Genomic DNA, 56,426 nt, shown 5'->3' on the forward strand with positions numbered 1-56,426 from the left:
ACGTGGGGGGGGGGGGGGGGGGGGGGGGGGGGGGGGGGGCGGGGGGGGGGGGGGGGGGGGGGGGGGGGGGGGGGCCCGCCCCCCCCCCCCCCCCCCGCCGCCGCGTTGGTGTCTAGGGGTCGTGCGGGGATCAGCGGCCGGTGCCGCCGTCGGGGTTGGGGCCCGCGTAGTCCTCGCCGTAGGCGCCCTTGGCGGGGCGGCGGCGGCGCATGGGCGGCTCGACGCCGTCGGCGAGGCGCCGGGCGGTGAGCAGGAAGCCGGTGTGGCCGATCATCCGGTGGTCGGGGCGGACGGCCAGTCCCTCGATGTGCCAGTTGCGGATCATCGTCTCCCAGGAGGTCGGTTCGTTGAAGCAGCCGATCTCTCGGATGGACTCGACGGTCCGGGCGAGCTGCGTCGTGGTGGCCACGTAGCAGCACAGGATGCCGCCGGGCACGAGCGCCTTGGAGACGGCTTCCAGGCATTCCCAGGGGGCGAGCATGTCGAGGATGACACGGTCGATGTCGGTGTCGGAGAGGTTGTCCTGGAGGTCTCCGACGGTGAGCTGCCAGGCCGGGTGCGGTCCGCCGAAGTAGCGCTCCACGTTCTGCCGGGCGATGTCGGCGAAGTCCTCGCGGCGCTCGTAGGAGTGGAGCATGCCCTGGTCGCCGATGGCCCGTAGCAGGAAGCTGCTGAGCGAGCCGGAGCCGACGCCCGCCTCCACGACGCGGGCGCCGGGGAAGATGTCGGCGAAGGCGAGGATCTGGCCCGCGTCCTTCGGGTAGACGACGGCGGCCCCGCGGGGCATGGACAGGACGTAATCGGGGAGCAGGGGGCGCAGCGCGAGGTAGGCGACGTTTCCGGTGGTGCGGACAACGCTGCCCTCGGGAGCGCCGATCAGTTCGTCGTGCGGGAAGGAACCCTTGTGGGTGTGGAAGTTCTTCCCGGCTTCGAGCGTGAACGTGTAGTGGCGGCCCTTGGGGTCGGTCAGCTGTACCTGGTCCCCGACCTTGAAGGGCCCGCGCCTGCGGGCGGCACCGGTCGGTTCGGACATGTGACCAGCCTACCGGTTCCCTGCCGGGGGCTTGACCGGTGAAGTGGGGCTCAGCTGGGTTTGCCGACGATGGCGCTGCCGCTTGGTGAGGTGGGTGCGGGGGCGGGTGCGTTGTGGCCGAGCGCGCAGTTCCCCGCGCCCCTGGGGGCGTTTCAGGTGGGTCGGGCCATTGCCTTGACGAAGGCTCGTTCCACGTCCGCTGCCGACAGGACTCCGTAGATCTCGCCGGTCTTCTCCACCACCAGGTACTCGGTCGCCGGGGTGGCCCGCAGGACGTCGAGGAGGTCCTCGCCCGCCAGTTCGGCGGAGACGCGCATGCCGTCGGTGAGTTCCTGGGCGAGACCGCTGACGGCCACCCAGGGGCGGCGGTGCTCGGGTACGCCGACGATGGCGGCCTCGCGGACCAGGGAGAGCGGGTGGCCGTCGGCGTCGACGACGACGAGGGCGCGGGCGCCTGCGGCGTTGGCGCGGCGCAGTGCCTCGGACAGCGGGGTGTCGGTCTCCACCGGGACCGCGCGACGGGTCAGGGTGCGGGCCCGCAGCTCCGGTAGGTGCTCGCGCAGCCTGGCCATCCGCAGGCTGTTGCCGGCGCCGGTCCAGATGATCGCGGCGAGGATGGCGGCGAGCAGGGCGTCGGTGACGGTGTCCATGCCGCTGATGTCCTGGGCGTCGGAGCCGAGGGCGCCGGACTGGTTGAGCAGCGGGAGGCCGATCAGGACGGAGATGGCGAGGGCGCGGCCGACCCAGGCGGCGGCCACGGTGCCGCTCATGGGCCTGCCGGTGATCTTCCAGACGACGGCGCGGAGCATCCGGCCGCCGTCGAGGGGAAGGCCGGGCAGGAGGTTGAACGCGGCAACGATGAGGTTGGAGATCATCAGGCCGGCCAGCAGGACGCCGGGTACGGTGCCGGGCTCGACGGGCTGCATGGCCAGGTAGAACAGGCCGGCGAGGACGAGTGAGAGCAGCGGTCCGACGAAGGCGAGGACGAACTCGCGTCCGGGGGTTTCGGCCTCCTTCTCGATCTCGGAGACGCCGCCGAAGAACTGGAGCTGGATGCGACGGACCGGGAGTTTGAAGCGGATGGCGGCGACGGTGTGGGCGAGTTCGTGGACGAGGACGGAGGCGTAGAAGGCGACCGCGAAGAAGAGGGACACCAGGTAGCGGGCGGCGCCCAGCTCCGGCAGCACCCGGTCGAGCTGGCCGCCGAACACCCAGGTGATCAGTGCGGCGACGAGGAACCAGCTGGGCGCGACGTACACGGGCACCCCGAAGGGCCGTCCCATGAGCAGCCCGCCGCCGGGCCCCTTGGGGCGCTCGGGCGGCTGTCCGAGCGCCTTGCCGGAGTCGGCGTGGGCGCGCGGCTCGCCGTCGTCGTCCGGCCGTCCGACGGGTGCCGGGTGCGGGCCGGCGGGCCGCCCGGTCGGCGTGCGACGGTCGGTTGCGTCGGTGGAGCCGGGGGCCGGGGCGTGCTCGGATCGCGGGGCCGGGGCCGCGGGGGCGGGGTGCTCGGCGGGTACGTCGTCCGCGGCCGGGTCGTGCGACGGGCCGTGTCCGGTCGTGGTGGCGGGGTCGGGTCCGGGTTCCGATGCGCGTTCGGAGGGGGGCTCGGCCGCGGTGTCCGCGTCGGACGCGGGCTCGGTCCGTGCGGTGGGTTCGGTGGTGCGGGTGGGCTCGCCGGCCGCGGCGCTGTCGTCGGTGCCGTTGCCGTTGCCGTCGTCGGTGCCGTTGCTCGGGGCCGTCGGACCTGCGGGGCGCTCGGCCGGCTCGTCGTTGCCGGACCGCGGCTGCCCGCTCCCGCCGCTCACGTCCACGGTGTCCCCTCGTTCGAAGCGTCTTCCGCGCCTGGCGGCGGAAGGGTCTGTGGTCGATGGTATGCGGCCGTCGTCGTGCGTTCCGCCCCGGCACCCCCCGTGTTCGCCCCGCGGACGGCGGGCGGGCGGCGCGGCCGGGTCACTGTCAGTGGCGGCACGTATGGTCTGTGCTCATGGACAGCAGCATCGAGGGTGCCACGGAGGCCGGTCACGGCGACAGCGGGGAGGGGGATCCAGCGGTCGCGGGGGTGGCGGCGCAGGGGGCGGCGGACGGCGGTTCGGGCCGTCCGCCCGGCTCGACCGAGGCGGGTGCGGCTGGGGCGGGTGCGGCCGTGACCGCCGGGGCCGTCGCCGCGCCGCCCGTCTCGCTGTCGCCGTCCCGGGTCGGCGACTTCATGCAGTGCCCGCTGCTGTACCGGTTCCGGGTGATCGACCGGCTCCCGGAGAAGCCCAGTGAGGCGGCGACCCGGGGCACCCTGGTGCACGCGGTGCTGGAGCGGCTCTTCGACGCGCCCGCGGCGGAGCGGACCGCGCCCCGCGCCAAGTCGCTGATCCCCGGCCAGTGGGACCGGCTGCGGGAGACGAGGCCCGAGGTCGTGGAGTTGTTCGCGGACGACCCGCAGGGCGAACGGCTCGCGCGCTGGCTCGGCGAGGCGGAGCAGTTGGTGGAGCGCTGGTTCACGCTGGAGGATCCGAGCCGGCTGGAACCGGCCGAGCGGGAGATGTTCGTCGAGGCCGAGTTGGAGTCGGGGCTGCGGCTGCGCGGGATCATCGACCGGGTCGATGTGGCCCCCACCGGCGAGGTGCGGATCGTCGACTACAAGACGGGCAAGGCGCCGAGACCGGAGTACGCGGAGGGTGCGCTGTTCCAGATGAAGTTCTACGCGCTGGTCGTGTGGCGGCTGAAGCGGGTGGTGCCGCGCCGGCTCCAGCTCGTCTACCTGGGCAGCGGCGATGTGCTGACGTACGACCCCGTGCTCGCCGATCTCGAACGGGTCGAGCGCAAGCTGCTGGCGCTGTGGGAGGCGATCCGGCAGGCCACCGAGACGGGTGACTGGCGTCCGCGGCCGACCCGGCTGTGCGGCTGGTGCGACCACCAGGCGCACTGCCCGGAGTTCGGCGGCACTCCCCCGCCCTATCCGCTGCCGGTGAGGGGGGCCGAGTCCCCGGGCGTCCCGCAGGGCAGAATGGGGCCGGGCTAGCGAAGGAGACTTATGGCCATCCGCGTCCTACTGGTCGACGACCAGCCGCTGCTGCGCACCGGGTTCCGGATGATCCTGGAGGCGGAGCAGGACATCGCGGTCGTGGGCGAGGCCGGAGACGGCCTCCAGGCCCTCGATCAGGTGCGTGCCCTTCAGCCGGATGTGGTGCTGATGGACATCCGCATGCCGCGGATGGACGGGGTGGAGGCGACCCGGCAGATCTCCGGTCCGGGACGTGACGGCCCGGCGAAGGTGCTGGTGCTGACCACGTTCGATCTCGACGAGTACGTGGTGGAGGCGCTGCGGGCCGGGGCGAGCGGCTTCCTGTTGAAGGACGCGCCCGCCAACGAACTCGTCCAGGCGATCCGGGTGGTGGCCGACGGTGAGGCGATGCTGGCGCCGAGCATCACCCGTCGGCTGCTGGACAAGTACGCGACGCATCTGCCGTCCGGTGAGGAGCCGGTGCCGGACACGCTGCACACGCTCACCGAGCGTGAGGTTGAGGTGTTGAAGCTGGTGGCGCGCGGCCTGTCGAACGCCGAGATCGCGGCGGACCTGTTCGTCAGCGAGACCACGGTGAAGACACACGTCGGGCATGTGCTGACGAAGCTGGGCCTGCGGGACCGGGTGCAGGCGGCGGTGTACGCGTACGAGAGCGGGTTGGTGCGCCCCGGCGCGCAGTGACGGTCCGGGCGTGACGTGGGGCGTACCGGCACGCCCCTGGGGGTCCGCCGGGAGGTCCGCCGGCCGTCGGAGAGCTACGAGAGCCCCGGGGGCGCCTCTTCCGTGGAAGGTGCGCCCCCGGGGCTCTCGCGGGTTCGGGGTCCGGCGGGGTGTGTGTCAGCCGCTCACGCCGCGGCCCAGCTCCCACAGTTGGAGCGAGGAGGACGAGTTGATGGCGTACGCGGCGCCCGTGATGTCGTCCCGCGCGGCGACGTACTGCTTGCCCTGCCACAGCGGCAGGAGGGGGACGTCATCGGCGACGATGTCCTGGATGCGGGTGAGGGTCTTGGCGGCGCCGAGCCGGTCGGCCTCGCGGCGGGACTCCGGGATCAGGGTGTTGATGATCTCGGGGTTGGCGTACGGGGAGGCGAGGAAGTTGTCCTTGTCGAGGAACGGCGCCAGGTAGCTGTCGGGGTCGGGGAAGTCGGGGAACCACCCCATGCCGTAGACGTCGTACTTGCCCTTGCGCTCGTCGGTCTGGTAGGTGGACCAGGGCCAGCCCTTGACGCTGACGTCGAACAGACCGCTGTCGTTGAGCTGCTTCTGCAGGACCTCGAACTCCTGCTTGGTGGCGGCGCCGTAGTGGTCGGTCGTGTAGTGCAGGGTGAGCTTCACGGGCGCGGTGACGCCGGCCTTGTCGAGCAGCGACTTGGCCTGGTTGACGTCGGGCTCGCCGTACTTGTTGAAGAACGAGTTGGAGTGCCCGGTGATGCCGGCCGGGACCAGCGAGTACAGCGGCTCGGCCTGGGAGCCGTACACCTTGGAGACCAGTTCGGCGCGGTTGATGACCTTGGCCATCGCCTGGCGGACGGCCTTTTCCTTCACGGTCGGCGCGTTGGTGTTGAAGCCGAGGTAGCGGATCTCCAGACCGGCCATCTCGACGAGGCTGACGTGCTCGTCGCTGCCGGCGTCGAGCTTGCGGATCTGCGCCGGCGTCATGGCGCGGGTCATGACGTCGATGTCGCCCTTGTCGAGGGCGGCGCCCATCGCGTCCGCGTCGCCGAAGGAGCGCATCTCGACCTTGCCGTTGTTCACCTTCAGACTCCCCTTGTAGTGGGGGTTCTTGGTGAAGGTGGCCGAGACGATCTCGTTGTCCTTGACGTCGGCCTTCATCGAGTAGGGGCCGGAGCCGTCCACTGCGAAGCCGTCGCGCAGCTTGTCCTTGGCGTAGTCCTTGGCGTTAACGATGCCCGCGACCGGGGTGGACAGCTTGAACGGGAAGGTGGCGTCCGCGGTCTTGAGGTGGAAGATCACCTCACGGTCGCCCTGGGTCTCGATGGTGTCGATGGTGGAGAGCAGGGCGAACACACCGCTGTCCGCCTTGATGCGCAGCGCCCGCTCCATCGAGTACTTGACGTCCTCGGCGGTGACGTCGTCGCCGTTGGCGAACTTCAGCCCATCGCGCAGCTTGCAGGCGTACCGCTCGTTGCCGCTGTCGGTGAAGCCGCAGCTCTCGGCGGCCTCGGGCACCGGGTCACCGTCACCCTTGGGCTGCGTCATCAGGGTCTGGACGGTCTGGCGCAGCACGTTCCAGGAGCCGACGTCGTACGCGTAGGCGGGGTCGAGGGGGGCCGGGGCGTCCTTGGTGGCGGTGAACCGGTCGGTGGTGCCGACGACGATCGCGCCGCCGCCATCACTCCCGCTGTCGGAACCACCGCATGCGGCGAGCACCGGCGCGAGCAGGCCCGCCATGGCCGGCAGCACCAAAGTCTTGCGGTTCATGCTCGAATTTCTCCAGGGCTGTTCGAGTCCGTGTACCCGGCATGCAGGGGTGTTGCGGCCGATCACGGGGGTAAGGGCGATGTTCTCGCGACGAGATTAGTCCGCGCCCGCACGCCGCTTCACGGCCACGGGAGTTGAGCCCCCATCACGCAGTGAAACCGGGCGTGGACGCACCGAAAACCCGACAGCAGCAGGATTAGTGCAGCGTTCCATCAATCGGGACACATGGTCGTGCGGAGGTTGCCCGAGCGGGGATGGCTTGCATAGGTCCCGATGGATGTCGACCCCCGGGAAAGTGGCAAACCTCACATCCTCAAGCCGGCCGAGCGTAAGCGGAATTCGGCCAGTCGGCCGACTTTGCCTTCGCCGTGGTGTACGGCGGCGGATTCCGGCCCCTGTGGGTTTGGCACGTCGGGTGCGCGGCTAGCGCATATCCGTCATCAGGCCGCGCAGAAAGGCCAGATCGACCTCTTCGAGGGAGCCGACGACGGTGCGCCGGGCGGTCGGCGGGATGGGGGCGACGGACGGCACGGCGACCACCCGGCAGCCGGCGGCCTCGGCCGCCGCGACGCCGGTCGCGGTGTCCTCGACGACCGCGCATCTGGCCGGGTCCACGCCGAGGCCGGCCGCGGCGAGCAGATACGGGTCGGGGTGCGGCTTGGTGCGGGAGACCTCGTCGCCCGCGATGGACAGGCCGAAGTGCTGGGGGCCGAGGGAGACCATGACGCGGTCGATGATGCGGCGGTGGGAGGCGGAGACCAGGGCCGTGGGGATCTCCTGCTCGTACAGCTCGGCGAGCAGCCGGATCGCGCCGGGCATCAGCGGCAGGGTGCGGCCGATGCGGTCCTCGAACCCCTCGTTGAGCAGCACCGACAGCTCGGCGAGGGTGATGTCGGCGCCGGTGGCCTCGATCAGGAAGCCGGCGCTGCGGGTCATCGGGCCGCCGACGACGACGTGGCGCCAGGACTGGTCGAGGGTGTGGCCGAGGGTGGCGAAGACCTCGACCTCGACCTCCCACCAGAAGCCTTCGGTGTCCACCAGAGTGCCGTCCATGTCCAGGAGGACGGCCTGCAGAGCCGAGCCTTCCGCCGAACGGGTTCCGAGCGCGGGGACCGTAGCGGTCATCCTGGCGCACCTCCTTGAGGGACGATCAGGCCGGTTCCCATGCGGGGAACCGGCCTGCGGTGGACCGACCAGTGTACGTCCCCACCGGCCGAACCGCGCACCACGACCCGCGACCAGCCGATACCCCAGGTAACCCTGCCCCGCCCAGAACGCCCCCTCCTGACCAGCCAAAACCCCCGAACCCCGCCTCGCCGCCCACGGCCGCCCCCCGGTAAGGCAAGCGTCCGGGGCATGGTGAGCGGACTCGAGCACGGTGAGCGGGTACGGGCACGACGGGCGGGGGCGGGCACGGCAGGCGGGGGCGGGCGCAGGGCCGGTTGTGAGCACGGCGCGGCCTGCGCGGGCACGGTGAGCGGGTGCGAGCACGGCGGGCGGCCTGCGCGGGCACGGCGGGCGGGGGCAGGCACAGCGGGCGGTCAGCACGGGCACGGTGAGCGGACACGGCGCAGCGGGCGGCCTGCGCGGGCACGGTGAGCGGGGCGAGCACGGCGGGCGGTCGGCGCGAGCACGGCGGGCGGGGGCGAGCACGGCGGGCGGTCGGCGCGGTGGGCAAGGCGCGAGCACGGCGGGCGGGGGCGAGCACGGCGGGCGGTCGGCGCGGTGGGCAAGGCGCGGGCACGGCGGGCGGGGGCGGGCGCAGCGGGCGGCCGGGCGTGAGCACGGAAGCCCGGGTGTGAGCACGGCGGACGGGCGTGGACGCGGCGGGCCCGCGTGGACGCAGCGGGCCCGCGTGGACGCAGCGGGCGGGCGCGAGCACGGTGGGCGGGCACGGACACGGTGAGTAGGTCCGGGTGCAGCGGCCGGTTGCGAGCACGGCGGTCAGGCGCGGGCACGGCGGTCAGGCGCGGGCACAGCGGGCGGCCGGGCGCGAGCACGGTAGCCCGGGTGTGAGCGCGGTGAGCGGGCGCGGCGGCCAGGCGGAGGTGCGCGAGTCAGCGGGGGCACAGCCGCTGCTGACAGCGGCGGACGGGCGCAGGTGCGGTGCGTGGCACGGCGGGTGGGCATGGGCGCCGCGGCTGGAGAGAGGCTCGGGCGGGCCCCGCTGGCCCGTCGCGCCACCTCCTCGGACCGGCGCCCGGCCGTGACAGGCGCAAACGAGATTCCGCGCCTGCCGACGAGCACGCACCGGCACCAACTGGACACACGGGACGCCCCCGAGAACCCGGCCCGGGGCCGAGCCGGGCGCGCGTGGACGCCTCCGAGAGGCCCAGGACGGGTCCGGGTACGCGCGGACGCAGGCACAGCGGGCCGACGCGAGCGCAGCGGGCGGGCACGGCGCAGCGGCCGAGGGCCGGCGCGGTGGCCGGGCGCGGGCAGGCGTGGCGGGGGGCTAGTGAGACGCCCCGGGCGCACCCCTGTGGGCCCAGCGCGCCGCTCCCGCGGACGAGCGCCCGGCCGTGACTCGCGCGGACGAGAACCCACCCGCCGACCCGACACCCACCGGACACACACGCGGACGCCCGCGAGGGCCGCGCCCCGGGAGCACACACACGGCCCCCGAGACCTGGGGCCCAGCCGGACGCGCGGGCGTCTCCGAGGCCCGGGGCATGCCCAATGCACGTTGCCCCCAGGGGGCCCGGGGGCCAGGCCGAATACGCGATGTCTCCGAGGGCCCCCCGGGGCCGGCCGGTTCAGGCGCCCCCGCGGGAAAGCCACCCCGTGCGGGAAATGGCCCCGTGCGGGAAGCCACCGCGCGGAAAAACCACCCCTGCAGGAAGCCGCCCCACGCAGCACGCCACCCCCGCCGGAAAGCCACCCCGCGCCGGAAGCCCCCCGCCGAAAAGCCACCCCGTGTGGGAAGCCACCCCCGCCGAAAGGCCACCCCACGTAGCACGCCCCCCGCCGGAAAGCCACCTCACACAGCACGCCACCCCCCTGCCGGAAAGCCACCCGTGCGGGAAACCACCCGCACCGGAAAGCCACCCCTGCAGGAAGCCACCCCGTGCCGGAAGCCGCCCCCGCCGGAAAGCCACCCCGTGCAGGAAGCCACGCCCTGCCGGAACCACGGGGTGGGATTAGCGGGCGTTGAAGTACTTGGCTTCTGGGTGGTGGATGACGATGGCGTCCGTGGACTGTTCGGGGTGGAGCTGGAACTCCTCCGAGAGGCGGACGCCGATGCGCTCCGGGCGGAGGAGTTCGGCGATCTTGGTCCGGTCCTCCAGGTCGGGGCAGGCGCCGTAGCCGAGGGAGAAGCGGGCGCCCCGGTACTTCAGGGCGAACATGTCCTCCATGTCCGCCGGGTCCTCACCGGCGAAGCCCAGCTCGGAACGGACCCTGGCGTGCCAGTACTCGGCCAGCGCCTCCGCCAACTGCACGGACAGGCCGTGCAGTTCGAGGTACTCCCGGTAGGAGTCGGATGCGAAGAGCCGCGCCGTCTCCTCGCCGATCCGCGAGCCGACGGTGACGACCTGGAGGCCGACCACGTCGGTCTCGCCCGACTCCTCCGGACGGAAGAAGTCGGCCAGGCACAGCCGGCGGCCGCGGCGCTGACGCGGAAAGGTGAACCGTGTGCGCTCGTTGCCCCGGTCGTCCAGGATGATCAGGTCGTCGTCCTTGGACACACAGGGGAAGTACCCGTAGACGACGGCGGCTTCGAGAAGGTTCTCCGTCTGGAGCCGGTCCAGCAGCCCGCGCAGCCGCGGCCTGCCCTCGGTCTCGACGAGTTCCTGGTAGCTGGGTCCGTCGCCGGTGCGGGCCTGCTTCAGCCCCCACTGCCCCTTGAACAGCGCGCCCTCGTCCAGCCAGCTCGCGTACTCCTTGAGCTGGATGCCCTTGATGACGCGGGTGTCCCAGAACGGCGGCGTGGGCACGGGGTTGTCGGTGGCGACGTCCGAGCGGACGTGGCCCTCCTCCGGCCGTTCCTCGGTCTCGACGGCCGCCGCCGGACGCACCCGGCGCTGCCTCAGCTCCGGCAGCTTCGCCCCGGGCAGGCCCCGCTTCACGCCGACGAGCGCGTCCATCAGGCGCAGGCCCTCGAACGCGTCGCGGGCGTAGCGGACCTCGCCCTCGTACAGCTCGTGCAGGTCCTGCTCGACGTAGGCCCGGGTCAGGGCGGCGCCGCCGAGGATCACGGGGTAGGTCGCCGCGAGGCCCCGCTGGTTCAGTTCCTCCAGGTTCTCCTTCATGATCACCGTGGACTTGACCAGCAGCCCGGACATGCCGATGACGTCCGCCCGGTGCTCATCGGCCGCCTCCAGGATGGCCGAGACCGGCTGCTTGATGCCGAGGTTGACGACGTTGTAGCCGTTGTTGGACAGGATGATGTCGACGAGGTTCTTGCCGATGTCGTGCACGTCGCCGCGCACGGTGGCGAGCACGATCGTGCCCTTGCCCACCTCTCCCTGGCCGTCGGCCACCTTCTCCATGTGCGGTTCCAGGTGGGCCACCGCCGCCTTCATCACCTCGGCGGACTGCAGGACGAACGGCAGTTGCATCTGGCCGGAGCCGAACAGCTCGCCGACCACCTTCATGCCGTCGAGGAGGGTTTCGTTGACGATGTCGAGGGCCTTGCGGGTCCGCAGGGCCTCGTCGAGATCGGCGTCCAGGCCGTTGCGTTCGCCGTCGATGATGCGCCGCTTCAGGCGCTCCTCCAGCGGCAGGGCGGCCAGTTCCTCGGCCTTGCCCGCCTTCAGCGACTTCGCGGTGGCGCCCTCGAAGAGCGCCATCAGCTTCTGCAGCGGGTCGTAGCCCTCCTCGCGGCGGTCGTAGATGAGGTCGAGGGCCGTGCGCACCTGCTCCTCGTCGAAACGGGCGATCGGCAGGATCTTGGAGGCGTGCACGATGGCCGAGTCCAGGCCGGCCTTCACGCACTCGTCGAGGAAGACCGAGTTGAGCAGGATGCGGGCGGCCGGATTGAGCCCGAAGGAGATGTTCGACAGGCCGAGCGTGGTCTGCACGGCGGGGTGGCGGCGCTTGAGCTCGCGGATCGCCTCGATGGTGGCGATGCCGTCCTTGCGGGACTCCTCCTGGCCGGTGCAGATGGTGAAGGTCAGGGTGTCGATGAGGATGTCGTCCTCGCGGATGCCCCAGTTCCCGGTCAGGTCGTCGATCAGCCGTTCGGCGATCTCGACCTTCTTCTGCGGCGTGCGGGCCTGGCCCTCCTCGTCGATGGTCAGCGCGATCAGCGCGGCGCCGTGCTCCCGGGCCAGCTCGGTGACCTTCGCGAACCGGGATTCCGGGCCGTCGCCGTCCTCGTAGTTCACCGAGTTGATGACCGCACGGCCGCCCAGTTTCTCCAGGCCGGCCCGGATGACGTCCACCTCGGTGGAATCGAGCACGATCGGCAGGGTGGACGCGGTGGCGAAGCGGCCGGCGAGTTCGTCCATGTCGGCGACGCCGTCACGGCCGACGTAGTCCACGCACAGGTCGAGCATGTGCGCGCCCTCGCGGATCTGTTCGCGTGCGATCTCGACGCAGTCGTCCCAGCGGCCCTCCAGCATGGCCTCGCGGAACTTCTTGGAGCCGTTGGCGTTCGTCCGCTCCCCGATCGCCAGGTAGGAGGTGTCCTGGCGGAACGGCACCGACTGGTACAGGGAGGCCGCGCCCGGCTCGGGCCGCGGGCTGCGCTCGGGCGGGGTGACGCCCTGGACGCGCTCGACGACCTGGCGCAGGTGCTCGGGGGTGGTGCCGCAGCAGCCGCCGACCAGCGAGAGGCCGTATTCACGGACGAAGGTCTCCTGGGCGTCGGCCAGCTCCGGCGCGGTCAGCGGGTACTCGGCGCCGTCCTTGCCGAGGACCGGCAGGCCCGCGTTGGGCATGCAGGACAGCGGGATGCGGGCATTGCGGGCGAGGTAGCGCAGGTGTTCGCTCATCTCGGCCGGGCCGGTGGCGCAGTTCAGGCCGATAATGTCGATGCCGAGCGGTTCCAGCGCGGTCAGGGCCGCGCCGATCTCGGAGCCGAGCAGCATGGTGCCGGTGGTCTCGACGGTGACGGACACGATGACCGGCAGGTCCAGGCCGAGGGCGGCAAGGCCCCGGCGAGCGCCGAGAACGGCGGCCTTGGTCTGCAGCAGGTCCTGGGTGGTCTCCACCAGCAGCGCGTCGGCACCGCCCGCGACCAGGCCCTCGGCGTTGCGCTGGTAGGCGTCGCGCAGGGTGGTGTAGGCGGCGTGGCCGAGCGTGGGCAGTTTGGTGCCGGGGCCGATGGAGCCGAGGACCCAGCGCTGCCGGCCGTCGCCCGCGGTGAACCCGTCGGCGACCTCGCGGGCCACGCGGGCGCCGGCCTCGGACAGTTCGTACACGCGGTCGGCGATGTCGTACTCGGCCATCGCCGCGTGGTTGGCCCCGAAGGTGTTGGTCTCGACGCAGTCCACGCCCACGGCGAAGTAGGCCTCGTGGACGGAGCGGACGATGTCGGGGCGGGTCACGTTGAGGATCTCGTTGCAGCCCTCAAGGTTCTCGAAGTCGTCGAGTGTGGGCTCCTGTGCCTGGAGCATGGTGCCCATCGCTCCGTCGGCGACCACCACACGGGTGGCGAGCGCCTCTCGGAGTGCGGACACGCGGGTCCGGCTGTCGGCTGAAGGGGTCGGTGGCGACGAGGCCATGTAAGGGCTCCCTGGAGTGCGACGGCTGTCGGCTATGCGGTCGTCCGGACGGACCCGGAGCAGGCGCACGGCGCCAGGGTAACCGGGAGTGGGCTTGGATGGGCAGGGCGTCCACGGGACGGACGGCTGTGGCGGACGGGTCAGGCGGGCGTCGGTAAGGGCGTCACGCAGGGCGACCGACCCATTAGCGGGAGGTCGGCATGGACCGGTAGTGTTCGACATTGCCGAACGATGGCGGCGGGTGCCGCTTGGGGTCGCACAGCCGAGGGGACGGAGGCGGTACGGCGATGACACGGAACATCCAGTCGCTCGAACGGGCGGCCGCGATGCTGCGGCTGCTCGCGGGCGGCGAGCGACGGCTCGGTCTGTCGGACATCGCTTCCTCCCTGGGCCTGGCAAAGGGCACCGCCCACGGCATCCTGCGCACCCTCCAGCAGGAGGGGTTCGTGGAGCAGGACGAGCCTTCGGGGCGGTACCAGCTCGGCGCCGAGCTGCTGCGCCTCGGCACCACCTACCTCGATGTGCACGAGCTGCGGGCGCGGGCCCTGGTATGGACGGACGACCTGGCCCGCTCCAGCGGCGAGAGCGCCTACCTGGGCGTCCTGCACCAGCACGGCGTGCTGATCGTGCACCACGTCTTCCGGCCGGACGACAGCCGGCAGGTCCTGGAGATCGGGGCCATGCAGCCGCTGCACTCCACGGCCATGGGCAAGGTGCTGTCGGCCTACGACCCGGTGGCGCACAGCGAGGCGCTTGAGGCCGACCGCAAGGCGTTCACCGATCGCACCGTGTGCGATCCGGAGGGCTTCGAGCAGGTCCTGGACATCACGCGCGCGCGGGGGTACGCGGCGGACGTGGAGGAGACCTGGCAGGGCGTGGCCTCGGTGGCCGCGCCCGTCCACGACCGGCGGCGGATGCCGGTGGGCGCGGTCGGTGTCACCGGCGCGGTGGAGCGGCTGTGCCCGGACGGCGAGCTGCGCCCCGAGCTGATCGCGGCCGTGCGGGACTGTGCCCGCGCGGTGTCGCGCGATCTGGGCGCCGGGCGGTTCTGACCCCACCCCCTTCGACCGCTCCCTTCGACCGATCACTTGGACTGATCGCTTCGACCGAGGCCGGTTCGCCTGTCGGCGTGCCGGCCTTCGCCGTATTCCGGCACCGGTCACCCGCAGCGATCAATGACGATCAATAACGATCGGAGTTTCGCAACGAAACACTTGACTCGTGCGTAACACCGGAGCAAGACTCCCGTCCAACGGTCGGCATTGTCGAACACCTACCGGCAATACGCGCTAGAGTGTGACAACGCCAAGGGCCGGCATCGCTCTCACCCCGAGGGCACCAGAACCCCCGGAGGGACCCGGGGTTCGGCTTTCCTGGACGAAGGACAAAGGAGTCGCGGGTGTCCAGCTCCGACATCTTCATCGGCGAGACCATCGGTACCGCCATACTCATCCTGCTCGGCGGCGGCGTCTGCGCCGCCGTCACGCTGAAGGCTTCCAAGGCCCGTAACGCCGGCTGGCTCGCCATCGCCTTCGGGTGGGGCTTCGCCGTGCTCACGGCGGCCTACACCTCGGCGCCCCTGTCCGGCGCCCACCTCAACCCGGCCGTGACGCTCGCGCTCGCGATCAAGGACGACGACTTCGGCAACCTGCCCGTCTACTGGGGCGGCCAGTTGCTCGGCGCCATGATCGGCGCCGCACTGGTCTGGGTGGCGTACTACGGCCAGTTCCACGCGCACCTCACCGACCGGGAGATCGTCGGCGGTCCGGGCGCCCAGGCCACGACGCCCACGCGGGTCAAGGCCGTCGAGGCCGAGGAGCCCGCCGCCGGTCCGGTCCTCGGCATCTTCTCCACCGGTCCGGAGATCCGGCACGCGGTGCAGAACCTCGCCACGGAGATCATCGGCACGCTGGTGCTGGTCCTCGCCATCCTCACGCAGGGCCTGAACGACCAGGGCAACGGCCTCGGCACCGTGGGCGCCCTGATCACCGCGCTGGTGGTCGTCTCCATCGGTCTGTCCCTCGGCGGCCCGACGGGTTACGCGATCAACCCGGCCCGTGACCTCGGCCCGCGCATCGTGCACGCCCTGCTCCCCCTGCCCAACAAGGGCGGCTCCGACTGGAGCTACGCCTGGATCCCGGTGGTCGGTCCACTGATCGGCGGCGCCGTCGCTGCGGGCATCTACAACGTCGCATTTGCTTAGAAGCACCCCCGCTTCCCCCGAGCCGCACAGCAGGCGCCGCAAGCCCTCACCCCACGGAACCTCCAGGAGCACACAGTGACCGACGCCCACACCGCAGGGCCCTTCATCGCCGCGATCGACCAGGGCACGACCTCCAGCCGCTGCATCGTCTTCGACCGGGACGGCCGCATCGTCTCCGTCGACCAGAAGGAGCACGAGCAGATCTTCCCGAAGCCGGGCTGGGTCGAGCACGACGCGAACGAGATCTGGACCAACGTCCAGGAAGTCGTCACCAAGGCCATCGAGAAGGCCGGCATCACCCGCGACGACATCAAGGCCATCGGCATCACCAACCAGCGCGAGACCACCGTCCTGTGGGACAAGAACACCGGCCGGCCCGTCCACAACGCCATCGTCTGGCAGGACACCCGCACCGACGCCCTGTGCATGGAACTCGGGCGCAACGTCGGCCAGGACCGCTTCCGCCGCGAGACCGGTCTCCCGCTGGCCTCCTACTTCGCCGGCCCCAAGGCCCGCTGGCTGCTGGACCACGTCGACGGGCTGCGTGAGCGCGCCGAGGCCGGCGACATCCTCTTCGGCACCATGGACTCCTGGGTCATCTGGAACCTGACCGGCGGTGTCGACGGCGGCCGCCACGTCACGGACGTCACCAACGCCTCCCGCACCCTGCTGATGAACCTGCACACGATGCAGTGGGACGACAAGATCTGCGAGTCCATCGGCGTCCCCGAGCAGATCCTCCCCGAGATCCGTTCGTCCGCCGAGGTCTACGGCGAGGTCACCGGCGGCCGGCTCGGTGACCTGCTCGGCGGCATCCCGGTGGCCTCCGCGCTCGGCGACCAGCAGGCGGCCCTGTTCGGCCAGACCTGTTTCGCCGAGGGCGAGACCAAGTCGACGTACGGCACCGGCACCTTCATGGTGATGAACACCGGTGACAAGATCATCAACTCGTACGCGGGCCTGCTGACCACGGTCGGCTACAAGATCGGTGACCAGCCGACGGTCTACGCCCTGGAGGGCTCGATCGCCGTCACCGGCGCGCTGGTGCAGTGGATGCGCGACCAGATGGGCCTGATCTCCACCGCCGCCGAGATCGAGACGCTCGCGCTGTCGGTCGAGGACAACGGCGGCGCCTACTTCGTGCCGGCGTTCTCCGGTCTGTTCGCCCCGCACTGGCGCTCCGACGCCCGCGGTGTGATCGCCGGCCTGACCCGGTACGTCACCAAGGCGCACCTTGCCCGTGCCGTCCTGGAGGCCACCGCCTGGCAGACCCGGGAGATCGCGGACGCCATGACCAAGGACTCCGGCGTCGAACTGGCCACCCTGAAGGTCGACGGCGGCATGACCGCCAACAACCTGCTCATGCAGACCCTCGCCGACGTCCTGGACGCCCCGGTGGTGCGCCCGATGGTCGCCGAGACGACCTGCCTGGGCGCCGCCTACGCCGCCGGTCTCGCCGTCGGCTTCTGGAACAACACCGACGACCTGCGCGCCAACTGGCGCCGGGCCGCCGAGTGGACGCCCCGCATGGACGCGGAGACCCGCGACCGTGAATACAAGAACTGGCTCAAGGCCGTCGAGCGGACCATGGGCTGGATCGAGCACGAGGAGTAAGCACCCGACATGACCAGTCAGCCCACCCTGCAGTCCGTGCCCGCTCTGGGAACGCGTCCGGCCTACGGCGCCAACCCGAGCCGCGCCGAGACCCGGGAACAGCTCGCCAGGGCGTCGTACGACCTTCTTGTGATCGGCGGCGGCATCCTCGGCATCTCCACCGCCTGGCACGCCGCGCAGTCCGGTCTCAGGGTGGCTCTGGTCGACGCCGGCGACTTCGCCGGTGCCACCTCGTCCGCCTCCTCCAAGCTGCTCCACGGCGGCCTGCGCTATCTGCAGACCGGCGCGGTGAAGCTGGTCGCGGAGAACCACTTCGAACGCCGCGCGGTCTCCCGCCAGGTGGCCCCCCACCTGGCGAATCCGCTCACCTTCTACCTCCCCGTGTACAAGGGCGGGCCGCACGGCGCGGCGAAGCTCGGGGCGGGTGTCTTCGCGTACTCGGCGCTGTCCGCGTTCGGGGACGGCGTGGGCCATCTGCTCTCCCCGGCGAAGGCCGCGCAGGACGTGCCCGAGCTGCGCACCGAGAACCTGCGGGCCGTGGCCGTGTACGGCGACGACCAGATGAACGACGCGCGCATGGCGCTGATGACGGTCCGCGCGGCCGTCGAGGCGGGCGCCGTCGTCCTCAACCACGCCGAGGTGACCGGGCTGCGCTTCACCCGGGGCCGGGTCACCGGCGCCGAGCTGACGGACCGGCTGTCCGGCGACGAGTTCGGCGTGGACGCCCGGCTGGTGCTCAACGCGACCGGCCCGTGGGTGGACCGTCTGCGCGCGCTGGAGGACCCGAACGCCGCGCCGTCGATCCGTCTGTCGAAGGGCGCGCACCTGGTGCTCAGGCGCACCGCCCCCTGGAAGGCGGCGCTCGCCACCCCGATCGACAAGTACCGCATCACCTTCGCCCTCCCCTGGGAGGACATGCTGCTGCTCGGCACGACCGACGAGGTGTACGAGGGTGACCCGGCGGACGTCGCGGTCACCGACAAGGACATCGCCCAGATACTCGACGAGGCCGCGTTCTCCGTGCGCGACCAGCAGCTCGACCGTGACCTGATCACCTATGCCTTCGCCGGTCTGCGGGTGCTGCCGGGCGGCCCCGGCGACACCGCGAAGGCCAAGCGGGAGACGGTGGTGACCGAGGGCAGGGGCGGCATGCTGTCCGTCGCGGGCGGCAAGTGGACGACCTTCCGGCACATCGGCCGTACGGTCATGAAGAAGCTGGAGTCGCTGCCCGGTCATCCGCTGGGCGACGACTTCGAACCGGTCTCCGCGCTGCCGAGGAAGCTGCCGCTGCCCGGCGTGGCCAATCCCCGTGCCGTGGCCCACCGCCTCCTCGTGGACCGGCCGGCGCCCGGCCCGCGCATGGCCGCCGACACGGCGCGGCACCTGGCCACCCACTACGGTTCGCTGGCCTTCGACATCGCCCGGCTGGCCAACGAGGACCCTCGGCTGGCCGAGCGGGTCCACCCGGACGCGCCCGAGATCTGGGCCCAGGTGGTGTGGGCCCGGGACCACGAGTGGGCCGAGACGCCGGACGACGTGCTGCGGCGCCGGACGACGCTGACGATCCGCGGGCTCGCCACGGACGAGGTGCGCGCCGAGGTCGCCGACATGCTGGCCGGGAAGCGGGCGTAGACATGGCGTAGACAGTCTTCCGGGCGTGCGGGGGCGGTCCTGCTCCGGTGGGGCCGCCCGGACGCGGTGCCCCCATAATGTGGCCGAGACATCGGATGTCTGAGCGCACTGGGAGGCCCGTCATGGCAGTCACCGATGAGGCGATCGAGAAGATCAAGGACATGATCGTCTCCGGTGCGCTGCGGCCCGGCGACCGGCTGCCGAAGGAGAGCGAGCTGGCGGCGGAACTGGGGCTGTCCCGCAACTCGCTGCGGGAGGCGGTGCGCGCGCTGTCCCTGATCCGGATCCTGGATGTGCGCCAGGGCGACGGCACCTATGTCACCAGCCTCGATCCGCAGCTGCTGCTGGAGGCGCTGAGCTTCGTCGTGGACTTCCACCGCGACGACACGGTCCTGGAGTTCCTTGCGGTGCGCCGGATCCTGGAGCCGGCCGCTACGGCGATGGCGGCCCCGCGGATCAGCGAGCGGCAACTGGACGCGCTGACGGACCAGTTGGACGCGCTGGGCGCGGCGCCCTCGGTGGAGGAACTGGTCGCCTGCGACCTGGAGTTCCACCGCGGCATCGTGCAGGGCTCCGGGAACTCGGTGCTGTGCTCCCTGCTCGACGGCCTGTCCGGGCCGACGACCCGGGCCCGGCTCTGGCGCGGGCTCACCCAGGAAGACGCGGTCGCCCGCACGCTGCGTGAGCACCGGGCGATCCTGGCCGCGCTGCGCGACCGGGACGCGGAGGCGGCCCGCTCGTGGGCGACCGTGCACATCGCGAGCGTGGAGCAGTGGCTACGGTCCACTCTGTGAGTTCGGCCGGGGGGTGTCGTGGGGTGCGGGGCGTTTTGTTGGTGCGGGTTTGTGGGGGGTGCGGGGGCGCCGTGGGGGTGCGGGCGTCTTGCTGGTGCGGGTTTGTGGGGGGTGCGGGGGCGCCGTGGGGGTGCGGGCGTCTTGCTGGTGCGGGTTTGTGGGGTGTTCGCGCAGTTCCCCGCGCCCCTTGGTTTCTCCAGCAGACGGCGTCATGAGGCGCCCGGTGTGATCGGGCGTGGTGGTGCGGGGTGTCGTTCTGCTGCCGGTTCGTGGGGGGTGTTCGCGCAGTTCCTCGCGCCCCTGGTGCCGTCGGCCCGTATGACCGCGGGTGTTCCGCGGCGGTGAACGGGGCAGTGATCCGTTCACTCGGGCGTGCAAGGGGGCTGCGGGGGGCCCCGCCGGACGCCGTAAGGTTGGGACGTACGCGAGAGCACGTCGGAAGGAGGCGCTGGGTGATCGAGCTGGAGGGAGTTCCCGAGCTGATCGACCCAGTCATGGTGGCCGCGTTCGAGGGCTGGAACGATGCCGGCGACGCCGCCTCCACCGCGGTCGCTCATCTTGAGCGGGAGTGGAAGGGCGAGGTGTTCGCGGCGCTGGACGCCGAGGATTACTACGACTTCCAGGTGAACCGCCCCACGGTGTTCATGGACGGCGGCGTGCGCAAGATCACCTGGCCGACGACCCGATTGTCGGTGGTCCGGGTCGGCGGTGACAAGCCGCGGGACCTGGTGCTGATCCGCGGCATCGAACCGTCCATGCGGTGGCGCTCGTTCTGCAACGAGCTGCTGGGCTTCGCGCACGAGCTGGGCGTGGAGCTGGTGGTCATCCTGGGGGCGCTGCTCGGCGACACCCCGCACACGCGTCCGGTCCCGGTCAGCGGGGTCACGTCAGACCCGGACCTGGCCGACCGCATGGACCTGGAGGAGACCAAGTACGAGGGCCCCACGGGCATCGTCGGCGTGCTGCAGGAGGCGTGCACGCACGCGGGCGTACCGGCCGTCAGCCTGTGGGCCGCGGTGCCGCACTATGTGTCGCAGCCGCCCAACCCGAAGGCGACGCTGGCCCTGCTGAACCGTCTGGAGGACCTGCTGGACCTGCGCATTCCGCTGGGCGAGCTGGCGGAGGACGCGCGCGCCTGGCAGGTGGGCGTGGACCAGCTGGCGGCCGAGGACAGCGAGGTCGCCGAGTACGTCCAGACGCTGGAGGAGGCGCGGGACACCGCTGAGCTGCCGGAGGCGTCGGGCGAGGCGATCGCCCGGGAGTTCGAGCGGTATCTGCGGCGGCGGGACGTCAGCCCGCCCGGCGGGCACGCCACGGCGGACGGCGGGGACGGCCCCTCCCCGTCCTCGTACCGGCGGGACAACCCGCCCGGCAGGACCCGGCCGCCGAAGCCGCCGAAGCCCGGCGGTTCCGGTGCGTCGGACAACGACGACGAGGACACCTCGGAGGACTGAGCGGGGGCGGTTCGCACGGCGCACCGCCCCCCGTCCGTGTCATGCGTCGACGGCGGTCACGGAGTACGTCGTGTCCGGGGTCGGCGGCGTGGTGAACCGCGCGTTGGGCAGGTAGAGCCGGCCCCGGTGGACGGCCACGGTGGTCGGCACGTCGAAGCCGGGTGCGGTGATGCGCCGCCGGAAGACTCCGCTGCGGCCGTCGGGGGCGAGCCGGAAGACGTCGATCGCGTTCTGCCGGTTCTGTACGACGTACAGGGTGCGGCCTGCGACCAGCAGGCCGTCGCCGTTGGTGAGCGGTGCCGCGTCCCCGAGGTCGACGGTCTCGGTGAGCCCGGTGCGCGGGTCCACCCGGTGCAGCAGGCCGACCCCGGACTGCACCACGAGCAGCGCGGAGCCGTCCGGGGTGCGGGCTATGCCGTTGGCGTTCAGGGCGCCTTCGGGGCTCTGCTGCCAGTCGCCGCCGAGCGGCAGCCGTACGACGCCGTCCGCGTCCGGCAGCGCGCCGTCGCGGCCCAGCGGCAGGGCGTACAGGACGGGCTGGTAGGAGTCGGTGAACCAGGCGGCGCGCGGGGTGAGCAGCACGTCGTTGGCGAAGGTCGGGGTCGTGGTGGCCAGCGGGTACGACGCCAGGGTGACGCCGCTGCGGGCGTCCACCACGCGGGCGCCGGACTGCCGTCCCGCGATGAACAGCCGTCCGTGGGCGTCGAGTTTGAGGCCGACGGCGGGGGTGCCGGGCCCGGTGGAGATGATCCGGCCCTCGCCCGTGCGCAGATCGGCGCGGTAGACGGAGCCGTCGGCGAGGGAGCCGAGGTAGGCGTGGCGGCCCGCGCCGATGGTGATGCCCTCCGGCTGCCAACCGTTCGGCAGCCGGAGGGTGGTGGGCCAGGAGGCGGCATGGGCGGGTGCCGCGAGCGCCGCCGCGGCGGTCGTCGCGGCGGCGGCGGTGAGCAGCCGACGCCGGGTCAGGGCTGGTGCGAAGGAGCCGTGTGTGGGTGCCACGGGGTGACCTTCCGCGAGGGGACCGGCAGTTGGCCGGTCCAACGGTCAACTGACGCGTCCCACCCCATCACAGCAGCCGCGCGGTTCACAGCGCGCGCCCGTGACCGACAGCGGGACCAAGTCTCCCGACACCGCCAACTGCCCCCGCGCACGGGCCCCCGCCCAACAAGCCACCGTCCGCCCCACCCCGGACACACTCCCCCGACTGCCCCCGCCCAACTCCCCCAGCCACGCCCGGCCCGCACAGCGCCCCGCGCCCGACGTGCTCACCCGGCCAGGCCCGGTCAGCCGCAACCGGCCTTGCGGCCGCGGTCGACGTACTGCCGGGCCCACGCCCGGAATCTCCGGACCGCGGGCTACCCGCTGCCCGGCCACAGGCGTTGTGGTCGCCGGGCCACGGTCCGGCGTGGTGCCGGGTTGTGGGCCGGTGGGGTCACAGGGCGACGCCCAGTAGGGCGTCCGCTGCGCGCGAGACGATGCCCGGGGCGCCCGGGTCCGTACCGCCGTGCTCCTGCTGCTCGGCGGCCCACCGGTCGACGGCGGCCAGCGCGGCCGGGGCGTCGAGGTCGTGCGCCAGGGCCTCGCGAATCTCCTCGACGAGCGCCTCGGCGGACGGCCCGTCGGGCCGGGAGACCGCGGCGCGCCAGCGGCCGAGCCGGGCCACCGCGTCCGCCAGCACCCCGTCGGTCCACTCCCAGTCGGACCGGTAGTGGTGGGCGAGGAGGGCGAGCCGGATGGCGGCGGGCTCGACGCCGTCGCGGCGCAGCCGGGAGACGAAGACGAGGTTGCCCTTGGACTTCGACATCTTCTCGCCGTCCAGGGCGACCATGCCGGCGTGGACGTACGCCTTGGCCATGGGGAACTCGCCGGTCAGCACCTGGGCGTGCGAGGCGCCCATCTCGTGGTGCGGGAAGGCGAGGTCGGAGCCGCCGCCCTGGACGTCGAAGCCCATGCCGAGGTGGTCGAGGGCGATGGCGACGCACTCGATGTGCCAGCCGGGGCGGCCGGGGCCCAGGGAGCCGCCGTCCCAGCGGGGGTCGCCGTCGCGGGCGGCCATCCACAGCATCGGGTCGACCGGGTTCTTCTTGCCCGGGCGGTCCGGGTCGCCGCCGCGCTCGGCGGACAGCAGCCGCATGGCGGCGGCGTCGAGGTGCGAGACGCTGCCGAAGTGGGGGTCGGACTCGACGGAGAAGTAGGTGTCGCCTTCGAGTTCGTAGGCCGCGCCCAGGTCCCGCAGCCGCTCGATGAGCGGCACGATGCCCGGTATGGCCTCGACGGCGCCGATGTAGTGCTCGGGGGGCAGGATCCGCAGCGCGGTCATGTCCTCGCGGAACAGGGCGGTCTCCTGCTCAGCGAGGGCGACCCAGTCGACGCCGTCGCGCTGGGCGCGTTCCAGCAGCGGGTCGTCGACGTCGGTGACGTTCTGGACGTAGTGCACCTGGCGTTTGGTGTCGAGCCACACGCGCTGGACGAGGTCGAACGCGTTGTAGGTCGCCGCGTGCCCCATGTGGGTCGCGTCGTACGGCGTGATGCCGCAGACGTAGATACGGGCGACGGGACCGGGGACGAGAGTGACCAGGCCGCCGGTCGCGGTGTCGTGGATCCTCAGGTCGCGGCCCTGACCGGGCAGGGCGGGGACTTCGGAAGCGGGCCAGGCATGCATGTACATGAGACTAACCGGCGGCGAGTTCGGCCCACGAACCGGACCAGCCCAGATGGCCGGAAAGGCGATCTTGCGGACGGGCCGCCGATGTGCTCCGCCACCCGCCGGACGCTCCGCGGGAAGGGCCGTACCGCGCCGTCGGCCGGCTACGGCGGCTCGCGGCCGTCCGCGCGGTTCTTCGCGCACCCCGACGCCACGCTCGCCGAGGCCGACGCCCTGTGCGCGAAGTTCCGCATCGGCTGCGTCCCGGTGACGGACGGCGACAAGAGGCTGCTCGGCATCGTCACGCCTCTTCGGGGCTCTGCCGAACCACAGCGGACGTCGTTCGGTCCGCTCAGACGGGCGGCCAGGGAATGGCGGGCCATTCCCCGCTCGGCTCCGGGTGGGTCCCGGACGTCAGCAGCGCCTCGACACGCGCGCGTGTGGCCGTCAGCTCCGCCGCCGTGATCAGCCCGGCCAGCCGGCCGGCCAGTGCGCCGCCGGCGCTCAGCGCGTCGCGCAGGTCCTTGAGGACGTCGACCGCCTCGGGGGTGAGCGGTTCGCCCGCCCAGCCCCACAGCAGCGTGCGCAGCTTGTTCTCGGCGTTGAAGGTGACCCCGTGATCGATGCCGTACAGCCGTCCGTCGGCGGTCGGCAGCAGATGGCCGCCCTTGCGGTCGGCGTTGTTGATCACCGCGTCGAGGACGGCGAGCCGGCGCAGCCGCTCGTCGTCGGCGTGCACGAGCAGCGCCGTGCGGCCCTCGGCGACCTCGGCGAGGCCGATCGCCTTCCAGCCCGGTTCGAGTTCCTCGCCGTCGACCAGGGCGAGCAGTTCGGCCTCGGGGGCCGCCTCGATCCACAGCTGGCACATGCCCTCGCCGTAGGGTCCCTGCCGCAGCACCGTGGGCGGCACCAGTCCCCAGCCGGTGGCCTCGGAGACCTCGTATGCGGCCACCTCACGCTCGGCGAGGGTGCCGTCGGGGAAGTCCCACAGGGGGCGCTCCCCGGCGACCGGCTTGTAGACGCAGGACGCCTCCTGCCCGTCGTGGGCGACCGTGCAGAACAGCGCGGCGTTGGACGCGTCGCGGATGCGGCCGCGTACCGTCAGCTCGCCCCTGGCCAGCAGCTCGGCGGGGGCGGTGGCGGGCGTCACGCTCCGCGGCGGTATCCGTTCTGGCGCGGACATACGTGTCCTTCCGGATCGAGCGGCAGGCTGCACAGCGGGCACGGCGGCCTTCCGGCGTTGACGACGTCGAGGGCGCGTTTGGCGAAGGCCCTGGCTTGCGCGCCGCTGAGCCGGACCCGGAGCATCGGGGGTCCGTGCTCCTCGTCCTGGAGCAGCCGTTCCTCGGCCTCGGCGAGGTCCTCGTCGGAGTCGGCGTCCAGCTCCACCAGGGCCTGGGCCTCGACGATCATGCGCTGTTCGTCGCCGTCCCAGGCCAGGGCCATGGTGCCGACGCGGAACTCCTCCTCGATGGGGGTGTCGAGCGGGGCGGAGTCCGCGATCTCGTTCGGGGCGACCGCGGGCACCGGCGCGCTGCCGCCGCTACGGCGTACCACCTCGTCGAGCAGTTCGTCCATGCGCTCCGCGAGTGCGGCGACCTGGGTCTTCTCCAGGGCCACGCTGGTCACCCGGGGGCCGGCGGAAGCCTGGAGGAAGAACGTACGGCGCCCGGGCAGCCCGACCGTGCCGGCCACGAAGCGGTCCGGCGGGTCGTAGAGGAACACCTGACGGGACACGTCCTGTCTCCATTGGAATCGAGAATGCGTGAAGGTCCATGCGTGAACGCGATGCTGTCAACCGCTTCACCCTACTGCGGCCGACGATCACGGTGCGCCCGCACCGCCTCCGACCGGAGCGTCTTCACCGGGCGGTTCCTCGCGTGGCACAAGGGAGGCGAAATCCCCGGTGTCACCGAGGCGAACGAGGAACGGCCGCAGCCGCGTGTACCGGATCGCGGTGACGGAGCAGGGTTCGACGGAGATCCGCTGGAACAGGTCGAGGTGCAGGCCGAGCGCGTCGGCGACGAGGGACTTGATGACGTCGCCGTGCGAGCACATCAGGTAGACGGCGTCCGGGCCGTGGTCGCGTTCCACGCGCGCGTTCCACTCGCGCACGGCCTCCGCGGCGCGGGCCTGCATGGCCCGCATGGACTCGCCTCCGGGGAACGCGGCGGCCGACGGATGCGCCTGTACGACCTGCATCAGCGGCTCGTCGTTCAGTTCGGCGAGCTTGCGTCCGGTCCAGTCTCCGTAGTGACACTCCCCGATCCGGTCGTCGGTGTGGGCGTTCAGTCCCGGCCGGGACTCCAGGAGTGGCCGGATCGTCTCCTGGCAGCGTTGCAGAGGGCTGGTGACCGCTTCGGCGAGGGGCAGCGCGGCGAGCCGTCCTGGCAGTGCGGCGGCCTGTGCGGCGCCGCGCTCGTCCAGGGCGACGCCGGGCGTCCAGCCGGCCAGCTCGCCCGCGGTGTTGGCGGTGGAACGTCCGTGCCTTACGAGGATCAGCGTGGGCATGCGGCCCAGGGTAAGCGTCCGCCCGAGGTGCCCGGGGTTGCCGGTGCCGCGAAGTGCGGGCGTGACGGGCCGGCCCCCCGCGTTCCTCGCCCCGGTCGCCGGGGAGTTCGGGCCGCGTCCGCCGTCTGGCCGTCTGGCCGGCCGGCCGGCTTAGAAGCGCTGAATCCGCGTCAGCGGTTCGAACCGGGGACCTCGATGGCCGCCTCGCGCGCGTGGACGGCTGTGCAGGAGGGTGTGGGCCGGCGGGCGTTCTGGCGGCGCGTCCGGCGCGGTTGCGCGTCCGTGGGACGGCGCGATGCGGGGGCGTTCGCCGTCAGGCGAATTCGGGGGCGGTGGGTGCGGGGCCGCCGAGGGCGTTGCGGCGCTCGGGCATCCGCAGGGACACCATGCGCCGCCAGCCCGTGGCCCGCTCGTAGCCGTACACGGCGTGGATGCCGGCCGCGAGCAGCGCGGACTTGGCCTTCGGCCAGCCGAGGATGCGGCCCATGTGGGCCATGACGGCGAGGCTGACGTCCCGGTAGATCCGGATCTCGGCCAGGGCGCAGTCGCGCAGGGCGCGCTGGATGGCGGGGCCGTGGCCGGCCTGCGCGAGGCGCAGCAGTTCCTCGTGGCAGTAGGCGAGGTGGTTGTCCTCGTCGTTCGAGATCATCTTCACGGCGCGGCCGAGATCCGGGTGGTCGCCGAAGTGCTTGCGCAGCATCGCCATCTGCTCGCAGGCCCGCTGCTCGGTGACCCGGCTGTGGGCGAGGTAGACGATGAGGTCCTGGACCGTCAGCGGCTCCTCGGCGTTGAGCTTGTCGTGGGCGAGTCCGATGCCGTGGCGTTCCAGGAGCATGGTGTAGTCCGTCTCCGGCGGGACCGGGGCGGGCCGCAGACCGCGCTTGTTCATCAGTGCGTTGAAGATGCGTCCGTGCTTGTCCTCGTCGGCGCCGTGGCGGGTGATCTTGGGGGCGAGTGCGCGTTCGCCCGGTGGCACGAGTGCGGCGATCCGCGCGTTCTCCCAGCCGCCCTGCGATTCCCCGCTGGCCGCGATGGAGCAGAAGAGCCGGAAGGACTCGTCGTTGTCGAGGATCTCCTGGAACAGACTCTTGGCCGAAAGCATCTGGGCACCTTCCTGCGGGACACCCGGGCTCCGCGGGGCTCCGCCGGTTTCCGTGGGATTCCGCAAAGAACGAGTCAAATGCCGCACAGAAGGTGCCGCAACAGGTATGTCGGACAACTCCGCCGAACGGATGAGCCGTCGGGTCGTGTCGGTGGCGTAACCGTGCGGGCGCGGGCGCGTTGTTCCCCGTGACGGCCGTGGCGGGGAAGACCCCCCGAGCCCCCACCACGGCCGCGAGAACTCCCTTCTCCGGATCTCCGGACGCCGCGGGCCTCGCCTCAGGCGAGGCCCGCGCGGTCCAGTGCCTCGGTGCCGGCGCGCAGGGAGGCGATCCGCTCGTCGAGTGTGAAGCCCGCGGGGGCGAGGGTGAGGGTGGTGACCCCGGCCGCGGCGTAGGCCCTCATACGGTCGGCGATGCGGTCGACGGAGCCGAGCAGGGTGGTCCGGTCGATCAGGTCCTGCGGTACGGCGGCCGCGGCGCCCTGCTTGTCACCCGAGAGGTACTTGTCCTGGATCTCGGCGGCTTCCTTCTCGTAGCCCATGCGCCGGGCGAGCTGGTTGTAGAAGTTCTGCTTGCGGCTGCCCATGCCGCCGACGTACAGGGCGGTGTAGGGGCGGAAGGTGTCGGCGAGCCGGGACACGTCCTTGTCGTCGCCGACGGCGAGCGGCAGGGTGGGGCAGACGTCGAACCCGTCGAGGCCCTTGCCCGCCTTCTCGCGCCCGGCGCGCAGGTACTTGACGGCCGTCTCCTCCAGGTGGTCGGCCGAGGGGAAGATGAGCAGCGCCCCGTCGGCGATCTCCCCGGTCTGCTCCAGGTTCCTGGGCCCGATGGCGGCGATGTAGAGCGGGATGTGCTCGCGCTGCGGGTGCACGGTCAGCTTGATCGGCTTGCCGGGGCCGCCGGGCAGCGGCAGCGTCCAGTGCTCGCCCTCGTACGACAGGCGTTCGCGGGTCATGGCCCGGCGGACGATCTCGACGTACTCGCGGGTGCGGGCGAGGGGCTTGTCGAACGTGACCCCGTACCAGCCCTCGGAGACCTGCGGGCCCGAGACGCCGAGGCCGAGCCGGAAACGGCCGCCGGACAGCGAGTCGAGGGTCGCGGCGGTCATCGCGGTCATGGCGGGCTGACGGGCCGGGATCTGGAAGATGGCCGAGCCGACGTCGATCCGCTCCGTGTGTGCGGCGACCCAGGTCAGCACGGTGGCCGCGTCCGATCCGTACGCCTCGGCGGCCCAGCACACGGCGTACCCCAGCCGCTCGGCCTCCTTGGCCACGGCCAGATTGTCCGCGTCCATCCCGGCGCCCCAGTACCCGAGGTTGATCCCGAGCTGCATGACCGATTCCCCTTACCCGCAAGTAACGTCCCTGTCGGCCAGACCCTAGCGCGCCCCGGCCTCCCACGGCAGGTGCGGCCGGGGGAACGCCGGCACTTCGTGCGGGAGCGGAACGGGTCGGCGCACGCGGGGGTGGCGGGAGGGCGCCACGGTGCGGTCGCCGAGGCGTGCCGTGACCGGCGCCCGCGCGGGGGCCGGCGGGAGGGACGGGGCCGACGGTTCGCCCTTGCGCGTGCCGGGGTGGATGAGGTGCGGGCCCGGCCGCGGATCGGCCGCGGCCGTCTTGTGGGCCGCCACGGGTCGCCGGGTGGCGGAGGCGGGGTACGACGGAGGCGCCGGCTGAGCCGGTCGCGGTGCCGGGAGAGGGCGGGCGCCTCGCGTGCTCATCCGGTTCGGCAGGACGGCGGGGTGAGGCAGGTGCGGGCCGCCGGCCGTGGCCGCGGCACTGCGTGATGCGCAAGGTGCTCGCCGGGCGCGACGCGGTGTCGGAGCCCGCGGCGCGGACCGCGGATCTCCGCCGCAGGCCGCTGGGGCAGCGGCCTGCCGGACGGCGGCGCCGAGCGCGTCGTCCTCGGGCGGCTGTGCACGACTTCTCGTGGCCCAGGCGGGTTCCGGGACTCGGGGGATCAGGCGATCGGATCCGGCGAGGGCGGCTGCCCGTGGCCCCGCTTCCGGTCCGGCCGTCCAGTCCGCCCGCGCCCCGTCGCAACACGCGGTCGCGGGGGTCGAGTGGCGGGCGAATCGGTTGTCCACAGGTGCCCACGGGGGCAGTTCCGGCCAGTAGGGTCGACGGACATGGAGCAGAGGCATCTCGGCCGTACCGGCCTGCGCGTGTCCCGGATCGGACTCGGCACCCTCACCTGGGGCCGGGACACCGACGAGCACGACGCCGCGGACATGCTGAAGGCATTCTGGGAGGCGGGCGGGACCCTCGTCGACACCGCGGACGTGTACGGCGCGGGTGAGGCCGAGTATCTGCTCGGACAGCTGATAGAAGGGCTCGTACCGCGCCAGGACCTGGTCATCTCGACGAAGGCGGGGAGCGTACCGGACCCGGACCGCCGTTTCGACGGCTCGCGCGGCCATCTGCTGGCCGCGCTCGACGCCTCCCTGGCCCGCCTCGGCACGGACTACGTCGACGTCTGGCACATCCACGCCTTCGACCCGCACACCCCGCTGGAGGAGACCCTTCAGGCCCTCGACCTGGCCGTCAGCAGCGGTCGCGCGCGCTACGCGGGTGTCTCCAACTTCTGCGGCTGGCAACTCGCCAAGGCCGCCACCTGGCAGCTGTCCCAGCCGGGCACCCGCACCCGGCTGGCGAGCACGCAGATGGAGTACTCGCTGCTCCAGCGCGGCGTGGAACGCGAAGTGCTGCCCGCCGCCCTCGACCTGGGCGTCGGCCTGCTGCCCTCGTCCCCGCTCGGCCGCGGCGTGCTGACCGGCAAGTACCGCAACGCGACGCCGTCGGACTCGCGCGGCGCCTCCGAGCACCTGGCTCCGTTCGTCGCGCCGTACCTGGACGACACCGCGAGCCGGATCGTGGACGCCGTGGCGACGGCGGCTGACGGGCTCGCGGTCACCCCGCTCCAGGTCGCCCTCGCCTGGGTGCGCGACCGCCCCGGCGTGGCCGCCCCGATCATCGGCTCGCGCAACGCGCAGCAGCTCACGGCGGCGTTGTCAGTGGAGGCGCTTAGTCTTCCTGACGAGATCTGCCGAGCGCTGGACGACGTGTCGGCGCCCCTGCACCGCTATCCCGATCACGACTGGAGCACGCTGTGAGCACGGACCCGGAGACCACGGAGGAAGCCCGGCCGGGGACCTTGGAGGCGACGGAACCGGAAGCCGCGGACGCCCTGGAACCCGCGGACGGGAAACAGAGCGCGGGCGAGGAGGGCGCCGAGCCGTCCGGCGCCGCGGCGAGCGAGGGCGGCACCGAGGCCGCGGCCCAGCGATCCGAGGCGGAGGCGGAACTCGCCGCCCAGCGCGTCGAGCGGGAGCGGATCGAGCGGCGCAAGGCCGACAAGAAGGGGCCGATCGAGAGCGGCGCCAAGCTCAGCGGCACGGCGGCCGACCTGCTCGCGGCCGTGCGGGCCGTGGAGACCGGCGAGCGGCCGGCCGCCGAGGTCTTCGGCGAGGCGGCGCCCGCCCCGCGCAGGCAGGCCGCTCCGGAGCCCGCGCGTCGGCCGCAGCCCGCCCCGGCCGCCGAACCCACCGCCCCGGCACCGGCGGCGGTCGACGCGGTGCGCGCGGTACTGAGCGACGGCGGCGCCCCCGAAAGCCTCGCCTCCCAGGTGGCCGCGGCGCTCGGCGAGGGCGCGGACGCCCAGCTGCGGTCCGATCCCTGGCTGTTGCTGCGGGTCGGCGGCGTACGGCCGGAGCAGGCCGACGGCTTCGCGCGGGCGCTGCTCGGCGCCGAGTGCGGCCCGGACGACGAGCGGCGCGGCCGGGCGGTGACCGGCTGGCTGCTGGAGCAGGCGGCGCTGGCCGGACACACCGCCCTGGAGATGCCCGCGCTGCTCGCCGCGCTGGCCCAGCGGGGCGTGCCGGATCCGGACGCGGCCGTGCAGGGCACGCTCGCCGAGGGCGAGGCCCTGGTCTTCCAGGACGCCTTGGAGGAGCCGGGCGCCCCGGCCCGGCCGCGACCGGCGGAGGACTCCGGGGACGGCGGGTACGGCGAGGACGGCGAGGACGCCGAGGACGCCGAGGAGGAGCGGCCCGTCCGGGTCCTCGTCGGTCTTGAGCGGTACGCGCTCGCCGAGGAGAGCCTTGCCGACGGCCTGGCCCGCCTGGTCAACTCCGTACCGAAGCAGGACGGCCCGGCCGAGGCCCGGCAGCGGGCGGCCACGACCGCGGGAGGCTCGGCGGGCGAGCTGATCGCGGCGGTCGCGGGGCACGGGCTGGTGCTGCACACGGGCGGCCACGCGTCCCTCGTCGACCCGGCCCGCCTGCTGCACGAGGCGCCGGCGCTGGGCCTGCGGGCCTGGGCCGCCGCGCACACGGCCGGCGGCCGGGACGAGTGCGCGGCGCTGCTCGCCGGCTTCGACGGCCCGGACGCACCGGCGGACCGGGCCGGCTGCGGCACCGCGACCGTGGCGGGGCTGCTGGCGGGCGCCGAGGGACCGGGGCGGGACACGGACGGCGCCCTGGACCTCGACCTGCTGATCGTGCTCGACGCGCCCCAGCTCGATGTCGAGACCGCCGCCCTGCTCGTGGAGTCGCTGCCGGACGGGGCGCGGCTGGTGCTGTCCGGTGACCCGGCGGTCCTGTGGTCGGCCGGGCCCGGACGGGTCTTCGCCGATCTGCTGCTGACGCGGGCGTGCCCGCAGATCGCGTCGCGGGTGCCCGACCCGGGACCGCTCGGCGAACTCGTCTCCGGTATCGGCATCGGCGAACTGAACCAGGTCGAGGCGCCCGGCAAGGAGGTCGTGATCGTGCCCGTGCGGGACGCGGGCGAGGCCGTGCACCGGACCGTGCAGCTGGTCGCGGACTCGGTGCCGCGGGCCATCGGCGTCCCGGCCGAGCAGACCGTGGTGATCACGCCGGGGCACGGCGGAGCGGCCGGCACCCGCGCCCTCAACGCGGCGCTCAAGGAACGGCTCAACCCGGGGCCCGGCCGCTTCGGCGGCTTCGACCCGGGCGACCGGATCGCCTACTCCCCCGCTCCCGGCCGTACGCTCCCCGGCCGGGTCGTGCAGGCCGACGCCGACGGACTGCATCTGTCCTGCGCGGGCGGGCCGGTCGTGGTGGCGCGGGAGCAGGTGGAGCGGTCCGTGCGGCACGGGTGGGCGCTGACCGCGCACCAGGCGGCGGGCGCCCGGTGGCCGGCGGTGGTCGTGGTGCTGCCCGGCGATGCCGCGCAGACGCTCAGCAGACCGTGGGTGTACACGGCGTTCGGCCGTGCCGACCGCCATCTGTCCGTGGTGCACGGCGTGGAGCAGGCCCTGTCCAGAGCGGTCGCCGAGGTCCCCGCCAAGCCCCGCAGCACCCGGCTGCCGGCCCTGCTGCGCGCCCAGCTCCCGCCGGCCGGCTGACCCGCCCGCCCTCGGGGGCGGTTCGACGGCGGCACGGCCACGACCGGCGAACACCGACGACGACACGGACCCAACGACGGCACCGGCACGAAGACGGCATGCGACGACGCCGCCTGTGCGACCGGATACGGCGAGTGACCTGCGGCGGCGAGACACGGCCATGGGCCAAGCACGGGCGGGGGCCGGACGCGGCGGCGGGCCAAGCAGGGGGCGTGGACCAAACACGGGCGTGGGCCAAACGCAGCAGCGGGCCAAGCACAGGCGTGCGCATCACAGCGGCGGGCCAAACACAGGCGTGAGCCGGACGCAGCGGTGAGCCAAGCACAGGCGTGAGCCGGACACAGCGGCGGGCCAAACACAGGCGTGAGCCGGACACAGCGGTGCCGCGCGGGGCTCATGCCCGCGCGGCACCGGCGTCGGTCGGTTCAGCGATCCGCGTCCAGGGGCTCCAGGTCCTCGTCGCCGTCCAGGTCCAGCTCGTCCGCAAGATCGTCGTCGGCCTCGTCCGCGGAGTCCTCGTCGTCGAAGACGGCGCTGACGTCGAAGCGGCAGACCACCCGCTGCGGGTCGATCTGCTCGAACGGCGCCTCCAGCCACTCACCGGGTTCGGCGGGCTCGTCCGCCGCGGTCACCCACAGCGTCGAGTCGCCCTCCTCCAGGCCGAACTCCTTGTGCCGGGAGGCGATCTCGTCCGGTTCGAACTCGCCGAACAGGATCCCCAGCGCCTCGTGCACGGTGCCGGAGGCATCCACGCCCGCGCCCTCCTCGTACTCCGCCGCCTCGACCCGCTCGGCCTGGGCCAGCAGCCGCTGCGGTTCCACCACGGCGTAGTCGCGGCGGATCAGCACGCTCAGGGCGTTCGGTTCCTCCGGCCCCGCGTACGGCGGCAGCGACTCATCCGTGCCGGGGATCTCGAAGGGCGTGACCTCGTCGTAGCGGTCGTAGAGCAACTCGTCGTAGGCCTCGGCGGCCGCCGCGAGCTGGTTGAACGCCTCGTAGACGGCCGGGTCGTCCTCACCCGACCTGCGTTCGACCGCGGCCAGGTGGCGGTCGAGCGCGGTCTTGACCGCCTCGGCGGCGGCGCGTACCTCGGCAGCGGTGGGCTGCGCAGCATCAGACATAGTGCAGACGCTATCCGTACCCGGCCCCAGCCCGCACAATAGATGCGATGCCGGAATACGAATTTGTCGACGTGTACGTCCCGCGGGGGGTGTCCCGAAAGGACGCCACACGTCTGCTGACGGACCATGCCGAGTACGGACACTGGGAGTTGGACCGACTGAGCCTGCTGCGCGACGGCAGCCGCAGGGTGCGGTTGCGCCGGCGGATCATCCGCCAGGTGCGTGCCACGTGGTGAGACAGAGCACCTGACCGGAGCGGCCCCGCACGACGGGGCCGCTCCGTCTCACCGCCGTCCGCGCGTCACGCCGCGGCCCGCGCCTTGCGGTAGAGCACCGCGCCGGCCAGCAGCGCCCCCGCGCTCAGCGGGAGGGCGGCGCCGATCGGCAGGCCGCTGCCGGTGTGGGCGAGCTGTGCGGCTGCGCCGGGTCGGGTGACGGAGCTGTCGCCCTGCGGGCGGACGTGCGAGGTGTGGGCGGCCGGTGTTTCGCCGCCCTTGGCGGGCGGGGTGCCCGGCGTACTCGGGTGGTCCGGGTTTCCGGGCGGGGTCGTGTGACCGCCACCGGGAGGGGTTTCCTGGCCGCCACCCGGAGGTGTCTCCTGCCCGCCACCAGGAGGGGTTTCCTGCCCGCCGCCCGGAGGGGTTTCGTGGCCGCCGCCCGTGCCGTTGGCGCAGTCGTTCCCGGTCGCGGCGTTGCCGGCCCCGATGACGGCGACGCTGTTGCCGCACACATTCACCGGCACGTCGATCGGCACCTGCACCGTGTTGCCGGAGCCCACGCCGGACGAGCCGTCGGTGTGCCCGCCCGTGTGCGCACCGCCCGAGTCGCCGTGACCGCCCTCGGCGTCGCCCGCACGTTGGGTGCAGGCGTTGCCCACCGCCGGGTTGAGGACTCCGATGATGTTCACGGTGTTGCCGCAGACGTTCACCGGCACGTGCACGGGCACCTGGACGGTGTTGCCGGACAGCACGCCGGGCGAGTGCGTGGCGGTGCCGCCCGCGCCCGCGTCGGCGTGGGCGTATCCGCTGGTGGCGGCGAGCGCGCCGGTGGCCGCCATCACGGTGATCAGGCCCTTGCGGGTGCCCTGTCGCATAGGTGAATCCCCCCTGCCTTCGATGAGGTTGTTCTGTTCCTGCTTTGTTCTGCGCTGCTTTGCTGTGCGCTGAATTCCCCGGCTGCCGTTCCGCGGGGCGGATGCGTCCGCGAGGAAACCGGTCGGCCCCGGAGCGCATGGCGCGCGCTCCGGGGCCGACGAGAGGACGCCCCTCAGGGAGTCGACGTCACTTGTTGACGCAGGTGTTGCCGAAGGCGGGGTTCAGCAGCCCGATCACCGAGATCGTGTTGCCGCAGACGTTCACCGGGACGTGCACCGGAACCTGGATGACATTGCCGGAGACGACGCCCGGGGACTGCACGGCGGCACCCTGGGCACCGGAGTCCGCGACGGCGAGACCCGCGCCCGCGAGAACCAGACCACCAGTGGCAGCCGCAGCAGCGACGACCTTCTTGATCATTCTTCCTCCTTGTTGGCAAGAGCGGCCCCAGCTGCGGACCGCATCACGTGTAACGAGGAGGGAGTAATGCGGCTACGAGCGTATGGTCGCATTCACCCGTCCCAGTGGACTCCGCACGCGTGGCCGATTTCAGGACGCGTCGATGAACCGGTCGAGCACCCGCACACCGAACTTCAGGCCGTCCACCGGCACGCGTTCGTCGACGCCGTGGAACATGCCCGCGAAGTCCAGCTCCGGGGGCAGCTTCAGGGGCGCGAAGCCGAAGCCCCGGATGCCCAGGTCGTCGAAGGACTTGGCGTCCGTGCCGCCGGAGAGCATGTACGGGATCGCCTTGGCGGCCGGGTCCTCGGCGACCAGCGCGGACTGCATCGCCTCCACAAGGGCGCCGTCGAAGCCGGTCTCGACGGCCTTGTCGGAGTGCACGTCCTCCCGTCGCACCTTCGGCCCGAGGATCCGGTCGAGGTCGGCGAGGAACTCCTCCTCGTACCCGGGCAGGAACCGCCCGTCGACGTGCGCGGTGGCCTCGCCCGGGATGACGTTGACCTTGTAACCGGCGTCCAGCTGCGTGGGGTTGGCCGTGTTGCTCAGGGTCGCGCCGATGAGCTTGGCGATGCCGCCGAGCTTGGCCAGCGTCGCCTCCATGTTCTCCGGGTCCAGTTCGGTGCCGAGCGCGTCGCCCAGTTCGTCGAGGAAGGCCCGGGTGGTCTTGGTGACCCGCACCGGGAACCGGTGCCGGCCGACCCGGGCGACCGCCTCGGACAGCTCGGTGATCGCGTTGTCCCGGTGGATCATCGAACCGTGTCCGGCGGTTCCGGCCACGGTCAGCTTCATCCAGTGCATGCCCTTCTCGGCCGTCTGGATCAGATAGAGGCGGCGCTGCTCGTTCACGGTGAACGAGAAACCGCCGACCTCGCTGATCGCCTCGGTGACGCCCTCGAACAGCCCGGGGTGGTTGTCGACCAGCCACCGGGCGCCGTAGGTGCCTCCCGCCTCCTCGTCGGCGAGGAAGGCGAGCACGATGTCCCGCGGCGGGCGCCGGCCGCTGCGCAGCCGGTCACGCACGACGGCCAGGGTCATGGCGTCCATGTCCTTCATGTCCACGGCGCCGCGCCCCCAGACGCAGCCGTCCGTGACCTCACCGGAGAACGGGTGGTGGGTCCAGTCGTCCGCGTGGGCCGGTACGACGTCGAGGTGGCCGTGGATCAGCAGTGCGGGCCGGGACGGGTCCTCGCCCTCGATGCGGGCCACGGTCGAGGCGCGCCCCGGGTGCGACTCGAAGACGCTCGGTTCGAGGCCCACCTCGGCGAGCTTCTCGGCGACGTATTCGGCGGCCTTGCGCTCACCCGGGCCCGAGTGGTCGCCGTAGTTGCTGGTGTCGATCTGGATCAGCTCGCGGCAGAGGTCCACGACCTCGTCCTCGCCGGTGACGCCCCTGGCCGTGTCCGTCTCGCTCACGCTGCTTCCTCCCGCGCTGTCGCTGCTGGTGATCCCCCCTCATCCTCCCTCGCCGCCGCCCCGGTCCCAAGCCCGGTCCCGGCCCGTCACAAGGCGTTCACGCGGGACCGGGGGCGGGGACGGGGCGTGATCGGCCACTCTCGAAAGCCTGGTAATGTTTCCTTCGTCGCCGCGGGGGAAACCCGCGCGACGGACACCTTGTCCGGGTGGCGGAATGGCAGACGCGCTAGCTTGAGGTGCTAGTGCCCTTTATCGGGCGTGGGGGTTCAAGTCCCCCCTCGGACACCAGTCAAGACCCCTGTTGATCAGGGGTCTTTCTGTTTGGTTGTGGTCCCGCACAATGGGGGCATGACGACGCGTTCTTGGTGTCCGTGTGGGCTGGGCGGGGAGTACGAGGGGTGTTGCGGGCGGTATCACCGGGGGGCGGGTGCGGCGCCGACCGCTGAGGCGCTGATGCGGTCGCGGTACGCGGCCTTCGTGCGGGGGGACGCGGGGTATCTGCTGCGCACCTGGCATCCGCGAACCCGGCCCGTGCGGCTCGACCTCGATCCGGGGCTGCCGTGGACCGGCCTTGAGGTGCTGGGCACGACGGACGGCTCGGCCTTCCACACCACCGGGACCGTGACCTTCCGGGCCTCCTACCGGGGCGGCTCGCTGCACGAGCGCAGCCGGTTCGAGCGGGTCGACGGGGCGTGGGCGTACGTCGACGGGGATGTCCTCGGCTGACAGCCGGGTGCCCGCCCGCGGCCGGGGAGGGTCAGGGCGCGAGGATGTCCAGTTCCTGGAGCGCACCCATGGTGATCTCACGGGTCAGCTGCTCGGCGCGGTCCGCGTCGCCGCCGCGCACCGCCTCGGCGACCTGGACGTGCAGGGTGACGGCGGCCGGGTCGGGGTCCTCGAACATGACCTCGTGGTGGGTGCGGCCGGCGAGGACTTCCGCGACGACATCGCCCAGCCGGGCAAACATCTCGTTGCCGGACGCGGCGAGGATCACCCGGTGGAAGGCGACGTCGTGGACCAGGTACGCCTCCAGTTTGTGGCCGCGTGAGTTGGCCACCATGCCGAGCGCGCACTCGGTGAGTTCGGCGCACTGCTCCGCCGTGGCGTGCTTCGCGGCGAGCCCGGCCGCGACCGGTTCGATCGCCGAGCGCAGCACGGTCAGCGAGCGCAGCTGGCCCGGGCGGTCGGCGCCCGCCAGGCGCCAGCGGATGACCTGCGGGTCGTAGACGTTCCACTCGGACTTCGGCAGTACGGTCACGCCCACCCGGCGCCGGGACTCGACCAGGTGCATGGACTCAAGGACGCGCACCGCCTCGCGCATCACCGACCGCGACACCTCGAAGTCCTGGGCCAGTTCGTCGGTGCGCAGGACGCTGCCCGTCGGGTACTCCCCCGCGGTGATCGCGGGCCCGAGGGTGTCCAGTACGCGGCCGTGCAGCCCCCGGCCCGGTGTGCTCATGCACTCAGCGTACAGAGTGGATCACGGCTCCCAAAAAGTCAGACTTATTTGTCACAGACTCTTGAATTCGTCGTACCTAATGGGTTTCAGTGTGCCGACGTCAGATGTCGACGTCGCATGTCGAGGAAGACAGCGAGGCAGTGATGCGTACCCCCCACGTCGTCGTGGTGATGGGCGTCGCCGGCACGGGCAAGACCACGATCGGTCCCTTGCTCGCGGCCCGGCTCGGCGTCCCGTATGCCGAGGGCGACGACTTCCACCCGCCGGCCAACATCGCCAAGATGTCGGCCGGGATTCCGCTGGACGACGCGGACCGGTGGCCGTGGCTCGATGCCATCGGCGGCTGGGCGCACGGGCGGGCGGGCCTCGGCGGGGTGGTGAGCAGTTCGGCGCTGAAGCGGTCGTACCGCGACCGGCTCAGGGCGGCGGCCCCCGGGATCGTGTTCGTGCACCTGACGGGCGACCGCGCGCTCATCGAGGACCGCATGTCCCACCGGCAGGGCCACTTCATGCCGACCGCGCTGCTGGACTCGCAGTTCGCCACGCTCCAGCCGCTGGAGCCGGACGAGCCGGGGGTCACCGTGGACGTCTCCGGCAGCCCGGACGAGATCACCGCGCGGGCCGCCGAGGCACTGGCCGCGCTTCCCGACCCCGCGCAGTGACACCCCGCAGCACTCCCCGCCTCAGTACCCCCTCCCCTCAGTACCCCCTCCCCCGTCCCCGTCCATCTGTAAGGGAATCCCCGTGACCAGACTCAGCGCCGAGATGCTGGCAGCGGACACAGTCCAGCCCATCACCTCGGCAGGGCACGCCCAGCTCGGCATAGCCGTGCTGGCGGGCATCGCCGTGATCGTCCTGCTCATCACCAAGTTCAAGCTGCACGCCTTCCTGGCGCTGACCATCGGCTCCCTCGCGCTGGCCGCGTTCGCCGGGGCGCCGCTCGACAAGGCGATCACCAGCTTCACCGCCGGGCTCGGCAGCACGGTCGCCGGCGTCGGCGTGCTGATCGCGCTGGGCGCGATCCTCGGCAAGCTGCTCGCCGACTCGGGCGGCGCCGACCAGATCGTCGACACCATCCTCGCCAAGGCCGGCGGCCGGACCATGCCGTGGGCGATGGTGCTGATCGCCTCCGTGATCGGACTGCCGCTGTTCTTCGAGGTCGGCATCGTGCTGCTGATCCCGGTGGTGCTGATGGTCGCCAAGCGCGGCAACTACTCCCTGATGCGCATCGGCATCCCGGCGCTCGCCGGCCTGTCCGTGATGCACGGCCTGGTGCCGCCGCACCCCGGCCCGCTGGTCGCGATCGACGCGGTCGGCGCCAATCTGGGCGTCACCCTGGCGCTCGGTGTGCTCGTCGCCGTCCCCACCGTCGTCATCGCGGGCCCGCTGTTCTCGAAGGTCGCCGCCCGCTGGGTGGACGTCCCGGCGCCCGAGCGGATGATCCCGCAGCGTCCCTCCGAGGAACTGGACAAGCGGCCCGGCTTCGGCGCCACGCTCGCCACGATCCTGCTGCCGGTCGTCCTGATGCTGGCCAAGGCCCTGGTGGACATCGTGGTCGACGACCCGACGCACCTGGTGCAGCGCGTCTTCGACGTCATCGGCTCGCCGCTGATCGCCCTGCTCGCCGCGGTGATCGTCGGCATCTTCACGCTGGGCCGTCCGGCCGGGTTCTCCAAGGACCGGATCTCACAGACCGTCGAGAAGGGCCTGATGCCGATCGCCGGCATCCTGCTGATCGTCGGCGCGGGCGGCGGCTTCAAGCAGACGCTGATCGACTCCGGCGTCGGCCAGATGGTCCTCGACATATCCAAGGACTGGTCCATACCGGCGCTGCTGCTCGCCTGGCTGATCGCGGTGGCGATCCGGCTGGCGACCGGTTCGGCGACCGTGGCGACCGTCTCGGCGGCCGGTCTGGTCGCGCCGCTGGCCGCCGACATGTCGACCACCCATGCGGCCCTGCTGGTCCTCGCCATCGGCGCCGGCTCGCTGTTCCTGAGCCATGTCAACGACGCCGGGTTCTGGCTGGTGAAGGAGTACTTCGGGTTGAGCGTCGGCCAGAACCTGAAGACCTGGTCGGTGATGGAGTGCATCATCTCCGTGGTCGCCGGCGCCCTGGTCCTCCTCCTGTCCCTCGTGATCTAGAAACGGTACGGCGATGACGGTTCACCCCCTCTTCGACATCGGCGGGCGCACGGCCCTGGTCACCGGCTCCAGCCGGGGCATCGGGCTCGCGCTGGCCCGCGGCCTGGCCGAGGCCGGCTGCACGGTCGTACTCAACGGCCGCGACGGCGGCCGGCTCGCCGAGGCCGCCGCCGGGCTGCCCGCCGGCCGGGTGCACACGGCGGTGTTCGACGTGACCGACGGACCGTCCGTGGCCGCGGGCATCGCGGACGTCGAGGAGCGGGTGGGCCCGCTCGACATCCTGGTCAACAACGCGGGCATGCAACTGCGCGCACCGCTCCTGGAGTTCACCGACGCCGACTGGCACCGGATCCTGGACACCAATCTGACCAGCGCGTTCCTGGTCGGCCGGGAGGCGGCCCGGCGGATGACGGAACGCGGCCACGGCAAGATCGTCAACATCTGTTCGCTGCAGAGCGAGGTGGTGCGCCCCGGCATCGCGCCGTACGCGGCGACCAAGGGCGCGCTGAAGATGCTCACCAAGGGCATGTGCGCGGACTGGGGGCCGTACGGCGTCCAGGTGAACGGGCTCGGACCCGGCTACATCGAGACCGAGCTGACCCGGCCGCTCGTCGAGGACGAGGAGTTCACCGCCTGGGTGCGCCGCCGCACCCCCGCCGGTCGCTGGGGCCGCACCGAGGACCTGGTGGGCGGGGTGCTGTTCCTCGCCTCGCCGGCCGCGGACTTCGTCAGCGGGCAGGTGCTGTACGTCGACGGCGGCATGACGAGCGTGCTGTGAAGGAGGCCGGCGGGATGCTGGGCTGTGTGATCCATGGGCGCGGTGATCTGCGCGTCGAGGAGCTTCCGGTGCCGGAACCCGGCCGCGGACAGGCGCTCGTCGCCGTCCGCTACGGCGGGGTGTGCGGCTCCGACCTGCACTACTGGCGGCACGGCGGGGTCGGTGACTTCCGGCTCCGGGAGCCCATGGTGCTCGGCCACGAGGTGGTGGGCACGGTGGTCGCCTACGGCGCCGGCGCCTCGGGGCCGGCCGTCGGTACGGCCGTCGCCGTGCACCCCGCCACCCCGTGCGGGGCGTGCCCGGAGTGCGCGGCCGGGCGGCGCCATGTGTGCCGTGACACCCGCTACCTCGGCAGCGCGGCCCGTTTCCCGCACGTCCAGGGCGGGTTCGCGGCCCAAGTGACCGTGCCGGCCGGGCAGTTGCGGGCCCTGCCCGCCGGTCTTGAGCCGCGCCGGGCGGCGCTCGCCGAGCCGCTGTCGGTCGCGCTGCACGCGGTGCGGCGGGCCGGGCCGGTGGCCGGGCGGCAGGTGCTGGTGACCGGGGCCGGGCCGATCGGATGTCTGGTGGTGGCCGCGGCGCGGGCGGCGGGCGCGGCCCGGGTGACCGTGACCGACCTGCTGCCCGAGGCGCTGCGGTACGCCGCTCTGGCGGGCGCCGACACGGTCGTCAGGGCGGACGATCCGGACGACGCCGGGTGGCCTGCCGAGGTCGACACGGCCGTCGAGGCGTCGGGGGTGGCCGCCGGGCTCGACACCTGTCTGCGGTTGGTGCGGCGCGGCGGGGTCGTGGTGCAGCTGGGCATGCTGCCGGCTGGGCAGAGCACGTTCGCGGGGAACCTGGTGGTGAGCCGGGAGATCGAGCTGCGCGGGGCGTTCCGGTTCGACGCCGAGTTCGACGAGGCGCTGGAACTGCTGGCGGCCGAGCCCGCGTTCGACGCGCTGATCAGCGCGGTGGTCCCGGTGACCGCGGCGGAGCATGCGTTCGCCCTGGCGGCGGACCGCAGCCGCGCGTGCAAGGTCCTGCTGGACTTCACCACCTGAACCCTCGGGTGCGGGTGCGGGTGCGGGTGCGGGTCCGGGTGCGGGTCCGGGTCCGGGTGCGTTGTGGCTGGTCGCGCAGTTCCCCGCGCCCCTACGGGGCGCGCCCCACGTCCCCACTGCGGGGTGGGTCAGGGGCGCCACAGGGGGTGTTCTCGGGTCGCCCAGTCCCGGCTCACGGTGCCGGTGCGCAGGCCGCGGCGGGCTTCCGGGTCGGCCAGGGCCATCCCGATGTGGCCGGCCAGCACGACACCCATGGTCAGGGCGAGCCAGTCGTGCACGAAGGTCGCCGAGGTGCGCCACATCAGCGGGGTGAGATGGGTGAACCACATCATCAGGCCCGTGCCGAGCATCACCAGCGTGGCGCCTGCGATCCAGGCGGCGTAGATCTTCTGGCCGGCGTTGAACTTGCCCGCCGGGCGCGCGGAGTGCCGCTTGTCGCGGCGCAGGGCCGCCCCGAGCCAGACCCGGTCGTGCCGGCCGAAGCGGTTCAGGAAGCGCAGGTCGGCGCGGAACGCCCGGGAGGCGAGCCCCAGCAGGACGGGCACCGGCAGCGCGAGGCCCGCGTACTCGTGGACGCGGACGACGAGCGCGCGGCGGCCGACGGCGACGGCGAGTTGGGGGATGTAGAGGCAGGCCGCGGTCAGCACGCACACGCCCATCAGCGCGGCCGTCGCGCGGTGCACCCAGCGTTCGCCGCGGGAAAAGCGCGGCAGCCGGGCCGTGCCCGCGGGGGCCTCAGTTCGTAGGCTCATCGGTGCGTCCGTTCGAGCGGCCGACCCAGGCGTCGACGTCGTATCCCAGGTTCTCCCAGTACCCGGGTTCGACCCGGTCGGTGACGGTGATCCCGGAGAGCCACTTCGCCGACTTGTAGAAGTACATGGGGGCCACGTACAGGCGGACGGGTCCGCCGTGGTCGTGGCCGATGTCCTCGTCCTGCATGCGCAGCGCGACCAGCACGTCGGGGCGGCGGGCCTGGTCGAGGGTGAGGCTCTCGGTGTAGGTGCCGTCGAAGCAGGTGAAGCGGATCGCGCGGGCCGTGCCGCGCACGCCCGCCGCATCCAGCAGCCGGGACAGCCGGACCCCCTCGAACGGGGTGTCGGGGACCCGCCAGCCGGTGACGCACTGGACGTCCTTGACCAGCCGGGTCTGCGGCAGGGCGCGTAGATCGGCGAGGGTGTAGGCGCGGGGGCGGTCGACGAGTCCGCCGATCGTGAGCCGGTAGTCCGCGGGGCCCCGGTGCGGGACGGACGCGGCGACCGAGTAGTAGCGGAAGCCGCCGCCGTTCGGCAGCAGGCCCGTCAGTCCGGTGGGGTCCTTGCCGGAGGCGGCGCCGAGGAACGCCTCGGTGCCGCGCTGGAGTGCGGGGGCGGCGGCCACTCCGAGGGCGCCGAGGGCGAGGGTGCCGAGGAACACACGGCGGCCGATCGGGCGGCCCTCCTCGGCCCGTGCGTCCTCGGGTGGTTCGGGGTTCACACCGTCATTCGAGCACCGTCGGCTCCGCGGGACCAGGGGGTAGGGCCACGGGTCAGCGTTCCGTAATGTCTTCTTGCGTTCCCGGAAGGGGACCGCGCGGGCACGACGGGTCCGGGAGCACCCCGTCGGGGGCCGACTGCGGGGCGCCGAGCGCGCGGTCGCGGGCGGCGCGGAAGGCGGCGTGAGGCTCGCGGTCGGAGTACCACCACGGCCGTGGGGTCGGGTGCCGGCCGATCCGCTGGAACAGGGCGGCGGCCTCGGCGGTCCGGCCCGCGCAGGACATGGCGTGGGCGAGGAAGTTGAGGTCGACGTGGCGGCGCGGGTGCTCGTCGTGCTCCCATTCCAGCCACCAGTCGAAGGCGGCCCGCAGCACCTGCCGGGCCCGGGGTCCCGACCAGTGCCCGGAGGCGACGGGGTCGGCGGGCACCAGGCCCGCTGCGGCCAGCGCCCGGAAGCGCTCGGCGTGCGCGACGACCGGCAGGACGGCGAGCGGGGAGTCGGCGGGGGCGCGGTCCGCGGTCCGGTCGGCGAACGCGTACGCTTCGTGGCCCGGGTCGGCGCCGGGCTCGGGGCGGCGCTCGGCCAGGCGCGCGGTCATCAGATGGTGCGCGTGGTGGTGGTCGCGGTGCCGGCGGCACACCTCGGCGAAGGCGTCCGCGGTCTCCTCGTCGGTGCCGAGGTCGCGGGCGAGCAGGAGCAGCCCGAGCCACGGGGTCGGGTCGGCGGGCGCCAGTTGGGCCGCGGCGCGGCAGGCGGCGCGGGCCGCGGCGGGCTCCTCCTTGCCGCGCAGGGCGCGCCGCGCCAGGGACAGGGCGAGCAGCGCGGCGGCGTCGGCCGATCCAGGCTCGGCGGCCAGCCAGTCGAGGGCCCAGGCTGCGGTGTACGGCGGGCGGGCGAGGACGTAGATCCGGTGGCCGCGGCGGTCCCAGTCATCGGCCGTGCGCTGCAGCAGCGCCCGTACGGACTGCCGCCGGCCCTGGGCCAGGGCGGCGCGCGCGGCGATCAGCTCGGTGTCGTCGAAGGCGTCGTCGAAGACCTCGTAGGGGCGCGCGCGGCGCGGGTGGAGCAGGGGCGGGGGTGAGGGCACCGCGGGACTTCCTGGTTGTCGAACTGCCATCGACCGATCACTCACAGCAAATCCCCAGCCAACGGTTCACGTCAAGTTCACCGGAGCTGTTGTTGGATTCAACTACCGTTTGCAGTAAGGGAGTTGGGCAGGCCTGGGTCGCTTGGGCGGCGGGCCGGACCCGCCGAGGGGGATCTCGGCTCGCGGGCCACTGGTCGACCGGGCGTCGCGACCGATTCACCTGACCGGTTCTGGGCACTCCCGGGGGCACGGAGAGCCTCGGGAGGCTACAGTCGGCCACTACGCACCCGTGGCCCGGCCGGATGATCGAGGTACGCAGCGTGTCGGTTCTGGTTCTGAGTCTCGCCGTGAGCGCGGCCTGTTGCCTCGGCTTCGGATTCGTGCTCCAGCAGAACGCCGCCCAGAAGGCACCCCTGAGCGACTTCCTCTCGCCGCGGCTGCTGCTCGACCTGATGAAGGTGCCGCGCTGGCTCGGCGGCATCGGTCTGATGGCGGCCGGGATGATCCTCGGCGCCATCACCCTGAGCCGGGGCGAGATCTCCCTGGTGGAGCCGCTGCTCGCCACGAACCTGCTGTTCGCCCTGGCCCTTTCCCGGCACCAGACCAAGCAGTTGCTGGGCCGACAGGGCTGGGCGGGCCTCGCCCTGCTCGCCGGCGGCGTCACCGCGTTCATCGTGGCGGGCCAGCCGCACGGCGGGCACGCCGTCACCGACCCGGTCCGGCACTGGCTGATCATCGGTGTGATGCTGGGCCTCGCCCTGCTGCTCACCACCTTCGCCAAACGCTCCCGGCTGAGCACGGCCCCGGTGCTGCTGGCCCTCGCCGCCGGTCTCCTGTACGGCGTGCAGGACGCGCTGACCCGGATCAGCGGGCAGCGGTTCTCCGCCGGCGGGCTCGCCGAGCTGTTCTCCGGCTGGCAGCCCTACGGGGTGCTCGTGCTGGGCGTCACCGGGCTGATCCTGGTGCAGAGCGCGTTCGAGACGGCGCCGCTGCGGATGTCGCTGCCCGCGCTGACGGCCGCCCAGCCGCTGGCCGGGATCCTGTGCGGGGTGGGCTTCCTCGGTGACCGGCTGCGCACCGACACCGGGGCGCTGGCCTGGGAGGCGGCCGGGCTGGCCGCCGTGGTCGTGGGCATCGTGCTCCTCGGACTGCATCCGGCGATGCCACGCGGCACGGCTGAGCCGGTGCCGAAGCGGGATCTTCAGCCCCACTGAGCCCTGGCCGGGCCGGCCTCGGCGTATCCGTCTCCGGTCGTGTCGGGGTCGGTGTGCCGTTCCCGCGGTCGTTTGGGCGGGGGTGTCGTTCGGCTGCGGCTGCGGCTACGTTCCCCGCGGTCCTTTGGGGCAGGGGTGTCGTTCGGCTGCGGCTGCGTGGGGGCTGATCGCGCAGTTCCCCGCGCCCCTACGGGGGCACGACACCACGTCATTCGGCTGCGGCTGCGTCGGGGCCGATCGCGCAGTTCCCCGCGCCCCTACGGGGGCACGACACGACGTCGTTCGGCTGCGGCTGCGTGGGGGTTGATCGCGCAGTTCCCCGCGCCCCTTCGGGGCGCGCGTTGCCCGCGGGCCTTCGGGGTGCGGGGGCTGCTTGGATGGGGGGATGAGCGTTGCTGACGAAATCCTCGACATCGTCGATGAGCATGATCGGGTCATCGGGCAGTCCCCCCGCGGGGAGGCGTACGCGCGCGGGCTGCGGCACCGCTGCGCGTTCGTCCTGGCCCGGAACACGGCCGGCCGGATCTTCGTGCACCGCCGCACGGCGACCAAGCTGGTCTACCCCTCCCGGTACGACATGTTCGTCGGCGGCGTGGTCGGCGCGGGCGAGTCCTACGACGACGCGGCCCTGCGCGAGGCCGAGGAGGAGCTGGGGGTGACGGGGCTGCCCCGCCCGTCGCACCTGTTCACCTTCCTGTACGACGACGGCGCCGGCCACAGCTGGTGGTCAGCGGTCTACGAGGTCCGCTGCGCGCTTCCGGTCCGGCCCCAGGCCGAGGAGGTGGCCTGGCACGACTTCCTGAGCGAGGACGAGCTGGAGCGGCGGCTCGGCGAGTGGGAGTGGACGCCGGACGGGCTTGCGGCGTACCGGCGGCTGCGGGCACACCGGGGCGAGGGATGACCGCGGGAGACCCGGCCGACCGGCCCCGCCGAAGGGCCCGATAGGGTCCTCGACGTGAGCGAATTCCTGCGAAACGTCCGGTTCTGGTTCACGCCCGACCGGGTCCGGGACGAGGGCGACACACCCGACTACCGGTTCTCGCTGGCGAACGAGCGCACCTTCCTGGCCTGGCTGCGCACCGCGCTCGCGCTGATCGGCGGGGGTTTCGCGGTGGACCAGTTCCTGCCGGAGCTGCGCTGGGGCTGGCGGGTGGGGCTGGCACTCGCCCTGCTCGGCGCGGGCGTGCTGTGCGCGCTGCGCGCGATCAACCACTGGGTGCGCTGCGAGCGGGCGATGCGGCGCGGCGAGGACCTGCCCGCGTCCCGGTTCCCGGCGCTGCTGAGCCTCGTCGTCGCGGTGGTGGCGGTCGCCATGGTGCTCGTCGTGCTCCTCGGGTGGGAGGGGTGACGGCCGACCGGGACCCGGGGCTGCAGCCGGAGCGGACCCGGCTCGCCTGGCGGCGCACGACGCTGTCCTCCGCGGTGGTCACCGTGCTCGCCGTGCGCACCGCCCTGCACGGCGGGGCGTCTGCCGCCGGCCTCCTGGTGTGCGCGCTGTGCTGCGGGCTCTGGCTGGGCTTTCTGACGGTCGCCCACCACCGGGTGCGGGTGCTCGCCACGACCGCACGCCCCGCGTCCCTCACCCCCCGGCATGCCGCGGCGGCGGCGCTGTGCGCAGTGGCGATGGCGGTGTGCGCGGCGGCGATAGTCCTCTAGGGCCGCCCGTCCGGGCGCCGGCCCCGCCGGACCGGCGGGGCCGGTGCGGCCATGCCCGCGGTTCTCCCGGGTACCCGGACGCACGCAATCAGAATGCCCCGATATGTCCCGTATGCATGGCAGCCTGTGCGTCGTCCGCACCCCTCTCCCGAAGGTGAGCACCATGACCGCAGTTCATCAGGAACACGCCGCCCACGACTCGCACCGCCACGGCCCCGACTGCGGGCACACCCAGGTACCGCACGGCGACCACGTGGACTACGCGCACGACGGGCATCTGCACCGCGAGCACGCCGGACACTGGGACGAGTGCGAGCCGGCCCGGCACACCACCCACGAGGGCCACGACCACCAGCACGGCGAGGGCTGCGGGCACACCGGCGTGCGGCACGGCGATCACATCGACTACCTGCACGACGGCCACCGGCACGCCGAGCACGCCGGTCACTGGGACGACCACTGACCCCGGCCGCACCCCCGCCGCACCCCGGTCGACGGCTCCTTCGCGCGACGCGCGGGGAGCCGTCGGCCTATCGTGGCTCCGGTCACCTTCGACACCCGCACTGGACGGCATACCGACCGGTCGGCATCATTGATCGCGTCCTGTTTCCCTGTCCGTAGGAGCGATGCATGGGTCCCGACCACCCGCCCGGACTCGATCCCGACCGGTTGCGCGAACTGCTCGACCGCGAACGGCCCGGTCTGGTCGACGGCCCCCTGACCGGACGGCTGATCGAGGGCGGACGGTCGAACCTCAGCTACGCCGTCACGGACGGCAGGTCGACCTGGGTCGTACGCCGACCCCCGCTCGGCCATGTCCTGGCCACCGCGCACGACATGGCGCGCGAGCACCGCGTGATCGGCGCGCTGTACCCCACGCGGGTGCCGGTGCCGCGCCCGGTGCTGCTGTGCGAGGACCCCGAGGTCCTCGGCGCGCCCTTCTACGTCATGGAGTTCGTCGAGGGCACGCCGTACCGCACCGCCGAACAGCTGGCCCCGCTGGGCGCGGAGCGCACCCGGCACGCGGTGCTCTCCCTCGTCGACACCCTCGTGGAACTGCACGCCGTGGACCCCGCCGAGGTGGGCCTCGCGGACTTCGGCCGTCCCGAGGGTTTCCTCGACCGGCAGTTGCGCCGCTGGGGCAAGCAGCTGGACGCCTCCCGCGACCGGGAGCTGGCCGGCATCGACGAGCTGCACGCGGCCCTCGGGCGCGCGCTGCCCACGTCCCCCGCGCCGGCCGTCGTGCACGGCGACTACCGGCTCGACAACGTCCTCCTCGACGCCGACGACCGGATCACGGCGGTCCTCGACTGGGAGATGTCGACGCTCGGCGACCCGCTGACCGATCTGGGCCTGCTGGTGATGTACAGCCTGCCGCTGGGCACGCCGCACTCCCCCGTCTCGACCACCGCCGAGGCCGCCGGGCACCCCGCGCCTGCCGAGCTGATCGAGCGGTACGCGGCGCGCTCGGGGCGGGATGTGTCGGCCGTCTCCTGGTACACGGCGTTCGCCTGGTTCAAGCTCGCCGTGATCCTTGAGGGCATCCACTACCGGTACACGCTGGGGCAGACGGTAGGACCCGGCTTCGACCGCATCGGTGGCCTCGTCCCCGTCTTCATCGAGCACGGACTCACCACCCTCCGGGAAGGCTGACGGTCATGGACTTCGCGTTCGACGCGCGCACCGAGGAACTCCGCGCCAGGCTGCTGGCCTTCATGGACGAGTACGTGTATCCCGCAGAGGCGGTCGCCGAACAGCAGCGGGCGGCGCTGGCCTCGCCCTGGGACACCCCGGCCGTGGTCGAGGAGCTGAAGGCCGAGGCGCGCAGGCAGGGGTTGTGGAACCTGTTCCTGCCGGACGCCGAGTACGGCGCCGGGCTGACCAACCTCCAGTACGCGCCGCTGGCCGAGATCACCGGCCGCTCCCCGCAGCTCGCGCCCACCGCGCTGAACTGCGCGGCCCCGGACACCGGCAACATGGAGGTGCTGGCGCAGTTCGGCGACGAGCGGCAGAAGAAGCAGTGGCTGGAGCCGCTGCTGGCCGGCGAGATCCGCTCGGCGTTCGCGATGACCGAGCCGGAGGTGGCCTCGTCGGACGCCACCAACATCACCACCCGTATCGAGCGGGACGGTGGGGGCGCCTCCCGGTCGAGCGGAGCCGAGAGCGGGGGTGAGGGTGGAGGTGAGGGTGGAGGTGAGTACGTCGTCACCGGACGCAAGTGGTACATCTCCGGGGCGATGAACCCGGACTGCCGGATCTTCATCGTGATGGGCAAGACCGACCCCGGCGGCGCCGACGTCCGCCGCCAGCAGTCCATGGTCCTCGTGCCCCGTGACACGCCGGGCGTCACGGTGCGGCGGGCGATGCGGGTCTTCGGGTACGAGGACCACTACCACGGCGGTCATGCCGAGGTGGTCTTCGACCACGCGCGCGTGCCGGTGTCGAACCTGATCGGCGAGGAGGGCGGCGGTTTCGCCATCGCCCAGGCCCGGCTCGGGCCCGGCCGTATCCACCACTGCATGCGGCTGATCGGCATGGCGGAGCGGGCGATCGAGCTGATGTGCCGGCGTGCCGTGTCCCGCACGGCCTTCGGCACGGCGCTGGCCCGGCAGGGCGTGGTCCACAACTGGATCGCGGACGCCCGGGTGACGGTGGAGCAGCTGCGGCTCCTGGTGCTGAAGACGGCGTGGCTGATGGACACGGTGGGCAACAAGGGCGCGCACACGGAGATCCAGGCCATCAAGATCGCCACGCCCCGCGCGGTCGTCGACATCATCGACCGGGCCATCCAGCTGCATGGCGCGGGCGGCGTCAGCCAGGACTTCCCGCTGGCCGAGCTGTACGCGGCCGCCCGCACCCTGATGATCGCGGACGGCCCGGACGAGGTCCACCAACGCTCCCTGGCCCGCCGGGAGTTGAAAAAGTACCTCCCCTGAACGGTCCCCGCTCCGAGCAGCGCCCCAAAGGGGCGCGGGGAACTGCGCGACCAACCACGACGCAGCCGCAGACGACAGACGACCGTCGGCAGAACAGCGCACCGCGCCGTGTCACGGCCGCAGCGCCCGCAGCAGCAGGTCCGCCAGGTGGTCGGCGACCTGCTGCGGGGTGAGCGGGCCGTTCGGCCGGTACCACGTCGACAAGTGGTGGACGGAGCCGAAGTGGTAGTCCACCACCAGGTCGGCCGGGGTCGCCGTGGAGAAGACGCCCTCCCGCTGCCCCTCCTCGACGAGCGCCCGGAAGCGTTCGTGGTAGCGCCGGCGCTCGGCGCGCACCTGCTTGTTCTTCTCGGGGCCGAGGTGGTGCATGGAACGGAAGAAGATCATCGCGTCGTCCAGGTTCTCGATCGTGGTGACGACGACATCGGCCGCCGCCGCCCGCAACCGCTTCTCGACCGGTTCGTCGGCGTCCGCGAAGGCGTCGAGCCGCTCCTGCTGGACGCGCAGCACGCGGGCGTAGACCTCGTGCAACAGGTCGTCCTTGGAGCCGAAGTAGTGGTAGAGCGCTCCCTTGGTGACGCCGGCCGCCTCGACGATCTCCTGTACGGAGGTGCGATCGTAGCCCTGCTCGGCGAAGAGCCGTGTGGCGGCGGCGAGGAGCCGCTGCGGGACGGGAGTCCCGTCGCCGTCCTTCGTCCTGGGCACTGCCGCCACCTGCCTTTCCGTGGTGCTTCACTAGCCGTCGTGCGCGCGGGAACGCGGTTCCCGAGAGAGGATCTTTCCACTTCCCGTCCTGGGCGGGTCGGGCAGGATCTGTGACCGGGCGTGGGCACGTGCGGGCGGGGCGCCGGGTCCGTAGCCGGTCATCGGTTCGTCTCCCAGGTCCGCTGGAGGTGGTTCATGCCGGACAGCCAGCGGTCCGGGTCGGCGGCCCTGACCCGGTAGTACTCGGCGACCTCCGGGTGCGGCAGGATCAGGAAGCGGTCCTCTTCGATGCCTTGGAGCAGGGCGTCCGCGACGTCCTCCGGTTCGATCGCGGTCGGTCTGAGCACGAGGTCGCCCGCGCTGCCGGCGGCGGCCAGCATGTCGGTGTGCACGCCCTGCGGGCAGATGGCGTGGACCTTCAGTCCGCGGTGCCGGTAGGTCAGTGACAGCCACTCGGCGAAGGCGTACGCGCCGTGCTTGGTGACGCTGTAGGGTGCGGCGCCGATCATGGTGAGGAGTCCGGCGGCGGAGACGGTGGACACGAAGCGGCCGGTGCCGCGCTCCAGCCAGCCGGGCAGCAGCGCGTGGGCGGCGCGCACATGGGCCATGACGTTGACGTCCCAGGCCCGCGCCCAGACGTCCTCGGGCGCGGCCTCCGAACCGCCCGAGCCGAGCCCGGCGTTGGCGCAGTAGACGTCCACCGTGCCGCCCAGCGCGTCCCGGGCGGCGGCGACGGTCGTGGCCGCGTCGCCGGGGACGGCGATGCCGCCGATCTCGTCCGCGACCGCCTCGGCCCGGTCCGCGTCGAGGTCGTTCACGACGACCCGGGCGCCCTCGGCGGCGAAGCGGCGGGCGAGCGCCGCCCCGATCCCACGGCCCGCTCCGGTGACGACGACTCCCGCATCCCGCACGGCTCCCACCCTCGGTCCCCTTCGACGCGATTCGGCTCCTGCGGTGCCACACTAACCGGTCGGTATGTTTACGGGAAAGGCCGATGGCGACACGTTGGAGGCGGGGCCGCGCCCGGGAGCGGCTTCGCTCAGCGGCCGGGAGAAACGTCACGGCCGTCCCGCACCTTCCGCCCCGCCTCGACTTCCGCAGAGCGTGCCCACGCCAACATCGCCGATCACGGAGGCCGTCCCGGGACCTGCCGCTTCGAGGGGACGAATCTGTCGGAGGGGCGGGGCACGACCCGGCCCTTCGAACTGCTGGGCGCGGACGGCTTCGACGGACGGTGGGCCGCCGCGGCGGGCGAACTCGGGCTGCCCGGCGTGCGGTTCCCTGAGGCCTACTTCGCGCCCGCCTTCTCCAAGGTCCAGGCACGACCGTCGGCGGTGTGCAGATCCACGTCGCACGGCAACGTCGTACACCCGGAGTCGGCGCGGGTGATGCCGGCGGCGGGCCGCGCGTCGTGCGGCCCGCCGCCGTCGGGTCACCGGTGCGAGGTGAACTCCACCACCTGCTGGTAGGTCGGCCGGTTCTGCCAGCTGATCTTGCCGTGCTTGATGCCGCCCAGGGTGCGCTGGACGATCGAGTCGGCGCACCACTGGTCGCCCGCCGAGCACTGCTCGTCGCCGGGGTAGACCTGGGCGGCGGTCAGTCCCGCCGCCTGCTTGAGCGTGCCGATCAGAACGTCCCGGCAGGAGCCGAGGCTGCCGCCGCCGCAGTACTTCTGGGCGAGCGGCCCCTGCACGGGTTCACCGAGCACCGCCCGGATGTCCTTGTCGACATAACTCCACCAGCCGTACTGGAAGGAGCTTCCCGCATGCGGTCCGGTCGGTCCGTGCCCGGCCGACGGCGCCTCGTCCACCGGCAGGTTGGCCGTGAACGCGGTGAAGAGGTCGCTGCCCAGACCGGGTTCGAACTGGGCCTTCACCAGCAGCGGCCACCAGGCGTCCAGGATCCGGACGGCGTCGGCGTTCGCGTACTGTTTCGAACCCGCCGACGTCTCCGTCCGCTTGGCGCCGGCGCTCACCCACGCCTGGAGCTTGCTCACCGCCGCCGCGGCCGTGGAGTCGGTGACCGCCGAACTGTTGATCACCTTCAGCAGGTCCGGCAGCACGTCCTCGGCGCGCAGATCGGCTAGCCCGGCGTCCGCCATCGCCTTCACCAGCGAAGCCCGGGTGACCCCGCCGGCCTGGACCAGCTTCTTCACCCGGTCGTCGAGGAGGTTGCCGCGGTGCACCGACCCCTCGCCCCAGGGCGCGGCCGCGTAGTCCTTGGCCTGCTTGTTGTTCCAGGAGATGTAATAGTCCTGGTCGACGGAGCGGGGGTGCTCGGCGGGCGGCGTGTAGTCGGCCGTGTTGCTCGCCGGGTCCCAGCCGCGCCACTCGTACGCGGGCTGCGCCCACACCGGGAACTCCGCGTCCACCCCGCTCGCCCGCACCGGGTTGCTGCCGCTGTTGTAGTACGCGGTGTGCCGGGAGTCGGCGTAGAACCAGTTGAACGTGTAGTTGATGTGCTGGGCCGCGGCCTGGAAGTCCTCGGGGCCCTTGAGGTGGTCCGGGTCGTTCAGCATCTGGAAGCCGATGATCGAGTCGACCTCGTGCAGGTAGGAGGAGCGCAGCGTGGTGTAGGCGACCTTCTTGCCGTCGACGGTCGCCCGGTACGCCACCGGCCCGTACTTGGTGCGCCAGACCCGCATGGTGTACGAGCCGGCCGCGGTGCCGTCGGCCACGGTCGGCTTCCAGGCGTTCTTCTGCTCGACCTTCTCCATGGCGGTGCAGGTGCCGCGGTACAGATAGTGGTAGTCGTCCTGGCACAGCTCGACCGCGTAGGTATCGATGATGTCCTGGCCGGAAGTGGTGGCGCTCCACGCGTAGTCCTGGCCGCGGCCCAGCTCGACGTACATGCTCAGGCCCGCGAAGGAGGCGCCGCGGGCGCTGATGCCGGGGCCCTGGATCTCCTGGAGCATGAGCAGCTGGGGTGCGAAGTAGCCGGTCTGCGGGCCGAAGACGGCGATCGGGTGGCCGCTCGCGGTGTGCGCCCCGCTCACCACCAGGGCGTTGGACATGCCGCGCCGCGCGGAACCGAGCGCGTTCTTCGCGGCCGTGGCGGAGGCGCCGGCGGCGCTCGCGGTGGCGGCGCTGCCGGTGCGGTCGTGGAGCAGCGGCTCCTCGGTCACCGAGCCGGCGTCGGGCAGAGCCGCGCCCTTGGGGTCGGCGGGCTTGGCGCCGTACGGGAAGCTCTCGCCGTTGTGCACGGTGAGGACGGCCTCGGGGTCGTTGCGCTCACGGAAGGACTCCCAGAGGCGGGTGCCCTCCTGGACGCCGTACTTGGACTGGGCGGCGATCAGGGAGAGCGCGTTGTCGACCTCGCCGCCACCGCCGGCGCCGAACAGCGAGCCGATGACGGAGGCGAGCGCCACCAGGTCGGTGACCTTGAAGTGCTCTATGGTGCCGGCGTTGGTGATGGAGTCCTTGTGGCCGGTCAGCACGTACTCGCCGGGGAAGTAACGGCCGCTGTCGGAGGCGTCGATATAGGCGTTGATGCCGTCGATGTAGGCGTTGACATCGGCGAGGGCCTGCCGGCCGCGGTCGCCGTTGTGGGTGACGGTGTTGTCGATCTGGGCCTGCAGATCCGCCTCGGTGTAGGGGGCGTTGCGGTAGAACTGCTGTTCAAGGCCCTGGTTGGCGGCGGCGCCGCCGGCGAACGAGGTCAACTGGCCGCGGCCGACATGCCGGAAGACGTCCATCAGCCACAGTCGGTCCTGGGCCGCGGCGTAGCCCGCGCCGAACTCGGTGCCGTACCGGGTGGTGCCGGTGATGTGCGGGACGCCGGTCTTCTTGTCCCGGACGATCGTCACGTCGGTGCGGCCGGCCGGCTTCTCGGTGGAGGCGACCTGGTCGGCGGGGACCCCGAACGAGGCGTCGTTGAAGAAGGTGTTGATCTTGGCGTCGGTGAGCGCGGAGTAGCTCGTGGCCAGGTTGGCGTAGGGGCCGAGCTGGTCCTCGGCGTGGTCGGGCTGGGTGCCGAACGCCTGGTTGAGGAGGATCTGCACGAGGGTCGCGTTGCCGTTCTGGCCGGGCGGCAGGATGTCGGAGCACTGCCCTCCGCAGTGGTCGGCGGCGGCCACCGCCCGTGCCGCCGTCGGCTCGGCCGCCGCCGCCTGCTGGGTCAGCGGCGACAGCAGCCCGGCGATGAGCGCGCATACGGACGCCGCCTTCAGGAACCCGGTGCGGCTGCCGGGAGTTCTCAGTTTGTGGAACAACGCGTTGCGTGGGGTGCGCCATGGCATGGCAGCTCCTCCCGACGGGGGTGGGCCGGACGTTACCGCCGGTATCCCCGACATTGAAGATGAACATGCGTCACTTTTCGGAGTCGCCGGAGCCGTTGACCGCGTCAACCGGGGGCACGTTATGGCGGGCATCGGAAATCGGATGGAGCCGATTCGCGTGTCGACACGTCTATTCGGCGACGTCGCACGAAGTCCGTACGGCGACGCCGAAGTGACCGATGTACAGGTGCAGGTCTGACGGAGGTGCAGGGCGATGGCCGGTTTCCGGAGTCTGGCGAGACAGGTGCGCGACCCGCGGTGCGACCTGGCGCTGCGACGCTACTCGCTGCGCAAGTGCCTTGAGCGGTTCGCTCCTTACGGGCACAGGGCGACCTGGGACCATCTGTGCTCCCGGGCCGGATTCGACCCCGAGGACCGTTCTCCCGATCCGGTGCGACTCGTGGCCGCACTGGAGGAGTTGGAGGAGGCCCGGGCGGTCTGGCTCGGCTACGAGGGGAAGTTCGCCGAGCGCCGCAGGAAGGAGAAGCACGACGGGCTGCGCCGGCCGGGCAGCGTGGACGACTGGCACCGGCTGACCTGGGGCGGCTTCGGGGTCGCCTGGTGCGACGACCCCCGGGTCCATCCCCGTGAACCACTCGCCGAAGTGCTGCGACGGCTGACCGCCGCCCTTGAGCGCGCGCCCGGCTCGGCCTGCCCGGTGTGCGCCGGGGAGCGCCTTGTCTGGAAGTACGACCTGGATCACGAACCGTCGTCCGGTCCGGTCTGCGTGGACTGCGGGATTCTCGTGCCGCGGCCCGTCCTCACGCCCGAGGCGCTGGGATACGCCCGGCGCGGTCGGGTGCTCATGTCGGCCTGACCGACCGGGGGGTGCGCCGGGGATGCCGCACCCCCTGTCAGCACCGACCGGCATCATCGAAGCGGTGGCGTACCTCAACGGACGGCGCGGAAGCGCCGAGGGCGCGGAAGCGCCGAGGGCGCGGAAGCGCCGAGGGCGCGCGAGGACCGACGCTGGGTGAGGGCCGACAGTGCGGGAGCGCCGACGGTGGGTGTGCCGCTGACGACGGAGGCGATGGCCGACAGTGCGGGAGCGCCGAGGGCGCGCGAGGACCGACGGTGGGTGTGCCGCTGACG

Annotated in this window: 48 protein-coding genes, 1 tRNA gene and 2 pseudogenes; 27 read left to right on the forward strand and 24 right to left on the reverse strand. The window is 72.5% G+C overall.

Annotated elements, in window-relative coordinates:
* Positions 1-130: 130 nt before the first annotated feature.
* On the reverse strand, positions 131-1,033 hold the full coding sequence (locus tag ACFYTE_RS09795; protein WP_351729992.1) for a tRNA (adenine-N1)-methyltransferase: 903 nt from the start codon (positions 1,031-1,033) through the stop codon (positions 131-133).
* A 152-nt stretch (positions 1,034-1,185) separates the two neighbouring features.
* Positions 1,186-2,844 carry a site-2 protease family protein gene (locus tag ACFYTE_RS09800; protein WP_388707247.1) on the reverse strand — a complete coding sequence of 553 codons (1,659 nt, stop codon included), beginning with the start codon at positions 2,842-2,844 and terminating at the stop codon, positions 1,186-1,188.
* Positions 2,845-3,017: 173 nt separating this feature from the next.
* Here ACFYTE_RS09800 and ACFYTE_RS09805 point away from each other — a divergent pair, with 173 nt between their 5' ends.
* On the forward strand, positions 3,018-4,046 hold the full coding sequence (locus tag ACFYTE_RS09805) for a RecB family exonuclease (RefSeq protein ID WP_388707249.1): 1,029 nt from the start codon (positions 3,018-3,020) through the stop codon (positions 4,044-4,046).
* 12 nt (positions 4,047-4,058) lie between these two features.
* On the forward strand, positions 4,059-4,730 hold the full coding sequence (locus tag ACFYTE_RS09810; protein WP_351729983.1) for a response regulator transcription factor: 672 nt from the start codon (positions 4,059-4,061) through the stop codon (positions 4,728-4,730).
* A gap of 156 nt (positions 4,731-4,886) precedes the next feature.
* On the opposite strand, the gene ACFYTE_RS09815 is transcribed toward ACFYTE_RS09810, so the two are convergent.
* The 3 genes from ACFYTE_RS09815 to metH form a co-directional block, all read right to left on the reverse strand.
* Complete coding sequence (locus ACFYTE_RS09815) at positions 4,887-6,491, reverse strand: ABC transporter substrate-binding protein (RefSeq protein ID WP_388707251.1); 1,605 nt, start codon at positions 6,489-6,491, stop codon at positions 4,887-4,889.
* A gap of 423 nt (positions 6,492-6,914) precedes the next feature.
* Positions 6,915-7,616 (reverse strand): HAD family hydrolase, encoded by a 702-nt coding sequence (locus ACFYTE_RS09820; RefSeq protein WP_388707252.1) that lies wholly within the window; start codon positions 7,614-7,616, stop codon positions 6,915-6,917.
* A gap of 2,015 nt (positions 7,617-9,631) precedes the next feature.
* A complete protein-coding gene (metH, locus tag ACFYTE_RS09825) occupies positions 9,632-13,159 on the reverse strand; it encodes a methionine synthase (RefSeq protein WP_388707255.1) in 3,528 nt (1,175 codons plus the stop codon).
* Between the two features lie 287 nt (positions 13,160-13,446).
* Here metH and ACFYTE_RS09830 point away from each other — a divergent pair, with 287 nt between their 5' ends.
* From ACFYTE_RS09830 to ACFYTE_RS09855, 6 genes are all read left to right on the forward strand, one after another.
* Positions 13,447-14,211, forward strand: a complete 765-nt coding sequence (locus ACFYTE_RS09830; protein ID WP_388707258.1) for an IclR family transcriptional regulator — start codon at positions 13,447-13,449, stop codon at positions 14,209-14,211.
* Between the two features lie 347 nt (positions 14,212-14,558).
* Complete coding sequence (locus ACFYTE_RS09835) at positions 14,559-15,362, forward strand: MIP/aquaporin family protein (RefSeq protein WP_388707261.1); 804 nt, start codon at positions 14,559-14,561, stop codon at positions 15,360-15,362.
* A gap of 75 nt (positions 15,363-15,437) precedes the next feature.
* Entirely contained in the window at positions 15,438-16,976 is a 1,539-nt protein-coding gene (glpK, locus tag ACFYTE_RS09840; protein ID WP_388707264.1) for a glycerol kinase GlpK, read from the forward strand.
* A gap of 9 nt (positions 16,977-16,985) precedes the next feature.
* Positions 16,986-18,608, forward strand: a complete 1,623-nt coding sequence (locus tag ACFYTE_RS09845) for an FAD-dependent oxidoreductase (protein WP_388707267.1) — start codon at positions 16,986-16,988, stop codon at positions 18,606-18,608.
* Between the two features lie 122 nt (positions 18,609-18,730).
* On the forward strand, positions 18,731-19,402 hold the full coding sequence (locus tag ACFYTE_RS09850; protein ID WP_388707270.1) for a FadR/GntR family transcriptional regulator: 672 nt from the start codon (positions 18,731-18,733) through the stop codon (positions 19,400-19,402).
* A 452-nt stretch (positions 19,403-19,854) separates the two neighbouring features.
* Positions 19,855-20,856 carry a PAC2 family protein gene (locus ACFYTE_RS09855; protein WP_388707273.1) on the forward strand — a complete coding sequence of 334 codons (1,002 nt, stop codon included), beginning with the start codon at positions 19,855-19,857 and terminating at the stop codon, positions 20,854-20,856.
* Between the two features lie 39 nt (positions 20,857-20,895).
* Here ACFYTE_RS09855 and ACFYTE_RS09860 read toward each other — a convergent pair whose 3' ends face one another.
* Together ACFYTE_RS09860 and mshC are read right to left on the reverse strand one after the other, a co-directional pair.
* Complete coding sequence (locus ACFYTE_RS09860) at positions 20,896-21,855, reverse strand: SMP-30/gluconolactonase/LRE family protein (RefSeq protein ID WP_388707276.1); 960 nt, start codon at positions 21,853-21,855, stop codon at positions 20,896-20,898.
* 433 nt (positions 21,856-22,288) lie between these two features.
* The gene (gene mshC, locus ACFYTE_RS09865; RefSeq protein ID WP_388707279.1) at positions 22,289-23,518 is read right to left on the reverse strand and encodes a cysteine--1-D-myo-inosityl 2-amino-2-deoxy-alpha-D-glucopyranoside ligase; all 1,230 of its coding nucleotides are present in this window, start codon (positions 23,516-23,518) and stop codon (positions 22,289-22,291) included.
* A 183-nt stretch (positions 23,519-23,701) separates the two neighbouring features.
* Here mshC and ACFYTE_RS09870 point away from each other — a divergent pair.
* Positions 23,702-23,806 (forward strand): annotated as a pseudogene (locus ACFYTE_RS09870) (CBS domain-containing protein); the annotation flags it as partial.
* Positions 23,807-23,852: 46 nt separating this feature from the next.
* Here ACFYTE_RS09870 and ACFYTE_RS09875 read toward each other — a convergent pair.
* From ACFYTE_RS09875 to ACFYTE_RS09895, 5 genes are all read right to left on the reverse strand, one after another.
* Positions 23,853-24,683, reverse strand: coding sequence for an SCO1664 family protein (locus tag ACFYTE_RS09875; RefSeq protein ID WP_388707282.1), 831 nt, complete (start codon positions 24,681-24,683; stop codon positions 23,853-23,855).
* Positions 24,647-25,237: a DUF3090 domain-containing protein gene (locus ACFYTE_RS09880; RefSeq protein ID WP_388707285.1), complete on the reverse strand. Its 591-nt coding sequence runs from the start codon at positions 25,235-25,237 to the stop codon at positions 24,647-24,649. Before ACFYTE_RS09880 ends, ACFYTE_RS09875 begins: the two co-directional genes overlap by 37 nt.
* 87 nt (positions 25,238-25,324) lie before the next feature.
* Complete coding sequence (locus ACFYTE_RS09885; protein WP_388707288.1) at positions 25,325-26,011, reverse strand: histidine phosphatase family protein; 687 nt, start codon at positions 26,009-26,011, stop codon at positions 25,325-25,327.
* A gap of 313 nt (positions 26,012-26,324) precedes the next feature.
* On the reverse strand, positions 26,325-27,113 hold the full coding sequence (locus ACFYTE_RS09890) for a ferritin-like domain-containing protein (RefSeq protein WP_388707291.1): 789 nt from the start codon (positions 27,111-27,113) through the stop codon (positions 26,325-26,327).
* 278 nt (positions 27,114-27,391) lie between these two features.
* Complete coding sequence (locus tag ACFYTE_RS09895) at positions 27,392-28,447, reverse strand: LLM class F420-dependent oxidoreductase (protein WP_388707294.1); 1,056 nt, start codon at positions 28,445-28,447, stop codon at positions 27,392-27,394.
* Between the two features lie 795 nt (positions 28,448-29,242).
* On the opposite strand from ACFYTE_RS09895, the gene ACFYTE_RS09900 reads away from it, so the two are divergent.
* On the forward strand, positions 29,243-30,226 hold the full coding sequence (locus tag ACFYTE_RS09900) for an aldo/keto reductase (protein WP_388707297.1): 984 nt from the start codon (positions 29,243-29,245) through the stop codon (positions 30,224-30,226).
* On the forward strand, positions 30,223-32,478 hold the full coding sequence (locus tag ACFYTE_RS09905) for a helix-hairpin-helix domain-containing protein (RefSeq protein ID WP_388707300.1): 2,256 nt from the start codon (positions 30,223-30,225) through the stop codon (positions 32,476-32,478). The genes ACFYTE_RS09900 and ACFYTE_RS09905 overlap by 4 nt, the downstream gene beginning before the upstream one ends.
* 425 nt (positions 32,479-32,903) lie before the next feature.
* Here ACFYTE_RS09905 and ACFYTE_RS09910 read toward each other — a convergent pair whose 3' ends face one another.
* A complete protein-coding gene (locus ACFYTE_RS09910; RefSeq protein WP_388707303.1) occupies positions 32,904-33,599 on the reverse strand; it encodes a hypothetical protein in 696 nt (231 codons plus the stop codon).
* 47 nt (positions 33,600-33,646) lie between these two features.
* Here ACFYTE_RS09910 and ACFYTE_RS09915 point away from each other — a divergent pair, with 47 nt between their 5' ends.
* Positions 33,647-33,835 carry a DUF5703 family protein gene (locus ACFYTE_RS09915; protein WP_005485166.1) on the forward strand — a complete coding sequence of 63 codons (189 nt, stop codon included), beginning with the start codon at positions 33,647-33,649 and terminating at the stop codon, positions 33,833-33,835.
* 65 nt (positions 33,836-33,900) lie between these two features.
* On the opposite strand, the gene ACFYTE_RS09920 is transcribed toward ACFYTE_RS09915, so the two are convergent.
* The 3 genes from ACFYTE_RS09920 to ACFYTE_RS09930 all read right to left on the reverse strand — a co-directional run bounded on the left by ACFYTE_RS09920 (position 33,901) and on the right by ACFYTE_RS09930 (position 36,568).
* Complete coding sequence (locus tag ACFYTE_RS09920; protein ID WP_388707306.1) at positions 33,901-34,692, reverse strand: chaplin family protein; 792 nt, start codon at positions 34,690-34,692, stop codon at positions 33,901-33,903.
* Positions 34,693-34,879: 187 nt separating this feature from the next.
* Positions 34,880-35,113, reverse strand: a complete 234-nt coding sequence (gene chpH / locus ACFYTE_RS09925) for a chaplin ChpH (protein ID WP_351729927.1) — start codon at positions 35,111-35,113, stop codon at positions 34,880-34,882.
* A 129-nt stretch (positions 35,114-35,242) separates the two neighbouring features.
* Positions 35,243-36,568 (reverse strand): M20/M25/M40 family metallo-hydrolase, encoded by a 1,326-nt coding sequence (locus ACFYTE_RS09930; protein ID WP_388707311.1) that lies wholly within the window; start codon positions 36,566-36,568, stop codon positions 35,243-35,245.
* A 200-nt stretch (positions 36,569-36,768) separates the two neighbouring features.
* Here ACFYTE_RS09930 and ACFYTE_RS09935 point away from each other — a divergent pair.
* Both ACFYTE_RS09935 and ACFYTE_RS09940 read left to right on the forward strand, forming a co-directional pair.
* Positions 36,769-36,856, forward strand: a tRNA-Leu gene (locus tag ACFYTE_RS09935).
* Positions 36,857-36,916: 60 nt separating this feature from the next.
* On the forward strand, positions 36,917-37,294 hold the full coding sequence (locus ACFYTE_RS09940) for a YchJ family protein (protein ID WP_388707314.1): 378 nt from the start codon (positions 36,917-36,919) through the stop codon (positions 37,292-37,294).
* A gap of 31 nt (positions 37,295-37,325) precedes the next feature.
* On the opposite strand, the gene ACFYTE_RS09945 is transcribed toward ACFYTE_RS09940, so the two are convergent.
* Complete coding sequence (locus tag ACFYTE_RS09945; protein WP_388707317.1) at positions 37,326-38,027, reverse strand: FadR/GntR family transcriptional regulator; 702 nt, start codon at positions 38,025-38,027, stop codon at positions 37,326-37,328.
* Between the two features lie 143 nt (positions 38,028-38,170).
* On the opposite strand from ACFYTE_RS09945, the gene ACFYTE_RS09950 reads away from it, so the two are divergent.
* The 4 genes from ACFYTE_RS09950 (at position 38,171) to ACFYTE_RS09965 (ending at position 41,987) form a co-directional block, all read left to right on the forward strand.
* The gene (locus tag ACFYTE_RS09950; protein ID WP_388707320.1) at positions 38,171-38,689 is read left to right on the forward strand and encodes a gluconokinase; all 519 of its coding nucleotides are present in this window, start codon (positions 38,171-38,173) and stop codon (positions 38,687-38,689) included.
* An 82-nt stretch (positions 38,690-38,771) separates the two neighbouring features.
* Entirely contained in the window at positions 38,772-40,169 is a 1,398-nt protein-coding gene (locus ACFYTE_RS09955; protein WP_388707323.1) for a GntP family permease, read from the forward strand.
* Positions 40,170-40,182: 13 nt separating this feature from the next.
* Positions 40,183-40,947 (forward strand): SDR family oxidoreductase, encoded by a 765-nt coding sequence (locus tag ACFYTE_RS09960; RefSeq protein WP_388707326.1) that lies wholly within the window; start codon positions 40,183-40,185, stop codon positions 40,945-40,947.
* A 14-nt stretch (positions 40,948-40,961) separates the two neighbouring features.
* Positions 40,962-41,987, forward strand: a complete 1,026-nt coding sequence (locus ACFYTE_RS09965) for an L-idonate 5-dehydrogenase (protein ID WP_388707329.1) — start codon at positions 40,962-40,964, stop codon at positions 41,985-41,987.
* Between the two features lie 128 nt (positions 41,988-42,115).
* Here the strand turns inward: ACFYTE_RS09965 and ACFYTE_RS09970 are convergent, their stop codons facing one another.
* The 3 genes from ACFYTE_RS09970 to ACFYTE_RS09980 are packed head-to-tail and all read right to left on the reverse strand — an operon-like array spanning position 42,116 to position 44,547.
* Complete coding sequence (locus ACFYTE_RS09970; protein ID WP_388707332.1) at positions 42,116-42,739, reverse strand: cytochrome b/b6 domain-containing protein; 624 nt, start codon at positions 42,737-42,739, stop codon at positions 42,116-42,118.
* A complete protein-coding gene (locus tag ACFYTE_RS09975; RefSeq protein ID WP_388707334.1) occupies positions 42,723-43,460 on the reverse strand; it encodes a molybdopterin-dependent oxidoreductase in 738 nt (245 codons plus the stop codon). Before ACFYTE_RS09975 ends, ACFYTE_RS09970 begins: the two co-directional genes overlap by 17 nt.
* 52 nt (positions 43,461-43,512) lie before the next feature.
* On the reverse strand, positions 43,513-44,547 hold the full coding sequence (locus ACFYTE_RS09980; RefSeq protein WP_388707337.1) for a hypothetical protein: 1,035 nt from the start codon (positions 44,545-44,547) through the stop codon (positions 43,513-43,515).
* Positions 44,548-44,867: 320 nt separating this feature from the next.
* Here ACFYTE_RS09980 and ACFYTE_RS09985 point away from each other — a divergent pair, with 320 nt between their 5' ends.
* The 7 genes from ACFYTE_RS09985 (at position 44,868) to ACFYTE_RS10015 (ending at position 50,353) form a co-directional block, all read left to right on the forward strand.
* A complete protein-coding gene (locus ACFYTE_RS09985; protein ID WP_388707340.1) occupies positions 44,868-45,761 on the forward strand; it encodes a DMT family transporter in 894 nt (297 codons plus the stop codon).
* Between the two features lie 385 nt (positions 45,762-46,146).
* Positions 46,147-46,662, forward strand: a complete 516-nt coding sequence (locus ACFYTE_RS09990) for an NUDIX hydrolase (RefSeq protein ID WP_388707343.1) — start codon at positions 46,147-46,149, stop codon at positions 46,660-46,662.
* Positions 46,663-46,716: 54 nt separating this feature from the next.
* Positions 46,717-47,109 (forward strand): YidH family protein, encoded by a 393-nt coding sequence (locus ACFYTE_RS09995; protein ID WP_388707346.1) that lies wholly within the window; start codon positions 46,717-46,719, stop codon positions 47,107-47,109.
* The gene (locus ACFYTE_RS10000) at positions 47,097-47,417 is read left to right on the forward strand and encodes a DUF202 domain-containing protein (protein ID WP_388707349.1); all 321 of its coding nucleotides are present in this window, start codon (positions 47,097-47,099) and stop codon (positions 47,415-47,417) included. Before ACFYTE_RS09995 ends, ACFYTE_RS10000 begins: the two co-directional genes overlap by 13 nt.
* 163 nt (positions 47,418-47,580) lie before the next feature.
* Positions 47,581-47,880, forward strand: a complete 300-nt coding sequence (locus ACFYTE_RS10005; RefSeq protein ID WP_388707352.1) for a hypothetical protein — start codon at positions 47,581-47,583, stop codon at positions 47,878-47,880.
* Between the two features lie 167 nt (positions 47,881-48,047).
* Positions 48,048-49,070, forward strand: a complete 1,023-nt coding sequence (locus ACFYTE_RS10010) for a phosphotransferase family protein (RefSeq protein WP_388707354.1) — start codon at positions 48,048-48,050, stop codon at positions 49,068-49,070.
* A 5-nt stretch (positions 49,071-49,075) separates the two neighbouring features.
* Complete coding sequence (locus ACFYTE_RS10015; RefSeq protein WP_388707356.1) at positions 49,076-50,353, forward strand: acyl-CoA dehydrogenase family protein; 1,278 nt, start codon at positions 49,076-49,078, stop codon at positions 50,351-50,353.
* Between the two features lie 111 nt (positions 50,354-50,464).
* Here ACFYTE_RS10015 and ACFYTE_RS10020 read toward each other — a convergent pair whose 3' ends face one another.
* A complete protein-coding gene (locus tag ACFYTE_RS10020) occupies positions 50,465-51,058 on the reverse strand; it encodes a TetR/AcrR family transcriptional regulator (protein WP_388707359.1) in 594 nt (197 codons plus the stop codon).
* Between the two features lie 158 nt (positions 51,059-51,216).
* Complete coding sequence (locus tag ACFYTE_RS10025) at positions 51,217-51,978, reverse strand: SDR family oxidoreductase (protein WP_388707361.1); 762 nt, start codon at positions 51,976-51,978, stop codon at positions 51,217-51,219.
* Between the two features lie 222 nt (positions 51,979-52,200).
* On the opposite strand from ACFYTE_RS10025, the pseudogene ACFYTE_RS10030 reads away from it, so the two are divergent.
* Positions 52,201-52,409 (forward strand): annotated as a pseudogene (locus tag ACFYTE_RS10030) (DUF1343 domain-containing protein); the annotation flags it as partial.
* An 81-nt stretch (positions 52,410-52,490) separates the two neighbouring features.
* On the opposite strand, the gene ACFYTE_RS10035 reads toward ACFYTE_RS10030, so the two are convergent.
* Complete coding sequence (locus ACFYTE_RS10035; RefSeq protein WP_388707364.1) at positions 52,491-55,295, reverse strand: penicillin acylase family protein; 2,805 nt, start codon at positions 55,293-55,295, stop codon at positions 52,491-52,493.
* A gap of 253 nt (positions 55,296-55,548) precedes the next feature.
* Here ACFYTE_RS10035 and ACFYTE_RS10040 point away from each other — a divergent pair, with 253 nt between their 5' ends.
* Entirely contained in the window at positions 55,549-56,151 is a 603-nt protein-coding gene (locus ACFYTE_RS10040; protein ID WP_388707366.1) for a hypothetical protein, read from the forward strand.
* Positions 56,152-56,225: 74 nt separating this feature from the next.
* On the opposite strand, the gene ACFYTE_RS10045 is transcribed toward ACFYTE_RS10040, so the two are convergent.
* Positions 56,226-56,426, reverse strand: a 201-nt coding sequence (locus tag ACFYTE_RS10045) for a hypothetical protein (protein WP_388707368.1), incomplete at its 5' end; no start/stop codon positions are given.

Source organism: Streptomyces sp. NPDC004629, assembly GCF_042873595.1.
Taxonomy (GTDB): domain Bacteria; phylum Actinomycetota; class Actinomycetes; order Streptomycetales; family Streptomycetaceae; genus Streptomyces.

Excerpts from the sequence above, each read along its gene's own strand:
- ACFYTE_RS09950 (WP_388707320.1), top strand. The coding sequence starts at position 38,171 with ATGCGTACCCCCCACGTCGTCGTGGTGATGGGCGTCGCCGGCACGGGC.
- mshC (WP_388707279.1), bottom strand. The coding sequence starts at position 23,518 with ATGCATGCCTGGCCCGCTTCCGAAGTCCCCGCCCTGCCCGGTCAGGGC.
- ACFYTE_RS09940 (WP_388707314.1), top strand. The coding sequence starts at position 36,917 with ATGACGACGCGTTCTTGGTGTCCGTGTGGGCTGGGCGGGGAGTACGAG.
- ACFYTE_RS09960 (WP_388707326.1), top strand. The coding sequence starts at position 40,183 with ATGACGGTTCACCCCCTCTTCGACATCGGCGGGCGCACGGCCCTGGTC.
- ACFYTE_RS09845 (WP_388707267.1), top strand. The coding sequence starts at position 16,986 with ATGACCAGTCAGCCCACCCTGCAGTCCGTGCCCGCTCTGGGAACGCGT.
- ACFYTE_RS10040 (WP_388707366.1), top strand. The coding sequence starts at position 55,549 with ATGGCCGGTTTCCGGAGTCTGGCGAGACAGGTGCGCGACCCGCGGTGC.
- ACFYTE_RS10035 (WP_388707364.1), bottom strand. The coding sequence starts at position 55,295 with ATGCCATGGCGCACCCCACGCAACGCGTTGTTCCACAAACTGAGAACT.
- ACFYTE_RS09910 (WP_388707303.1), bottom strand. The coding sequence starts at position 33,599 with ATGTCTGATGCTGCGCAGCCCACCGCTGCCGAGGTACGCGCCGCCGCC.
- ACFYTE_RS10005 (WP_388707352.1), top strand. The coding sequence starts at position 47,581 with ATGACCGCAGTTCATCAGGAACACGCCGCCCACGACTCGCACCGCCAC.
- ACFYTE_RS09920 (WP_388707306.1), bottom strand. The coding sequence starts at position 34,692 with ATGCGACAGGGCACCCGCAAGGGCCTGATCACCGTGATGGCGGCCACC.
- ACFYTE_RS09885 (WP_388707288.1), bottom strand. The coding sequence starts at position 26,011 with ATGCCCACGCTGATCCTCGTAAGGCACGGACGTTCCACCGCCAACACC.
- ACFYTE_RS09810 (WP_351729983.1), top strand. The coding sequence starts at position 4,059 with ATGGCCATCCGCGTCCTACTGGTCGACGACCAGCCGCTGCTGCGCACC.
- chpH (WP_351729927.1), bottom strand. The coding sequence starts at position 35,113 with ATGATCAAGAAGGTCGTCGCTGCTGCGGCTGCCACTGGTGGTCTGGTT.
- ACFYTE_RS09915 (WP_005485166.1), top strand. The coding sequence starts at position 33,647 with ATGCCGGAATACGAATTTGTCGACGTGTACGTCCCGCGGGGGGTGTCC.
- ACFYTE_RS09970 (WP_388707332.1), bottom strand. The coding sequence starts at position 42,739 with ATGAGCCTACGAACTGAGGCCCCCGCGGGCACGGCCCGGCTGCCGCGC.
- ACFYTE_RS09890 (WP_388707291.1), bottom strand. The coding sequence starts at position 27,113 with ATGCTTTCGGCCAAGAGTCTGTTCCAGGAGATCCTCGACAACGACGAG.
- ACFYTE_RS09875 (WP_388707282.1), bottom strand. The coding sequence starts at position 24,683 with ATGTCCGCGCCAGAACGGATACCGCCGCGGAGCGTGACGCCCGCCACC.
- ACFYTE_RS09795 (WP_351729992.1), bottom strand. The coding sequence starts at position 1,033 with ATGTCCGAACCGACCGGTGCCGCCCGCAGGCGCGGGCCCTTCAAGGTC.
- ACFYTE_RS10010 (WP_388707354.1), top strand. The coding sequence starts at position 48,048 with ATGGGTCCCGACCACCCGCCCGGACTCGATCCCGACCGGTTGCGCGAA.
- ACFYTE_RS09900 (WP_388707297.1), top strand. The coding sequence starts at position 29,243 with ATGGAGCAGAGGCATCTCGGCCGTACCGGCCTGCGCGTGTCCCGGATC.
- ACFYTE_RS09815 (WP_388707251.1), bottom strand. The coding sequence starts at position 6,491 with ATGAACCGCAAGACTTTGGTGCTGCCGGCCATGGCGGGCCTGCTCGCG.
- ACFYTE_RS09850 (WP_388707270.1), top strand. The coding sequence starts at position 18,731 with ATGGCAGTCACCGATGAGGCGATCGAGAAGATCAAGGACATGATCGTC.
- ACFYTE_RS09990 (WP_388707343.1), top strand. The coding sequence starts at position 46,147 with ATGAGCGTTGCTGACGAAATCCTCGACATCGTCGATGAGCATGATCGG.
- ACFYTE_RS09805 (WP_388707249.1), top strand. The coding sequence starts at position 3,018 with ATGGACAGCAGCATCGAGGGTGCCACGGAGGCCGGTCACGGCGACAGC.
- ACFYTE_RS09895 (WP_388707294.1), bottom strand. The coding sequence starts at position 28,447 with ATGCAGCTCGGGATCAACCTCGGGTACTGGGGCGCCGGGATGGACGCG.
- ACFYTE_RS10015 (WP_388707356.1), top strand. The coding sequence starts at position 49,076 with ATGGACTTCGCGTTCGACGCGCGCACCGAGGAACTCCGCGCCAGGCTG.
- ACFYTE_RS09830 (WP_388707258.1), top strand. The coding sequence starts at position 13,447 with ATGACACGGAACATCCAGTCGCTCGAACGGGCGGCCGCGATGCTGCGG.
- ACFYTE_RS09965 (WP_388707329.1), top strand. The coding sequence starts at position 40,962 with ATGCTGGGCTGTGTGATCCATGGGCGCGGTGATCTGCGCGTCGAGGAG.
- ACFYTE_RS09820 (WP_388707252.1), bottom strand. The coding sequence starts at position 7,616 with ATGACCGCTACGGTCCCCGCGCTCGGAACCCGTTCGGCGGAAGGCTCG.
- metH (WP_388707255.1), bottom strand. The coding sequence starts at position 13,159 with ATGGCCTCGTCGCCACCGACCCCTTCAGCCGACAGCCGGACCCGCGTG.
- ACFYTE_RS09945 (WP_388707317.1), bottom strand. The coding sequence starts at position 38,027 with ATGAGCACACCGGGCCGGGGGCTGCACGGCCGCGTACTGGACACCCTC.